Source organism: Kitasatospora sp. NPDC086009 (genome assembly GCF_044540385.1).
Taxonomy (GTDB): Bacteria; Actinomycetota; Actinomycetes; order Streptomycetales; family Streptomycetaceae; genus Kitasatospora.
In genome coordinates, this window is sequence record NZ_JBITSA010000028.1 from 1 (window position 1) to 54,633 (window position 54,633).

Sequence of the window (54,633 nt, forward strand, 5' to 3'; positions counted from 1 at the left end):
GGCGGGCCGGGCGCATGGGTCTCGGCGGGGCCGGTCGTGGCACGGGTGGCACTGTTCTCGGCGGACATCCGTACTCCAGACTCCAGGGCGGTGGGCCGCGGGGGCGGCCCGACGGGGGGTGGATCCGGGGAGGTGCGCGGGGGCGGGGCATGCGGTCGGGGCGGGCGGGCGGTCTGGATGGGCGGTCGGGGCGGGCGGTCGGGACGGCGCAGGGGGTGCCGGGGTGGTGCAGGGCGGGGCGGATCGGCGGGAACGGTCGGTCGGGGAGGCCTGGCACGGTGCGGCCGGCCGGGGCGGCGACGCGGGCGGACGGGGCGGGTGAGTCGGACGGGTCGTTACGACCGTACGTGGGCGCCGAGCCACAGTCAGCAACCATTCCAGCCAACGCGGGGTGGTTGAGGGGCCGATGACAGGCGCTCGGTCGTGCCCACGCGCCCCCGCCGCCCGGGGGCGGTGAGCGGGATCACCGGGGCCGTTCGCCGGGCGCGCCCCGCACCGGGCGATACGCTTCGTGGGCAAGTCGTTTGACGCAGGTCACGCCGGTGCAGAGCCGCACCGGCCGACGGAGGTGGAATCGGATGGCCCAGCAGGTGAAGGCAGTCATCGCGCGTGCCAAGGGCGCGCCCGTGGAGGTGACGACGATCGTCGTACCCGACCCCGGGCCGGGCGAGGCGGTGGTGCGGATCCAGGCCTGCGGCGTCTGCCACACGGACCTGCACTACCGGGAGGGCGGCATCAACGACGACTTCCCGTTCCTGCTGGGGCACGAGGCGGCGGGGATCGTGGAGTCGGTCGGCGAGGGCGTCACCGAGGTCGTTCCCGGTGACTTCGTCGTCCTCAACTGGCGTGCGGTCTGCGGCCAGTGTCGCGCGTGCGAGCGCGGGCGCCCGCAGTACTGCTTCGACACGCACAACGCCAAGCAGAAGATGACGCTGCTGGACGGCACCGAGCTGTCCCCGGCGCTGGGCATCGGCGCGTTCGCGGAGAAGACCCTGGTCGCGGCCGGCCAGTGCACCAAGGTCGACCCGAGGGCCGAGCCGGCCGTCGCGGGCCTGCTGGGCTGCGGTGTGATGGCGGGCATCGGCGCCGCGATCAACACCGGCAACGTCGGCCGGGGCGACTCGGTCGCGGTGATCGGCTGCGGCGGTGTCGGCGGCGCGGCCGTGCTCGGCTCGCGGCTGGCCGGCGCGGGGAAGATCATCGCGGTGGACATCGACGACCGCAAGCTGATCACCGCGGAGAAGCTCGGTGCCACCCACACCATCAACTCCCGCACCGCCGACCCGGTGGAGGCGATCCGCGAGCTGACTGGTGGCCACGGCGCGGACGTCGTGATCGATGCGGTCGGCCGCCCGGAGACGTACAAGCAGGCGTTCTACGCCCGTGACCTGGCCGGCACGGTCGTCCTGGTCGGCGTCCCGACGCCGGAGATGACGCTGGAGCTGCCGCTGCTGGACGTGTTCGGCCGGGGCGGCGCGCTGAAGTCCTCCTGGTACGGCGACTGCCTGCCGTCGCGGGACTTCCCGATGCTGATCGACCTCTACCTCCAGAGCCGGCTGGACCTCGGCGCGTTCGTCAGCGAGACCATCGAACTCGACGGCGTGGAGCAGGCGTTCGCGCGCATGCACGAGGGTGATGTGCTCCGTTCGGTGGTGATCCTGTGAGCGGCGCGCGGATCGACCGGCTGGTCACGGCCGGCACCTTCGACCTCGACGGCGGCAGCTGGGAGGTGGAGAACAACGTCTGGATCGTCGGTGACGACGACGAGGCCGTGGTGATCGACGCGGCGCACGACGCCGAGGCGATCGAGGCGGCCCTCGGCGGGCGCCGCCTGCTGGCGATCGTCTCCACCCACGCGCACAACGACCACATCGACGCGGCCCCGGCGCTCGCCGACCGCACCGGTGCGCCGATCCTGCTGCACCCGGACGACCTGCCGCTCTGGAAGCTCACCCACCCGGACCGCCTGCCGGACGGCGAACTCGCCGACGGACAGCGGATCGAGGTGGCCGGCACCGAGCTGACCGTGCTGCACACCCCCGGCCACGCGCCCGGCGCGGTCTGCCTCCACGCGCCCGGGCTCGGCACGGTCTTCACCGGCGACACCCTCTTCCAGGGCGGCCCGGGCGCCACCGGCCGGTCGTTCTCGCACTTCCCGACGATCATCGACTCGATCCGGGACCGCCTCCTCTCGCTCCCCCCGGAGACGGTGGTCCGCACCGGCCACGGCGACCCGACCACGATCGCCGCCGAGGCGCCCGCACTTCCGGAGTGGATCGCGCGCGGCCACTGACCGCGAGGGTCCCCGGTCACCGGCCCCGGCTCCAGCTCCGGCCGCCGGCCCCGGCCCCGGCCGGTGACCGGGGGCGATGCCCGGCCCGGTGCCCCGCGCACCGGGCCGGGCGCCGTACGATCGCGGGCATGGCCCATGATCCGCACGCACTCGACGAAGCCTTCCTCGCCTTCTGGCGGGAGCGGCACATCTCCACGCTGACCACCCGGCGCCCCGACGGCTCGCCGCACGTAGTGCCGGTGGGGGTGACGTACCAGCCGGAGACCGGGACGGCGCGGGTGATCAGCAGCCGGACCAGTCGCAAGGTGCGCAATGTGCAGGCCGCCGGGGCCGAGGGCATGCGGGTGGCGGTCTGCCAGGTGGACGGCGCGCGCTGGTCGACGCTGGAGGGCGTGGCCGTGGTGCGGGACGAGCCGGATGCGGTGGCCGATGCCGTCCGGCGGTACACCGAGCGGTACCGCGAGCCCCGGGTGAACCCGGACCGCGTGGTCATCGAGATCACCGTCGACCGGGTGCTCGGCCGGGCGTAACGGCCGCGACGGCAGCGGTCCGTGGGTGTGCCCGGAGCTTCGTGGTACCCGTGGTGCCTCCGTGATGTGGGTGTTTATCGGCCGTTGATCGCCGGCGCCTAGCGTCGGCGGCATGAACGAGGGAACGGTCGAGGAGCAGGGCGGGCGGGCGCTGCCCGAGGGGCGGATGACGGAGCAGGACACGGAGCGCTTCCGGGTGCTGCTGGCGCGCCTGGGCGACTCGCTGACGGCGGACCGTCGGGCGGCCGCCGAGGCGGGGTTCGATGCGTGAGTCAGGGGTGACGACGGCCGGTGAGCGCGGGCCGGTCGCGGTGCTGCCGCTCTGGCAGCGCGGGCCGGTGTCCGCTCCTTGGCCGGGTTGGTCGGGTTCGCTGCCGGATCCGCTGTCCGGTTCGGCGACGGGCGGGCTGCCGGTGGCGGGACGTGTCCCGCTGCCGGACCCGGCCGGGCCGGCCCGGGGCGGGGGAGCCGGCTGCTCGGGTGTCGGCGCCGGTGCGGGTGTCGCTGTCGGCGCCGGTGGCGGCGTGGCCGTGGCTGCCGGTGCGGGCGTGGACTACTTCACGAAGCGGACCTCCGGGTAGTCCGCCGAGGGGCCGTTCAGCAGTGCGCTCGGGCGGCCGAGCAGGTGTCGGTCGAAGAAGGCGCCCAGACAGGCCCGGGACACGGCGAGCGTGCGTTCGCCGCGGAGGCTGCCGTACTGCGGGCGTGCCGTCTCCGGCGGTATCCGGTCGCGCACCCCGAAGGCTTCCAGTACCCAGGGCATGCCCTCGGCGGGCAGCGGGGCGAAGAAGTCGCGGAGCCGTGGTCCGTCGCAGGTCGGAGCCGCCGCGCCGGGCGGCCCGGCCTCGCGGACGACCCCGGCTCCACCTGAGGTGGGGTCAGCTGCCCTGCGCGGGCGGCGATCGCGCCCGGCCCGCGCAGGGCAGCGGTGCTCAGCAGTCGCAGCCGCAGTCGCACCCGTCGCATCCGCAGCCGTCGCAGCACCCGCCGTCTCCACAGCAGTTGCAGCAGTCACCGCAGTTGCTGCAGCAGTCCCCGCAGTCCCCGCAGTCGACGTCCTGCCGTGCGCACCACCCCTCCTTGCGCTCGCGCGAGAACGGATCGTCGTGCGAGCAGCACATCAGCTGGCAGGTGCAGGCCATCAGCGCCCAGACCGCGCAGCCGGCCAGCAGGTTGCGCCGGTGCGGGGGACGGCCGCCGGGCGGGGTGAACCCGGGGCCCTGCGGCACCCAGGGCGGGATCGGCGCGCCGGGACCGGCGGGCGGCGCCTGCCCCGGGTCCTGCCGGGGCGCCGACCGGTACGGGTCGGAACCGTACGGGTCGGCGCCGTGCCCGGCGCCCCCGTGCCCGGCGCCCCCGTTCCCGGCGGAACCGTGCCCGGCGGCGCCGTCGGCGGGCGCCGTCCGGGTCCGGCAGGTGGCGGCGTGCGCGGCCGGGACGAAGACGCGCTCCACGGCCCGCTCCGTCTCGTGCGCGAGCAGGGTGTGCACCAGGGCCCGGTCGGTCAGCTCCACCTCGCGGAGCGCGAGCCGGATGCCGTGGACGGCGTCCCGGCAGAGGCGTTCGGCCTCGGCCCGGTCGGTGCCGGTCGCCGTGAGCGGGTTCCAGGCTCCGCTCGCGGCGTCCTCGGCCTGGTCCTCGGCGGCGTCCAGCAGGTGGGCGAGCCGCCCGAACAGACGCCCCGCCTCCGCCAGCGGTTCGGCGTTGCCGGGCCGGCCGGCCAGGACGGCGGTGTGGGCGAACGCCGCCGAAGTGGCGCTCTCGGTCGGCTCGGTGACCAGCAGGACGGACCCGCCCGGGGGCAGCGCACGCTCCAACGCGCCCTGGCGGGAGGCCGCGTCGAGCAGGACGGCGGTGTCGAAGCCGACCGCCGAGGCGCCGCCCGCGCTCTTGCGGTCCCAGCGCCTGGTGACGGCGCGGGCCCCGGCGGCGACCGGGCGCCGGGCGAACACGCCGTCCCGGTCCTCGACATGGTCGCGGATCTTCACCGAGGCGAGCGCCAGCGAGACGGCGGCCGCCAGCCGGGCGCCCTCGCCCTTGGCGACCGAGGCGGTGCGCATCCCGCGCAGCGGGCAGGGCCCGGCGGTGCGGCGCCAGGAGGCGTCGTCCTTCGCGCTCTGCGCCTCGACCAGCACCGAGATGATCAGACCGTCGTAGTTGGTGGCCGTCCGGGCCAGTTGGCCGTGGTCGTCCCTGAGTGCCAGGCAGAGTCCGCACAGATGAGCCATCCACGAGGCCTGCAGCCGCTCGGAGAGCCGGTGCCGACACGGCCTGATGATCCCGAACATGATCCCCCTTGGTGCGCGGGCCCTGGTCGGCCCCCGATCGCGGACATCATATGACCGGCAGTTCACGGCTTTGGAAGGGTTGAGAACCAGGTGGGTAACACCGGCGGGGAGGCCGTCCGCCGGAGGTCGCGGCGCAGGCCGCAGGCGTGCGGGACCGGCTCCGCGCCCGGCGCGGGCCGGTCAGCCGGTGAGGACGCCGGAGAGCTCGGTGACCGCGCTGGTGCTCTTCGCCGGGGGCGGCGACACCTTCACCGGCTTGCCCAACTCGGTGAAGGTGACCGTGGTGACGGCGTGGATCGGGTCCATGTCCAGGACCAGCCGGACCTTCGCCACCCGGCCCTGGGGGTCGACCCAGACCTCGGCCGGGATCCGGAGGTCGCCGCCGCCGAGGCTCCGGTAGGTCGCCAGCTTGGCCTGGACCTCCGGTGCCAGGCGCAGGACGACGGCGTCGTCGGCCAGTACGCCGCTGTACCGCACGGTGCGGACGCCGTCCAGCTCCTCCTCCCCGTTCCGGACGACCCGGGTCAGCGTGGAGAGCTGCTGCAGGACGTGCTCCGGGTCGTTGACCGGCGACCGGAGCAGGGCGTGCGCGACGGTCCGCTCGCGGTCGATCGCCGCCCAGGACCCCGCGGGCACTCCCGCCGAGCCGCGCACGTACACCTGGCCGTCGGCGAAGACCTCGTCGAGGTGGCTGATCGCGCCCCCGGGGAGGTCGACGCCGAGCTGCCCCCGGTCCGCCGCCATGTCGAAGTCCCCGGCCACGGCCAGGTTGTACGTGGTGTCGCCGTTGGTGAGCTGCACGGTCTGGCCGACCCTGGCGCTGGTGCGGCCGGTGGCGGCCGCGGCCTCGTGCACGGCGGCGGTATGCTCCGCGGACGGCGCGGCCGGGGCGCTCGTGGCACCCGTGGGCGTCGCCGGAGCGCCGGACGGCAGCGGGGTGCTCACGGCCGCGGTGCTCGCCGCCGGTGCGCCCGCCGACGCCGAAACGCTCGCCGAGCCGCTCGCCGACGGCCCGGCGGCGTTCCCGCCGGTGGCGGACGAGCAGCCCGCCGCGCACAGCAGCGCGAGCACGGTACTGACGAGACCTGTGGAACGGCGCACTTCTTCCCCCGACCTGGTGGTGACACGGTGACGACGGCCGGGCCCGCCGCGCGGTGCGACGTCCCCGTGGTGGTGCGTGCTCCGCACCCGCCCGGCCCACCGACCCTATCGGGCCAGGTCAGGGGCGTTCCGGCGGGGTGGTGCGACTCGGCCCCGGGTGGTCCCGCGGCGGCCCTGGGCCTATCGGGTCGGGTCCGAGCGGAAGGCCCGCCGGTAGGCGGCGGGCGTGGTGCGCAGTGCCTCGTGGAAGCGCCGGCGCAGGTTGACCGCCGAGGAGAGGCCGACCCGGTGCGCGATGGTCTCCACCGGCAGGTCGGTCTCCTCCAGCAGGGCCCGGGTGGCGGCGATCCGCCGGTCCAGCAGCCAGCGTCCGGGACTGATGCCCAGTTGCTCGGTGAAGCGCCGGGTCAGCGTGCGGCCCGAGACCTGGGAGTGGAGCGCCATCTCGGCGACGCTGACCTGCTGGTCCAGCCGCCCGCCCAGCCACTCCAGCAGGGGGGCCAGCGAGTCGGTGACCGGTCCGGAGGTCGGCAGTTCGGCGTACTGCAGCTGGCAGCCCTCGCGGTGCGGCGGCATCACCATCTGCCGGGCGATCCGCATCGCGTGCGCGGCGCCGTGGTCGGTGCGCACCAGGTGCAGGCAGAGGTCGACGCCGGCCGCCGATCCGGCGCTGGTGGCGACATCGCCGTGGTCCACGTAGAGCACCGCGGGGTCGACCCGGACCTGGGGGAACCGGTCGGCCAGTTCGGCGGCCCGGGCCCAGTGGGTGGCGGCCCGCCGGCCGTCCAGCAGTCCGGCGGCGGCGAGCACGAAGGCGCCCGAGCAGATGCCGACGATCCGCGCGCCGCGCCGGTGTGCCCGGCGGACCGCCTCGACCACCGCCGGCGGCACCTCGGTGCCGGCCGGCTGCTGCCAGCCGGGGACCAGGACGGTGTCCGCGCGCTCCAGCGCGTCCAGGCCTGCCGTGACCAGCAGGTCGTAGCCGACCTGGGTCCGCACCGGGCCGGGGTGCTCGGTGCAGACCTCGAACGTGTAGCGGGCGGGGATCGCCGGGCCGTGGTCGCCCAGCACCTCGGTCGCGCAGGCCAGCAGGAAGGTCGACTGCGGGGGCTGGAGCAGGGCCACGACCCGGTGCGGCGCCGGGGATTCGGGCGGCGGACGAAGCGTCATGGCGCGAAAGTACCCCATCATGTCGTTCGGGACACTGGGGTGGTCGAATGGTCCAGACCACCATCGTGCTGTGACCACCTCGCAGACGCACACCCAGAACGCACAGAACAGCCGGAACACCAAGGACGCGCAGAACAGTCGGACCACCCGGAACGTCCGGACCACTCGCGCCGCCCGGACCGGTCCGCCGCCCGCCCGGCCCCCGTTGTGGGACCGGCGCTTCACGCTCTACTTCGTCGCCCGCGCGGTCTCGCTGGTCGGCGACGCGATGATGCCGGTCGCCACCGCACTCGCGGTCGGCGCGCTCTACGGGATCTCCGGGGTCGGCATCGTCCTCGGCATCTGGACCGGGACGGTCGTCGCCCTGGTCCTGTTCGGCGGGGTGCTCGCCGACCGGGTCGGTGCGCGCCGGATGATGGTCGGCGCGGACCTCGCCCGGGTGCTCACCCAGGGGGTGCTGGCCGCCGCGTTCTTCGCGGGACCGCCGCCGTTCTGGCTGCTGGTGACCATGGCGGCGCTGGCGGGTGCGGCCACCGCGATGTTCCAGCCGGGGGTGAACGGGATGGTCCCGCTGGTCGCCCGCGAGCCGCAGCGGGCGAACGCCACGCTCAAGGTGGCCGACGCGCTCGCCCAACTGCTCGGCCCTGCCCTGGCGGGCCTGCTGATCGCGCTGACCGGCGCCGGGACGGTCTACGCGATCGACGGCGCCACCTTCCTGCTCAGCGCCCTGTGCCTGGCGCTCATCCGGCTCGCCCCGGCCGGCGCGCCCGAGGCCGCCCCGGCCGCCGCCGGCTCCCCGGCGGGCGCCGAGCCCGGTGCCCGCACCGGCGGTTCGCTCCGCCGCGACCTGCGCCAGGGCTGGCAGGAGTTCCGTGCGCGCACCTGGATGTGGGCGGTGATCCTGATCTGGGTGGGCTACGGCGTGCTGCTCTTCGGTCCGCTGGTGCCGCTCAGCTCGGCGCTGGTCGGTGCCCGGCTCGGCCCGAACGCCTACGGTCTGGCGGTCTCCTTCCTCGGCGTCGGAACGGTGCTCGGCGGGCTGCTGGCCCTGCGGGTGCGCCCGGCCCGGCCGTTGGCCGCCGGTGCGGCGGCGATGGCGCTGTACACCGTGCTGCCGCTCTGCGTCGCACTGGACACCGGCCTGCCGGTGCTGCTGGCGGGCCACGTGCTCGGCGGCGGCGCCTGGGCGTTCTGGTCGGTGATGTGGGCGACCAGTGTGCAGACCCACACCCCGCCCGCGGTGCTCAACCGGGTCAGCGCGTACGAGCTGGCGGGCTCGGTGTCCGGGATCGCGCTCGGTCAGATCCTGGCAGGACCGGCCACCGCGCTGGCCTCCCCGGGGCGGCTGCTGCTGGTGTCGGCGGGTGCCTGCCTGGCGGGCTGCGTGGCGCTGTTCGCGATCCCGGCGATCCGCACGCTGGGCCGTGCCGCTCCCGCGGGCGGCACGCCGGAGGCGCCGGGCCGACCCGGACCTGCGGCCTCGGAGGCCCCGGACTGCTGACGTACCGCCGGGTGGGCGCCGGGGCGCGGAGCGGCCGGTGCCGCCGGGGGTGATCGCGCCGCGCACCGGCCGCACACCGGTGGCATCACCGGGGCGCGGCCGTGCACGCCACGCGCCGGCGCCCACCGCCGGGCCGCTCGGCCGGGGCCCGCGCCCTGTAAGTGATCCCATATCCGGGATAGCATCGCGAATATGGGAATCGATACGGCCGCCGACGAGCGGCTGGCCATCCGACTGGCCGAACTCCGCGTCGAACGCGGTTGGACGCTGGAGGAGTTGGCGCGCCGGGCAGAGGTGAGCCGGTCCACGCTGTCCCGGGTCGAGCGGGCGGAGGTCAGCCCGACGGCCGCCCTGCTCGGTCGGCTCTGCGCCGTGTACGGGCGCACGATGTCGCGGCTGCTCGCCGAGGTCGAGTCGGCCCCGGCCGGGCTGGTCCGGGCCGGGGAGCAGCGGGTCTGGCGTGACGAGGCGACGGGGTTCGTGCGGCGTTCGGTGTCCCCGCCGGACGGCTCGCTGCGGGCCGAGATCATCGAGGGGCTGCTGCCGGCGGGCGCCGACATCGCCTACGACCGGCCGTCCGTCCCCGGCCTGGAGCACCACCTCTGGCTGCTGGAGGGCCGGTTGGAGCTGACCGTCGACGGCGAGCCGCAGCAGCTCGCGGCCGGCGACTGCCTGCGGTTCACCGCCGACAGCACCCGGTTCCGCAGCCCGGGGCCCGAGGCCGCCCGCTACGTCCTGGTGGTGGTGGAGCCGTGACCCCCGCCACCGGCCCGGCGGCGCCGCCCCGGGAGCGCTTCGACGCCGCCGGGCGCCGCGTCCTGCTGGTCTGCGTCGCGGGCGGGTTCACCACCCTGCTCGACCAGTCCGTCCTCAACACCTCGATACCCGCCCTCCGGGAGAGCCTGCACGCCGGCCCCGCCCATCTGCAGTGGATCGTCGCCGGCTACTCGCTCGCCTTCGGCCTGGCCCTGGTCCCGGGCGGGCGGCTCGGCGACGTCCGCGGCCGCAAGTGGTTCTTCGTCACCGGCCTGGCCGTGTTCACCGCCGTCAGCGTGCTCTCCGCGACCGCGACCGAGCCCTGGGTGCTGGTGGCCGCCCGGCTGCTCCAGGGCGCCGGGGCCGGGCTGGTCAACTCCCAGATGATCGGCACCATCCAGGACGTGTTCGACGGCCAGCTGCGGGCCCGGGCGCTCGGGATGTACGCCGTCACCGGCGGCCTGGCCTTCGCGCTCGGGCCGCCGATCGGCGGCGCCGGGCTGGCCGCGGTCGGACCGGAGTTCGGGTGGCGGCTGACCTTCCTCCTCAACGTGCCGTTCGGGCTGGCGACCGTCGTGCTGGCGGCCCGCTGCCTGCCGCGCCCGCGCCCCAGTGCCCGCAACGCCGACCTCGACCTGGTCGGGCTGCTGCTGGTCGCCGCGCTGACCCTGGCGCTGATGCTGCCGTTCGTGCAGCCGCCCGCCTGGACCGGCTGGCTGGCCTTCGGCGCCGGCGCGGCCCTGCTGCTGGGCGCGCTGGTGTGGTGGCAGCGCCGCTGCGCCCGGGCCGGCGGGCACCCGTTGATCCACCCGGCGCTCACCCGGTCCGCGCCGTACGCGCTCGGCACGGCGGTGGCGATGGCCCAGTTCGGCTCGTCCGTGGCGGCCGGGCTGGTGCTGGCGATGTTCCTGCAGGACGGGCTCGGCCTCTCCCCGATGGGCGCGGCGCTGGTCGCGCTGCCCTCGGCGGTCTCGATGGGCGTCGCCTCGGCGCTCGCCTGGCGGGTGGTGCAGCGCTTCGGCCGGCGGACCGTGACCGCGGGCCTGACGCTCGCGGCGCTGGTGATGCTCACCGGCGGCCTGGTCGTGCGGTGGGCGCCGACGGGTGGGCTGCCCTGGCTGCTGGCGGGGCTGCAACTGCTCGGCGGCGCGGCCGCGGGAGTGATGGGCGCGACCAACCAGGCGTATGTGCTGCGCCATGCGCCCGCCGAGGCGGCCGGGGTGAGCGGGGCGATCCTGCAGATGGCGCAGCGGATAGCGGCGGCGGTCTGCGTCTCGGCGCTCTCCGGTGTCTACCTGCGCGCGACGGGCGGCGGTGGCGGTCACCGGGCCGCGTACACCTCCGCCAGTGCCGTCTGCGCGGCGGTGGCCGCCCTGGCGGTGCTGGCCTCGGTGCTCGCGAGCCGGGCGGCGGCCCGGGAGGACGGCGGACCGGTGGCGGTACCGCTGCCCGGGCAGGCCGGACCCGGAGCGCCCGCCCCCGGCGGGGTCGGCGAGGTGCGGGCCGGCGGGGTCGGCGAGGTGCCGGTCGGCGAGGTACAGGCCGGGAAGGTGCGGGCCGGCGAGGTACGGGCCCGGGGATAGGACCGTGACCGGCCGGGTTGAGCGGTGGGCGAACGGCCTGTCGGCAGCGGGAGCCACGGCATACGGTGATCGGCATGACCGATCATCGGACCGTGGAACTGCCGGAGGTCACCCTCGCCTACCGCGAGTCCGGCCCGCCCGGTGCCCCGCCGCTGCTCCTGCTGCACGCGCTCGGCGAGCGGGCCACCGACTGGGCCGGCGTGCTGCCGGACCTCGCGCCGCGCCACCGCGTCCTCGCGCTCGACCTGCGCGGCCACGGGGACAGCGGCCGGCCCGGCCGGTACGGCGTCGAGCCGATGCGGGACGACGTCCTCGCCTTCCTGGACGCCCTCGGGCTGGACCGGGTCGATGTCGTCGGGCACTCGATGGGCGGTGTGGTGGCGTACCTGCTGGCGCAGGAGCACCCCGAGCGGGTCGGCCGGCTGGTGCTGGAGGACGTCCCCGCGCCCTACCCGCGGCCGGCGGCCCCGGTGGCCGACGCGCCCGCCGGGCCGGTGGACTTCGACTGGGCGGTGGTGAAGCCGGTCAAGGCGCAGCTGGACACCCCCGAGCCGGTCTGGCTGGAGCGGATGGCCGCGATCACCGCACCCACCCTGGTGGTGGCCGGGGGCCGGGCGAGCCACGTCCCGCAGGACCGGATCGCCGAGATGGCCGGGCGGATCCCCGACTGCCGGGTGGTCACCGTCGAGGCCGGGCACCTGGTGCACCACACCCGGCCGGCGGAGTTCGTCGCGGCCGTCGCGCCGTTCCTGGACGTCGCCCGGCGCTGAGGGGCGAGCGCGGCGCTCGCCCCGGGCGACCGGGGCGGCGCCGCGCCCGGGATCAGACGCCGTGCTCGGCCGGGAGCCGGCCCGCCCGGACGGCCGTGACCAGGTCGGCGTGGTCCGCCTCGGTCCGGTCCGCGTACGCCACCGCGAAGGTGGCGACCGCCTCGTCCAGCTCCTCGTTCTTGCCGCAGTAGCCGGTGATCAGGCCCGGGTCGGCGGTGTGCGCATGGGCCCGGGCGAGCAGGGCGCCGGTGATCCTGGCGTAGTCGTCGAGCTGGGCGGGCAGCAGCGCCGCCGGGTCCACACTGCCCTTGCGGTTGCGGAACTGCCGTACCTGGTAGGGCAGTCCGTCCACGGTGGTCCAGCCGAGCAGGGTGTCGCTGACCACCTGCATCCGCTTCTGGCCGAGGACCACCCGGCGGCCCTCGTGGCCCTCCGGCGCGGTCACCGGGTACCCGGCGCGGGCCAGGTGCGGCAGCAGGACCGACGGCCGGGCCTCCTTCACCTGGAGCACCAGCGGCTGCTCCCGGTGGTCGGTCAGCAGCACGACGTACGAGCGGGTGCCGACGCTGCCGGTGCCCACCACGCGGAACGCCACGTCCTGCACCCGGTAGCGGGCGAGCAGCGGGTGCAGCTCCGCGGGCACCGTGCCGACGTAGGGGCCCAGCGCGGCGGCCACTGCGGCGGCCGTCGCGTCCGGGACCTCGCTGAGCACCGGGGGCGCCGCGGTGAACCGCAGGCCGCCGTCCTGCGCGCGGACGGTGGACTTGGCCGCGAACCTGGCGCTCGTGTTGCCCAGCGCCTTCGTGCCGACCTTCTGCAGGGCGTCGGCCAGGTCGTGCGCCTGCGCGAACGAGACCAGCTGGTCGTCGGCGACGGCGTTCCAGGCGTCCAGGACGGGCAGCTTGGCCAGCGCGCGCATGGTGCGGCGGTATGAGCCGGCGGCGTCGAACGCGGCCTGGCGTGCGGTGGTCTCGTCGGCCCCGACCTCGCGGCCGGCCAGTACCAGGCTGGCGGCGAGCCGCTTGAGGTCCCACTCCCACGGGCCGGGCACGGTCTCGTCGAAGTCGTTGATGTCCATCACCAGCTGCCCGCGGGCGTCGCCGTACAGGCCGAAGTTGGCCGCGTGCGCGTCGCCGCAGAGCTGGGCGGTGATCCCGGAGGTGGGCGTCGGGGCGAGGTCGGCGGCCATCAGGCCGGCCGAGCCGCGCAGGAAGGCGAACGGCGTGGCCGCCATCCGGCCCAGCCGGATCGGGACCAGCTCGGTGATCCGCCCGGCGTTGGACGCCTCGATCGCCGCTATGGCGGTCGGACGGTCGTCGGCGGTGGCGAACTCGGCGTGCCGCTGGCGCGGGATGCGCTCGCGCAGGGCCTTGCCGCGCTCGCGGGAGCGGCCGTCGTGGTGCGGCGCGAACCCGTCGACGGCGAACCGCCGCCCCCGGCCGGCCGCTTCCGCCCGCACGCCGGACTCCTCCACCGCTTCGGTGAGCTGCGTCATGGTGCCCCGCCCCGTCCTCTGTCGTTCCCGCCCGCGACCTGCGCGGACCCGGCCCGTCGGCGGGCCGGGCAGCAGGTTACCCGCCCGCCCGGACAACCCGTCGGGAGGGAGGGACGCCCGGGGCGGTGCCGCGGTTGCGGGGGCGGGGCGCGGCGTCAGCCCCCGAGAAGTGCTTTGTGGGCGCCGTACGCCTCGATGAAGCCCTGGACGGCCCGCAGGTCGCCCGGGAAGGACGCGGACCGCCACTTCGCCTTCGTGCCGTCGCGGTACTGGAGGTCGATCCACACGGCGAGGTTCACCATGGTGCTGTCGGAGAAGCTCTGCCCCCTCACCTGGAGGGTGATGTCGGTGAGGGCGTAGAAGTCGACGACGGTCGGCGGGTGGCGCTCGTCCGTGTACTCGACGGTGCCGTCCGGGGTGATGACCAGCAGCGGGTCCGGATCGTCCGAGGTCCCCCGGAAGAACCCCTTCAGCTTGCCCCGCCTCTTGGTGAAGACGTGCCAGTCCGTCGGTACGGGGCCTTGGCGTGCCTGCCAGAGGATCGTGCGCGGATCGGTCATGTCAGCTCCGGATCGTGCCACCACCGCCGACCGGTGGACGCCCCCGAGGAGGCGTGCGCGTACGGGTCGGCGGCGGCGCCCGCCGACCGCGCGCGGGGCGGCTCCGGACCGACCGGGACCACCAAGGATTCTCCGTCCCCCATCGACCGGGCGCCACCGCGGCACCGGGTGGTCCCCGGCTCGCGACACCCCCTAGGGTGGCCCGATGGGTGAGCTTCGGGGGAGTGGCGGTGTCCGGGCGGTGGCCGGGGTGGCGGCGGTGCTGGTAGTGGGGGCCGGGCTCGGGGTGCGGGCGGTCGGCGGGGGCGAGCTCGCCAAGTACGCGGGCGACGCGCTCTACACGGTGCTGGTGTACGCCCTGGTGGTGCTCGTCGCGCCGCGGCTGCGTCCGGTGGCCGCCGGTGCGGTGGCGGCGGGGCTGAGCTGGGTGGTGGAGCTGTTCCAGCTTACCGGCGTCCCCGACGGCCTGGCGCGGCGCAGCACGGTGGCCCGGCTGGTGCTCGGGTCCACCTTCAACGCGCCGGACCTCTGCTGGTACCTGGTCGGCGCGGCGGCCGCCGCGCTGCTGCACGCGGGGGCGGTCCGGCTGGTGCGGTCCGCTTCCGTGGGGAGGGGGACCGCACCCGGCCGGGCCTGACGGTTCGTCAGAGCGGGAGCAGCTCCGGCCGCTTCGCCTCGACGTGGTCGCCGGAGGACTCGCCGCGCAGTCGGCGGCCGACCCACGGCAGCAGGAACTCGCGCGCCCACTGGAGGTTCTCCCGGCGCTGGTCGGCGGCGGACTGGTACGGCAGGACCGGCCAGGGCGCCTCCGGGTCCTGCTCGGTGCGCAGGCCCAGCGAGCGGGCGGCCAGCAGGGCGACCCGCTGGTGGCCGTCGGGCGAGAGGTGCAGGCGGTCCTCGCTCCACGCCCGGCGGTCCTGCACCGCGCGCAGTGACCAGAGGTCCGCGACCTTGCAGCCGTTGCGGTCGGCGACGGCCCGCATGTGGCCGTTGTACGTGGCGATCTTGCCGCGCAGGTGCTTCAGCAGTGGCACGCCCCGGGTGTCGAAGCCGGTGCAGATGAGCACCGTCCCGGCGGACTCGGTGAGTTGGACGATGGCGCGCTCGAAGCGTTCGGCGACCTCGTCCGGGTCGCTGCCGGGTCGCAGGATGTCGTTGCCGCCGGCGCAGAAGGTCACCAGGTCCGGCTGGATGCGCCGGACCTGCGGCACCTGCTCCGCCGTGACCTGGTCGAGCAGCCGGCCCCGCACCGCGAGGTTGGCGTAGCGGAACTCGCCCGGCGGGCGTCCGTCGGCGAGCAGGCCGGCGAGCCGGTCGGCCCAGCCGGCGAAGGCGCCGCCGACGCCGGGGTCGTTGAGCCCCTCGGTGAAGCTGTCTCCGAGGGCCGCGTACGAACTGAGGTCAAGAGTCTCCTGGAGGTTCGGCATGAAGGAGATAGTTCACTGTCTCAAGTGACCTACGCCACCGTAGGTGGCCCCCGGGGGGACGTGAGATGGACCACGTACGGATTCAGCAGGTTCCGGGAATATCGCGGGGGGCGGGGCGCGCCAGGCGCGGCGGGCGGTCGAACCGACCTGATGGCCCGTCAGGGCGGTGACCCGGATAGCTCCGTCGGAGAAATGACAAGATCGCGACCCCCTTCCGCTTCCGGTCCGCCGGTGCCCACCCTGGAAGGGCCCCGCCGTTCGGCGGGCGCCCCACCCAGGAGGGCGCAAGCATGACCGACACCGATCCCCTCACCGCGTCCAGGACCCCCGGAACGGGCTGGTACGTCGACGACCGCTGCACCAACTGCGACGTCGCCCGCCAGCTCGCCCCCGATCTGATCCACGAGCGCGACGGCCGCTCCGAGGTCGTCCGCCCGCCCCGCGACGAGGCCGAGCTGCGGCAGCTGTACGCCGCCGCCCACGCCTGCCCCACCCGTTCCGTCCGCCTCCGCGGCCGGCCGCTCGACCCGGCACGGGACCCGTTCCCGCTCGCGCTCGACGAGGACCTGCTGCTGAGCGGCCACAACTCCCAGCACACCGCCGGCGCCAACGCGTACCTGCTGCGCCGGCCCGGCGGGTACCTGATGGTGGACACGCCCCGGTACGCCGAACCGCTGGCCGCCCGCTACGAGGCGCTCGGCCCGGTGACCGACGTGCTGCTCACCCATCGCGACCACGCGGCGCACGGCCGCGCGTACGCCGACCGGTTCGGCGCGCGGCTCTGGATCCACGAGGGGGACCTCGACGCCGCGCCCGACGCCGACCGGGTGCTGCGCGGCCGGGAACCCGTCGAGATCGCCCCCGGGGTCGTGGCCCACCCGTTCCCCGGGCACACCCCGGGCAGCGTCCTGTACGTGGCCGACGACCGGTACTGCTTCAGCGGCGACAGCTTCTACTGGTCGCGCACCACCGGCGACCTGGAGGTGGCCGACGGGGTCACCTGGTACTCGATGGAGGAGCTGGCGGCCTCGCTCGCCCGGGGCGTCGGGCGCCTGCGCTTCGAGTGGGTGCTGCCGGGGCACGGCGACCGGCGGCGGATGCCGGCCGAGGAGGCCGACCGGCGGCTGCGGGCGCTGGCCGAGCGGTGCGCCGGGCTGCGGACGAGGCCGGTCGACTTCGTCCTGCGCTGGTAGGCCGGCGGCCGGGCGGCGGCGCCCCGGCACCGTGAGGGTGCCTCCGCGCACCCGTGCCCCGGTGCCCGGCGCCCCTGCACCCGGCGCCCCCGTGCGCCGGGGTGCGCGCCGGGTGCGCGGGGGGTTGCACCCGGCGATGGTGTCCGCTCATGTGTGCGAACTGACTCGCGTGGGCAGCCGCCCTTGGGGGTGCGCTACGCACCGGCACGCCCCCACGTGCTCCGGTACCCGAGGCCGCGTTCTCCACCGCCCCGGCGCCCCAGCGCGCAGCATCCCGATCCCAGCAGTCCCGGACGGCGGAGGTAGCCGCATGCCGAACCGAACCCCGGAGCGCACCGCGAGGCCGCGGCGCTACCTGATGTGCCGGCCGACGCACTTCACCGTCGACTACGCGATCAACCCCTGGATGGACCCGGCCCGGCCGACCGACACCGAGCTCGCCGTCCGCCAGTGGGAGCGGCTCTGCTCGATCTACCGGCGGCTCGGCCACACCGTCGAGCTGATCGAGCCGGTGCCGGGCCTGCCCGACATGGTCTACACCGCCAACGGGGCAACCGTCCTGGACGGCCGGGCCCTGATCGCGACCTTCCGGCATCCCGAGCGGGCCGGCGAGTCCGACGCCCACGAGGCGTGGTTCCGGTCCGCCGGCTACCGCGAGGTCCACCGGGCGGGGCACGTCAACGAGGGGGAGGGCGACCACCTGGTGGTGGGCCGCCGGGTGCTGGCCGGCACCGGGTTCCGTACCGATCCGGCGGCGCACGCCGAGGCCCGGGCCCTGTTCGGGGTCCAGGTGCTCGGCCTGACCCTGGTCGACCCGCGCTTCTACCACCTGGACACCGCGCTCGCCGTCCTCGGCGACGACCACGTCATGTACTACCCCGAGGCCTTCACGCCCGACAGCCAGGCGCTGCTGCGCAGCCTCTACCCCGACGCGATCCTCGCCGACCGCGCGGACGCCGAGGTGTTCGGCCTCAACGCGGTCTCGGACGGGCGGCGGGTCCTGCTGCCGGAGGCCGCCAAGGCGCTGGCCGGCCGGCTGGCCGAGCACGGCTACGAACCGGTGCCGGTGGACGTCTCCGAGCTGCTCAAGGGCGGCGGCGGCGCCAAGTGCTGCACCCTGGAGCTGCGGCCGGCCTGAGCGCCCCCGGCCGTCCGCTGAGCGCCCCCGGCCGTCGGGAGGGCACTCGGGCCGGGGTCGCTCGGGCAGCGGTGGTCCGGCAGTGGCCGCCAGGGCTCAGGCGTCCTGTCCCAGCCAGAGGTCGGGGCCGAACACCTCGTAGTGGATGTCGGCGGCCGCCACGCCCGCCGCGAGCAGCTGGGCCCGCACCGAGCGCAGGAAGGGCAGCGGCCCGCACAGGTAGGCGACGGTCCCGGCCGGGACCGGCACCGTCGAGAGGTCGACCAGGCCGGTGCGCTCGGCGGGCCAGTCGCCCACCGGCCGCTCGTAGAAGACGTGCGCGACGGCGTTCGGCAGCTCGGCGGTGAGCCGGTCGAGCTCGGCCCGGAAGGCGTGCGCGTGCTGGTTCCGGTCGCCGTGCACGGAGATCACCGTTCGGGGGGAGCCGGTGGCGGCGAGGTGGTCCAGCATGGCCGTCATCGGCGTGTTGCCTATCCCGGCCGAGGCCAGCAGCACCGGTCCGGCGCCGTCGGCGAGGGTGAGGTCGCCGAGCGGCGGGGCGAGTTCGACCACGTCGCCGGTGTGCAGGTGGTCGTGCAGGTGGTTGGACACCTCGCCGGCCGGTGCCCCGTCGGCCCCGGCACCGACCCGCTTGACGGTGAACCGGAGCGCGCCGCCGGAGCTCCCCGAGAGGCTGTACTGGCGGATCTGCCGGGCGCCGTCCGCCATCGCCGCGCGCACCGAGACGTACTGGCCGGGCCGTGCGGGCGGGACGGGGCCGCCGTCGGCGGGGCGGACCAGGTAGGTGGTCACGTCGTCGGTCTCCCGGCGCCGGGCGATCACGGTGAAGCGGCGCCAGAGGTCGTCCGGGTCGCCCGACTGCGCGGCGGCGGTCTCGGCGCGCAGCCGGTCCTCGATGGCGATCAGCGCGTTGGCCATCAGCCAGTACACCTCGTCCCAGGCGGCGGCGACCTCCGGGGTGACGGCCTCGCCGAGCACCTCGACGATGGCGGCGAACAGGTACTTCTGGACGATCGGGTACTCGTCGTTCCGGATGCCGACCGAGACGTGCTTCTGGGCGATCCGGGCGAGCATGGCGTCCGGCCGCAGGTCGGGGTGGGCGATCAGGGCGGACGCGAAGGCGGCTATCGAGCCGGCCAGCGCCTGCCGCTGGGTGCCGTTGGCCTGGTTGCCCCGGTTGAACCGGTCGCGCAGCAGCTCCGGGTGGTCGGCGAAGAGTGTGTCGTAGAAGAGCGGCGTGATCGCGCCGATCGCGCCGCCCACGGCGGGCAGGGTGGCTTCGACGATCTCGGCGGACTTGGCGGACAGCATGGGGCTCACTCCGAACTGGCATCTGAGATGCGTATTAAAGGTCGTGTGGAGGCGCGACCCGGCGGGTCGGTGAACGGGGGTGTGGGGTCAGCCGACGGGTCTGCCGGAGAGGCTCAGCAGGACCGGCCCGGTGGGCGGGCCGACCAGGTCGTCGATCGAGAGCGGATCGAGCGAGGCGAAGAACGCCTCCTGCGCGGTCCGCAGTGCCCCGCGCAGCCGGCAGGCGGCCCGTAGCGGGCAAGGCGGCTCGTCCTCGCAGCCGACCACGTCGCCGGCGCCCTCCAGCTCGCGCACCAGTACCCCGAGCGAGCCGGTCCGGCCGGCGGAGGTGAGCGCGAGGCCCCCGCCCCGCCCGCGCCTCGCCTCGACCGCACCGAGGTGCTGGAGCCGGCTGACGACCTTGGCGGCGTGGGTGTACGGCACGCCCACCGACTCGGCCACCTCGCGGGTGGTCGGGTTCGCGTCCTCGTCGAGGACCGCCAGCCGCATGGCGATGCGGAGGGCGATGTCGGTGCTCTTGGTCAGCCTCACGCCCGGCAGGCTATCGAATACGAATTCTGTACTCCAATTTGGGGTGCGCCCTCGGCGCCCGGGTGGAGCTGCTCCCCGTGGCACACGGACGCGCCCCGCCGGGAGCCGGCGGGGCGCGTGGTGGGCGGGCGGGTGACGGTCAGCTCCGGACCGCCTCCGGCCGGGCCGGCGCGCCCGCGACCGGGTCGGCGGCGGCCGGGCCGCCGATCACGAACGGTGCGGGCCGACGGGCAGGGACGAGCAGGGCGGCGACGGCCGCCGCCAGGCAGAAGGCGGCGAGCAGGGCGAACCCGTGGGTGTAGCCCGATTCGTAGGGGTGGCCGGAGGGCTGCAGGTGGCCGGTGACCAGGCTGGTCATCAGCGCGGCGCCGATGGAGCCGCCGATGGTGCGGATGTTGGCGTTCATGCCGGTGGCCGCGCCGGTCTGCGCGGCGGGCACGCTCTGGACGATGAGGTTGCTCATCGAGGCGAACGCGAGGCCGATGCCGAGCCCGAAGACCCCCGCCGCCAGGGCGACCTGCCACGGCCGGTCGTGCCAGGCGGCGAGCATCGCGCAGGCGGCCGAGCCGAAGACGGCGCCCGCGGTCAGCTGGGCCTTGGCGGGGAACCGGCCGGCCAGGCGCCCGCTGAGGATCCCGGCCACGAACATGGTGACCAGCATGGGCAGCATCAGGAGCCCCGCGCCGGTGATGCTCGACCCGAAGCCGTAGCCGGCCGAGGTCGGCGTCTGCGCGAAGCCGGGGAGGAAGGCCCAGACCGCGTACATGCCGCCGCCGAAGAGCAGGGCGGCGGTGTTGGTCGTCCAGACCGCCGGGAGGCGCATGATCCGCAGGTCGATCAGCGGGTTGCGCGAGCGGGCCTCGACCAGGGCCCAGAGGCCGAACAGGACGACGGCCGTGACCAGCAGGCCGATCACCCCGTTGGAGCCCCAACCCCACTTCGAGGCCTGGCTGATGGGCAGGAGCAGGGCCACCAGCCAGCCGGAGAGGAGGACGGCGCCGAGCCAGTTGACGCTGCCCGCGCCGCCGGCGCCCTCGGCGCGCTTGGGCGACTCCGGGACGTAGCGCTGGGCGATCACGGCGGTGACGGCGACGATGATCACCGGGAACCAGAAGAGCCAGCGGTAGTCCAGCGCGCCGACGATCGGTCCGGCCAGGACCATGCCGAGGCCGCTGCCCACCGCGATGACGGCGGACAGGTTGCTGATGCCGGTCGCCACCCGGGAGGCGGGGAACTCGTCGCGGATGATGCCGAAGGACAGCGGGAAGAGCGCGCCGGCGATGCCCTGGATGACCCGGGCGATGATCAGGACGGTGATGTTGGGAGCCAGGGCGGCGACCAGGCAGCCCACCAGGAGCGCGCCGAGCGCGGCGACCAGGGTGCGCTTCTTGCCGACCAGGTCGCCCACCCGGCCGAGGATCGGCGTGAAGATCGAGGCGGAGAGCAGGTAGGCGGTCATCACCCAGGTGACGGTGGCCTGCGAGGTGTTCATCGCGTGCTGGACGGTGGGCAGGGCGGGCGTGATCAGCGACTGGAGCAGGGCGAACACGCCCGCGCCGGTCGCGAGGACGCCGAAGGTGAGGCGATTGGACGGGCGGCTCATCGAACCTTCTCGGGGCATGGGGCGCGCAAGGGGAGCGCGCCCACGGGCTGCGGGCGGAAGCGGTGTGCGTGGTGCTGGTGTGCGTGGTGCGTCGTGCGCTGTGTGCTGGGTGGCGCGCGCTGTGCGGTGCCGGTGCCGGTGCGGTCGGAGCTGTGGTGCGTACCGCCGGACGCGCGGCGAAGTGCGAGGTGTGGAGAACGGGCCAACAGGGCCGGTGCGTACGGCGCGGGCCGGCGGGTGCGCTCGGGATCCGGTGCCGGATCGACGGACGTGCTGGTGCCTCCACCGGGTGTGCCGGCAGGGGCGGGGACAGGGCCTCACTGCTAAAGTTGAGGCATGCCTCCAGATTAGCGGAGGCGTACCTCCGCTTCAACCCGGTGTCCGAAAAGAGAGCCCCAGTGACGGAACAGGTCGTGGTCGGCGAGTTTGTGGCGGCCCAGCGCCCGCGCCGCGCCGATGCCGCGCGCAACTTCGACGCGCTGCTGGTCGCCGCCCGCGAGGCCTTCGCCGAGCACGGCGCCGAGGCCTCGCTGGAGGACATCGCCCGGCGGGCCGGCGTCGGCATCGGCACCCTCTACCGCAACTTCCCCACCCGTCGGCACCTCTTCGAGACGGTCTACGCCAACGAGGTCAATGAACTGAGCCTGGCCGCAGGGGAGTTGTCGGGTGAGTCGCCCTGGGAGGCGCTGACCGGCTGGCTGCGCAGGTTCGTCGCCTACACCCTGACCAAGCGGGCGATCCGCGAGGCGCTGGAGGGGGAGGAGTCGGACATCTTCCTGGCCTGCCGGCAGTCGATGTTCGACGCGAGTGCACCGCTGCTCAGGCGCGCGCAGGACGCGGGGGTGGCGCGGGCGGACATGTCCATCGACGACCTGCTGCGCCTCGTCTCGGGTGTCAGCTCGGTCGCGTTCCCCGACGAGGAGCAGCGCGACCGCGTCCTGGCCATCGCCCTGGACGGCGTGCGGGCCACCGCCTGACCGGGGACCGGCGACCGGCGACCGGCGCTCCCCGGCGGGCCGTTCGCACCCGCCCGCTCGCCCGCGACCTGGGAGAAGCGGGTGCGGGTCGTCCCGGCCACCGGCGTGTCGGCGGCGTCTCCTACGATGACGGGCATGAACGCTGACGGGTCGGACGCACGGCTCATCGACGGCCGGTTCGAGCTGCTGCAACGACTCGGCGGCGGAGGCATGGGCCTGGTCTGGCGCGCCCGGGACAACGCACTCCACCGCGAGGTGGCGCTCAAGGAGGTCCGCCCGCCCGACCCGGCGATGGCGGCCGCCAACCCCGAGGACGCGTCGGAGCTGCGCGAGCGGGTGCTCCGCGAGGCGCGCTCCCTGGCGCGGCTCCAGCACCCGAACGTGGTGATCATCCATCACATCGTCGACACCGCCGACCATCCGCACCCCTGGCTCGTGATGGAGCTGGTCACCGGCGGCAGCCTCGCCGACCGGCTCTCCCGCGGCCCGCTCACCGTGCCCGAGGCGGCCCGGATCGGCCGCGGTGTGCTCTCCGCCCTGCGCGCCGCCCACGCCGCCGGCATCCAGCACCGCGACGTCAAGCCCGGAAACGTACTGCTGCGCCCGGACGGCACGCCCGTCCTCACCGACTTCGGCATCGCCGCCATGCAGGGCGCCACCGCCCTCACCAGCACCGGGGCCCTGATCGGCTCGCCCGAGTACATCGCCCCCGAGCGGATCCGCGGGGCGGAGGGCAACCCGTCGTCCGACCTGTGGTCGCTCGGCATGATGCTGTACGTCGCGGTCGAGGGTCACCACCCGCTGCGCCGCGCCACCACGCTCGCCACCCTCGCGGCCGTCCTGGACGAGCCGCTGCCGCCGCCGGCGCGGGCGGGGCAGCTCGCCCCGGTGCTGGCGGCCGTGCTCGCCAGGGATCCGGCGGTCCGGCCGAGCGCGGAGCAGCTCGACCAGGCGCTCGCGGCCGCGGAGGCCGGGGCCGCCCCGGGCCCGGCCCCCGGTCCGGTGGCCTGGTCGCCGACGGGTCTCGACCTCCCGCGGCCTGCGGCGACCCCGTGGCCCGGCACCGACCCGGCGATGAACGCCTGGACCGGATCCGCGCCCGGAACCGTCCCCGGCGCCGGGGACGGTCCCGGCGGTCCCGGGTACGACAGCGGCTCCGGCGCCGGTCCCGGGCACGGCCACGGGTACGGCTACGGCGCCGCCCCGGCCGACACGTTCGGTCACCCCGGCGCTGCCGGGCCGGGCCGCCCCGGCTTCCCCGGGCACCCGGTCGACGCGGTCCCGGCGGACGCCGTCCCGACCGGCACGACCACGCCCGGCTCGGCGGCCCCGGGGCCTCGGGGCGGGCGGGCGCGAGCGATCACCCTCTCGGTCGTCGCCGTCGCACTGGCGGGTGCCCTCACCTGGATCCTCCTGCCCGACTCGGGCGCCGAGAACGGCGCGGGCGCCGCCCCGGGCCCGTCGGTGTCCGGCCCGGCGGCGACCGGCAGCACGGGCCCCACCACCCCCGCCGCCGCGTCGACCGTGCCCGAGCCGGTCGCCGCCCCGTCGGTGACGGCCAAGACCGCGCCCCCGTCCGCCGTCCCCCCGGACTTCCTCACCCCGGCCGGGGTCCGCACGACGGTCGAGGCCTTCCGCCCGTCGCTGGCGGATTCCAAGATCACCCAGCTCACCGTCTACCCCACCTACGCGAGCGCCGAGGGGCCGACCGCGGCCGACCCTACGGTGTTCGACCGGCTCAACTACCGCGACGGCAAGGTCACCCGCACCGCGGGCGGCACCATGACGTCCCGTCAGAAGACCGTCGACCTGCGGAGCTACGACTGGGACATCATCCCGGCCCTGCTCCAGAAGGCCCAGGACACCCTCAACGTCCCCAACCCGACCAGCCGTTACCTCATCATCGGTCCGGACAGCTCCGACGGCACGCCCAGCATCAAGGTCTACCTGTCCGGCGAGTACGGCGGCGGCTACCTCTCCGCCGACACCAAGGGCACCGTGAAGCGGTCCTTCCCGCGCGGCAGTTGAGCGCGGCACCCGGCGGCAGCGCCTGAGCGCGGTCCCCGGGACCGGTACCCGAGCGGCACCCGAGCGGCACCCGAGCCGCGCCGGCCTCAGGCGGGCGGCGCGGCCAGTGCGCGGAAGGCCAGCAGGGCGATGTCGTCCCGGGTCTCGGCGACCTGGGCGAGCACGTGGTCGCAGAGTTCGTCCAGCGGCCGGTGGCCGACGGCGCCCGCCGCCTGCGCCAGCCGGTCCAGGCCGACGGTCAGGTTCTCCCCGGGCACCTCGACCAGCCCGTCGGTGTAGAGGAGCACGGTGTCCCCGGGCGCGATTCCGGTGCTGTGGGTGTGGCGCCGCTCGGCGGGGGCCACGCAGAGCGGCACGTCGGTCTCCTCGGTCACCAGGAAGCGCGGCTCGCCCGAGGCGGGTACCAGCAGTGGCGGCGGGTGCCCGGCGTTCGACCAGGTCATCCGCCAGCCGTCGCCGACCCGGGTGAGGTTCAGGTGGACGGCGGTGGCGAAGGCGGCCACGCCGAGGCCGTCGGCGGCCGTGTCGAGCGCGGCGAGGGTGTCGGCCGGGGTGTGCAGATGAGTGCGGTTGTAGGCGACCGACCGCAGCATGCTGCGCAGCTGCCCCATGGTGGTGGCCGCGGTGAGGTCGTGCCCGGCCACGTCGCCGATGGTCAGGGCGAGCGAGCCGTCTGGCAGCAGGAAGGCGTCGTACCAGTCGCCGCCGACCTCGGCCGCCCGGTTGCCGGGCTGGTAGCGGGCGGCGAGCTCGGCGCCGAGGACGACCGGCGGGGCGGTGAGCAGCGCCCGTTGGAGGACGAGTGCCACCTGCCGGGTGCGCTGGAGCTCCAGGGTCTGGCGCAGCGTGGCCTGGGCGCGCTGGAGGACGTCCTGGAGCAGGTCGATGTCCGGCCGGCCGGGCGGCGGGGTGTCCTCGCAGCCGGCCGCCGCGGCGAGGGCGACGGTGATGCCGTCGATGACGATCGGCAGCAGGGTGAGGCTGGTGGCGCGGGCCCGGGTGAGCCACTGGGCCGACTCCCGGGGGACGACGCCCGGGGGGATCTCGCCGACCGGGAAGGTCAGGAGCGCGGGGGCCTGACGGGCGACGACCCGCAGGGCGGCCGGCCCGAGCCGGTAGCTCTGCTGGCGCAGCGCGGGCAGCGGAGGCAGGCCGGGCCGGGCGGTGGAGGCGATTCGGGTGCCGAGGATCTCGTCGGGCCGGGTGGCGTGCTCGCGGGTGGAGAGCAGGAACACCGTGCAGGCGTCGGTGAGCTCCGGGACGACGAGGTCCGCGACGGCGGCGAAGGCGTCGTCCGGGCGGGCGGTCTCGGTCACCGCGAGGGCCCCGGCGAGCAGCCGCTCGCGGAGCCGGTTGCGCCAGCGGTCCTCGATGTCGGAGGTGGCCCCGACCCACTCCACCGGCCGGCCCTCGCGGACGATCGGCACCGCGCGGGCGGAGACGTGCCGGTACTCCCCGGTGACGGTGCGCACCCGGAAGGAGTGCTCGAACATGGACGGCTCGGCGTCCGCCGCCTTCAGCCACTGCTCGGCCAGCCCGGCCCGGTCCCGGGGGTGGATGAGCTCGAACCAGGCCTCGTCCATGGTCTCCCGCCAGGGCTGCCCGGTGAGCCGCTGCCAGCCGGGCACGAGCTCGGCCATGCTGCCGTCCGCGCGGACGATCCAGACCAGCTGGGAGACGGCGGAGATCAGCGCCTCGTACCGCTCCAGGGTGCGCAGGCGGTCGGTGGAGAGCTGTTCGGCCTGCTGGGCGGCGTGCACCTCGGTGGTGGTGTCGATCGCGGCGATCAGGATGCCGGGGCCGAAGCGGGAGGAGATCGGGGAGCAGCTGTAGACGAAGTGCCGGTGGTCACCGTCACCGTCGCCGGGCCGTTCCACCGTCCGGGGCGTGGTCACCTGGCGGGCGGTGCCGTCGGCGAGGACGTTGTCGAGCGTCTCGAAGAACCGCTCCACCCCGGGTTCGGCGAACAGCTCCCGGACGGGGACCCCGATCGACCGCGGCCCGAACAGCTCGCGGAAGGCGTCGTTGCGGTAGACCAGGCGGTGTTCCCGGCCCGCAGTCAGGGCGATCGCCACGATCGCCCGGTCGAAGACCTCGGGTGTCAGCTGCGGCTCGACCACCCCGTGGTGCCCCCTTGTCCGGTGTTGTGTCGTGCGGCAACCGCGTCCCCGTACCCGGGGTGTCCGGCTGCCTCCGGCCGGCTGCCCTCGGGTCTGCCCTTGCGGCGATCGCCCGCGGCCGTCCTTGGCACGATACGGTCTGGCCGGTACATCTGTACCGTTATGCCACGATTGTCGCCCTTGCCGGGGCTGGCGCGTGAGTACCCGGCGGCCGCGAGTTCGGCCGGGGCCGCCCGGGGCACCCGCTGCGCTCGCCTGCTGCGCTCACCCGGCCGGCAGCACGTTGGACAGCGGGAGGCCCTCGAAGAAGGCCACCGCCTCCTCGCGCCAGTGCGGGCGCCAGCCCGAGGCCTCCCCGGCGGCGGCCTCGGCGCAGCGGCGGATGTCGGCGCGGAGCCTGCGGTCCACGCCCAGCGACCGGGCCAGCTCGCGGACGCGCCCGACCGTCGCCGCGGAGCAGTCCGGATCGCCGAGCGCGGACTCCACCACGGCCCGCTGCGCGTCGTCCGCGGCGGCGAGCAGGGCGCTCACGGCGTAGCTGCGGCGGCCGGACCGGAGGTCGGCACCGGTCGACTTGCCGGTGGCCGCCTCGTCGGCGAACAGGTCGAGGTAGTCGTCGCGCAGCTGGCCGCCGATGCCGACCAGCGTCGCGTACCGGCGCAGGCGCGCGTCGTGCGCGGCCACGTCCTCGCCGGCCGTCAGCAGGCCCAGCCGCAGCGGGGCGAGGACGGAGTAGCGGGTGGACTTGTACTCGCAGACGGTGTGCAGGAACTCCTCCTCCGGAAGCGCCCGGAAGTCGCGTTCGAGGTCGACGATCTGGCCGGTGACCGTCTCCGCGGCGGCGTTCAGCTGCACCTCCAGCATCGCCTGGCGCAGCTCGGCGGGGACGTCCGCCTCCAGCAGGACGCGCATCGAGAGGAAGGCGGCGAGGTCCCCGGCCAGGACGGCCAGGCCCAGCGCGGTGCGGTCCGCCGCCGGGAACTCCTCGCGGTAGGCGTAGTAGGTGGAGGGGCCGCCCCGGCGGACCGGCGCGTCGTCGATGATGTCGTCGTGGACGAGCCCGTGCGTCTGGAGCAGTTCGATGCTCAGCGCGGCCTCCGCCAGACCGGGCACCGGCTCGGTGGTCACCAGCCGGGCGGCCTCGTACAGCAGGGCGACCCGCAGCCGCTTGCCGCCGCGCAGCGAGAGGTCCCGCAGCAGCTCCAGGCAGCGGGGGGTGAAGCGGCTGAGCGGTGGCGTGTCGAGGCGCTCCGGCAGGGAGGCGAAGTAGGCCTCGAAACGGAGGTCGAACCGCCGCCGGTGTCCGGCGGCCCGTTCGCGGGCGGCTGCCATGATCGTCTGGTTCACGTGCCCTACCCTCGCACCCCCGCGCCCGGGCCCGCCGACGGGGGCCGGGTGCCTCGCGGGCGGCGCGCGCGGCGCGGCTACGGACAGGCGCGGTTCGTGTCCCGTGGAGCTTTGCCGGGTCGGCCGGGCTCCCCGGCCTTCGGCCGGGAGGTGGCCTCGGCACCCTTGCTCCGGCCGCGATCCCGACCTGTCGGCCGCCGCCCGCGTCGGCCCCGGGTGGTCCTGACGCCGAGTCGGGGGAGTGGGAAGTCGGCGGGGCCGACTTCCTGGTCGGCCCGCGTGCCGTCGGCGCTCGCCGACGGCACGCGGGCCGAGCTCGATCTCCTCGACGGCCGGGTGCGCTTCCGCGGCTACTCGGTCCGCCCGCCGAGCCAGTCGCGGAGGAGGAACGCGGCCTCGGCCTCCTCCGCCTCCGACCGACGGGTGTCCTCCTCCCAGGCCACGGTTCGGAAGAGTCCGGTGTCCCGCCACTGGGCCGGCGGCCGGTCGAGGTCCTCGTCGTTGGCCTCGTCGAGGTAGCGGCTCGCAGCGGTGTAGACCAACCGGAGTTCGGCGCCCACCACGTGGTACTGGTCGCACTGCGGAAGGAGTTCCCGCTGCATCGGCAGGGTCCTGTCCAGCTCGACGCCGCCGAGATAGCTCGGCGTCTCCGCCCGCATCAACTCGTCGAGGTCCCCGAGCTGCCCCGTGGTGAGCCCGGTGACGGTCGACACGGCGAGGTTGCGCGAACGGATCAGCGCGGTGAGCCCCGGGACGGTGAGGGACTTCCAGAGCGGGGGCGTGCGGGCGAGCAGGTGCGCGGCGATGTCGCCCGGGGTGGCTCCCGCGGCGAAGGCGGGCCCCGGTGACAGGCTCGCGACGGCCACGCCGAGGTCGCGACGGTACTCCGGGGCGATCCTGGTCGACTGGGTCAGCACGGCGCGGTCGATCTGGCCCGGGATCACCCGGTCCTCGTCGAAGAGCAGGGCGATACCCGTACGGCTCACGGCAGTTCCTTCTCGGGTGCGGGGAATGGCGACCCCTTCCCCGGGGCGGGTGGAGAACTCGTTGCGGAAATCGGCGGCGGTGAGTCCGGCCGGCGTGCGCAGTGCGGACGCGCCCAGGTGCTTCAGGTGTGACTGGAACGGGGTCTCGGGCTGGCCGAAGACGAGCGCGGAGACGCGGATCGTGCCGTCGTCCAGGACCGCGGCCACGGTACCGAGGCCGGAGTAGACCAGCGGGTTCCGCGCGGCGTCGTGGAGCGTGCCCGAAGCGGTGGCCGTCGTGAGCCAGTGCGGGTCGAAGGTGACGACGACGCTGCGTCCGCCGATGTCGAAGCGGAGGTGCGGGTCCTTCGCGAGGACTCCGGTGGGCTCCGACGGAGGCATCGTCGGGGGATTGCGGCAGCGCATCCGCGCCTCGAAGGAGACCAGCAGGCCACGGTGTACGTGGTCGATCGTGCTCTCGCAGAGCCTGGTCGCCGACTCGGCGTCCCACGTCTCGAACAACGGTCTGACATGGGAGACGAAGAGCCCGGGGGCCAGCCCCTGGCCCCGGAACGGCTTGGTGGTGTCGAGCTCCGCGTTCCTCGCCGCGCCGAGGATCGCGCTGCCGTCCGAGAGCATCGCGATCCGTGGCAGGTTGACCAGATCGACGCTGGAGAAACGTGCTCGCCAGCTGTGCGAGGACTTCCGCAGCGCCTCGGCGACGGCCTCGTCGGGAGGGCCGCTCTCCGGTGCCGCGTTCACCACCACGACGTGCACGCCGCCGTGGATGTCCCCCGCCTGAACGGCTGCCCCGGTGACCCGGCCGGAGAGGTCGTTGCGAACGTTCGGCGACGCCTGGTCGTGTGTCGTGCCGTCCCCCGCCGGTTCCACGTCGCTACCTCGCTCGCACTCACACCGGTCTGCTGGGGCACACACATTACCCACGAGAGGTCGGGTCGGCCGACTTCCTGTGCTCGGGCCGCCGCTCCGGTGGTGTCAGGAGGCGCCGAAGACCTGTTCCAGGGCCTTGCGTGCGGCGAGCCGCCCTGCTTCACGAAACGCGCGGGGGTGGGAGTCGACGGGGTGGACGACCATGGACCGCAGCACGGCCCGGCAGTGGACGGTGATCCGCCCGTCCTCGGCCAGCACCTCGCGCATGCCCTCGTCGAGCGCTTCGAGGAGTGAGAAGACCTCGCGGTAGTCCTCGTCGCCGCCGGCGGGGCCGAAGCGGAACCGGACGTCGTCCGGGAGGGTGAGCTCGAAGCGGGTGGGGCCGGTGCACGGCTCGAAGTCGACCGTCACGACGGCCGCACCCCCACCGCACCCGCCGGCCTGCCGGAGGTGCCGCGCCTGCACATCGCGTAGGGGCCGGGGCGGGAAGCGCATCGGTTCTGCGGGCATCCGGCCATCGTAGGGCGGGGCTGCGCGGACCGGTCGCCCCGGCCGGTCCCTTCTGGGGTGACGGCACCCTGTGCGTCTGGGGAACACCCGGGCGTGCACAGGAAGTCGGCCATACCGACTTCCTGTGCACCGCGATCCGTAGCCACCGGACCGTCAGCCGTCGCCGGGGGCCTGCGTCTCGGCGGTGAGGAGGGCGAGCAGGCCGGGGAAGCGGGTGTCGATGTCGGTGCGGCGGAGGGCGGCCATCCGGCTGTTCCCCCGGTCGACCTGCCGGATCAGGCCGGCCTCGCGCAGCGCGCGGAAGTGGTGGGTGACGGTGGCCTTCGAGACGGGCAGCGCGAAGGAACTGCAGGTGCGCGCGGCGCCGTCCGGCGAGCAGGCCAGCTCGCGGACCACTCGGCGGCGCAGCGGGTCGGCGAGCGCCGCCAGCACCTTGCCGAGCTCGATCTCCTCGACGGCCGGGTGCCCTTCCTCGTCGGGCATGGGTGACCTCCCTCAGGTACGGCTTGAATCGTACCTCCCGGCAGCGGTACCGTCCCCGAGGTACGAGATTCGTCGTACCTTGCATGAGGGAGAGTTCGCATGGATCAGCCGGTCACGCTCGTCGGCATCGCCCGCCCAAAGCCCGAACGGGCGGTGGAGCTGAAGGAGTTGCTGCTCTCCTTCGTGGCCCCCACCCGGCGGGAGCCGGGCTGCCTGGAGTACCACTTCCACGAGGATCGCGAGGAGCCCGGCGTCTTCGTGTTCTACGAGGCGTGGCGAAGCCAGGCCGACCTCGACGCCCACCTGGCCCTGCCGCACCTGAGCGCCTTCTGGGAGCGGCGGATGGACTACCTGGCCAGTGACCTGGAGATCCGCTTCCTGACGATGCACAGCCCCTACGGCCGGAAGTAGCCCGCCGCCGGCTGCCATTCGGCGGGCTGCTATTCGGCGGGCTGCTATTCGGCGGGGATGCCGCGGAGGAGGAAGGGGAGGTGGGCGCCGCGGGTGAGGGCGTCGAGGGCTTGGGTGACGCGGTGGTGCTGGTCGGGGTCCATGGTGTCGGCGAGGTGGTCGGGGTGGATGAAGTGGAGGCCGGTGATGTGGTGCGGGGGGCGGTGGTGGGTGGTGGTGGCTTGTTGGGCGCGGGTGAGGCGGCCGCCCCAGTAGACGAAGTCGATGGCTTCGGGGAGGAGTCGGGCGTCGGTGTAGTCGGTGGCGAGGATGCTGCGCAGGGGGAGGACGAGGCCGGTTTCGGTCTCGGTATGACGGCGGGCGGCGAGGTGGGGGAGTTCGTTGCGTTCGGCGCTGCCGCCGGGGAGGGTGAGGCCGTTCTGGTAGGTGGTGGCGACGAGGAGGACGGCGCCGTCGGGGTCGAGGGCGAGGGTCTGGTGGCCGAGGCGTCGGCGGGGCGGGTTGGTGAGGATGTCGGGCAGGGGGTAGAGCACGGCTTGCTCCTGGGGTGGAGGGGGTGGGAGTCGCCAGGTGTAGGCGGTGGGGAGTCCGGCGACGACGCCGGTGGTGAGGATGAGGCCGAAGACGAGGAGTCGGGGTGTGAGCGGCCCGTCGCGGATCGGCCGGCAGGCGAGGGCGGCTGCTCCGGCGCTGAGTGCGGGGACGGTGAGGGTGATCGCGAGGAGCCTGGACGCCGGGCTCACGCCGCGCTGTTCGCGCGGGGCGGGCTCGGGTGCTGGACGGGGATGTGGCGGGGATGGTCGAGTCGTTGGAGGTCCTCGGGCCGGGTGGTCCACTCGCAGCCGCCGGCTTCGGGTCGGAGGTAGGCGGCGCCGCCGAGGGTGTCCATGTAGACGCCTTCGGCGGGCTGCCCGTCGGGGGAGCGGTGGGCCCGGTCGCGGACGACTTCGCCGACCTTCGGCTGGTAGGCGGGCGTGCGGGGGCGGCTGGGCATGCGTGCTCCTTGGTAGCTCTGTGCGTCGAGTCCCTTACGGCTCGTGTTTATGATGACCCTCGTTGGTGCAGGATCAGCCCGAGATCTGAATTTGATGCTGATGATCCACAAGTTGGTGGGACATGGTTAACCGCAGGCAACTTGACCCGACATCAGGCCCCTGGGCGCCCTTCGGTGTGCAACTGCGCAGGTCGCGAGAGGTGAAGGGGCTTACGCAGGCCCAGCTGGCGAAGAAGGTCGGATTCGACCCGTCCTATGTCTCCTACGCTGAACTTGCAACGCGCGAGCCTCCGAGTGAGAAGTTCGCTCGTAGGGCCGACGAGGCGCTGGAGACCGGAGGAACGCTGCTGCTGATGTGGCTGCAGAACAAGCACTCGGCTCTCCTGGAGGGCTTCCCCGAGTATGCGAGCCACGAAGCGAAGGCCGCCGAGATACGGATCTTCGAATCAGGCGTCGTTCCTGGACTGTTCCAGACCGAGGCCTACGCAACTGCCCTGGCCATGGCCGATGTTCGTCGCGGAGCGATCACTCAGAGGCAAGCGGACGAGCGAGTCACCTTCCTGCTCACTCGTCAGCAGTTGCTGCGGCGGAGCAGCCCTCCGCTCGTGCATGCCGTCCTCGACGAGAGTTGCTTGCGGCGGCCGATCGGGGGGTGGGGCGTGATGGATGAGCAACTCGGTTTCTTGGAGCAGCAGTTCGACGTGAGTCACGTGATTCTTCAGGTTGCCCCGTTTGCCATGGCAGAGCACAGGCCGTTCGCTCTGCCCATGGTGCTCCTTACGCTCTCTGATCACTCGTTTTTGGGGTATTCGGAGTCGGAGGGGCGCAGTCATCTTGAGCGCAATTCTGGCGCGCTGACAGCGTGGAAGAGACAGTACGATCGACTGCAGGTGGGAGCGCTGGCCGAGACGGCGACTCTCGAATGGATTCGCGCTGCTCGGGAAGGAACCACATGTCCGACATCAACTTGACTCGCGCCGCGTGGGTGAAGTCCAGCTACAGCCAGCAGGGTGGCAACTGCATCGAGGTGGCGCCCGGGTTCCCTGGTGCCATGCCTGTTCGTGACTCCAAGGACTCCGAGGGGCCTTCGCTCGTCTTCGCAGCTGATGCCTGGCGGTCGTTCGTCGCCGCCGTACAGGCGGGCGAGTTCGGCGCCGTCTGATCGATCGTCGCCTGCGCCCTCCGATCGCATCCGATCGGAGGGCGCTCTGCGTGGGTAGCCTCAAGGTGATGGGTGGTGATCCCGTGCTTGAGGAAGGAGCTTCGGCTGCGATGCTCGTCGACCTGAGTGATGCCCGGTGGCGGAAGAGTAGCTACAGCAATGGCGGTGGCGGCTGCGTGGAGGTTGCGGACGGTTACGGCGGCGCCATGCCCGTTCGTGACTCCAAGGATCCCGGCGGGCCCGTGCTCGTCTTCACGTCCGATGCCTGGTGGGCGTTCGTCGCAGGCGTTCAAGGTGGGGAGTTTCGGTTGTCGTCAGAGTGACGAATAGTCGCTACTCTGGCCCCATGCGAATCACTCTCACGCGTGCCAGTGTTGCCATGGGGGACGATGTGGACGCGCCCCACGAAGCCCACCTGGAGTCCGACGGCGCCACCACGCTCGGCGAGTTCGTGCGCCAGGTCGCCCTCTCGGGGTACTTCCCGCAGATGGCCTGCTGGGTGGTGTTCGATGGCCGGCGGAAGCCGGCGCCCGCGCCGATCGCGATGCTCTCGGCGCCCTGGGAGCAGCCGCGGTTCCTGGACGACGCGCTGCGGCACCGGTCGCTCGACTCGCTCGCGGGCAAGGACGGTGAACTCGGTGAGAACGGCGAGCTGAGCCTCTTCTTCGACTACCGGGCGACCATCGCGCCGGACGTCCTGTGGCAGCGCCTCATCGGCTGACCGCCGTCCCGACGCCCCCTCACCCTGTGCCGAACGTCCGGCGCAGACAGGTCGCCAGCCGGTCCGGGGTGGGCGGGTGGAAGCGTCCGGCGAGGTAGCCGTCGGGGCGGATCAGGAAGGCCTCGCCGGGGCGGGCCCCGTAGGCGCTGCGGAACTCGCCGCCGGTGTCCCGGGCGGTCGGCAGCCGCCACAGGGGCGCGGGCGCGTCCGGTGCGAGCACCGCGTAGACGTCCAGCAGCCCGTGGGCCGTGGAGAGGGCGGCGACCGCGCAGGTTGTGACCGGCTCCTCGGGTGTCGCCGCGTCGAGGTGGAACAGCAGGGTGTGGCGCGGGCCGCGCAACAGGTCGAACAGCCGGACGGGGTAGTGCGCGAGGTCGCGCGCCAGTCCCCGGCTGTCCGGGGCCCGTTCGCCGGAGCCGGGCCCGTGCCCGGCCGGTCCGCCGCCGCCCTTCGGCTCGACCAGCGGGCTGTCCGGGTAGCCGACCAGCAGCTGGGCCTCCCGCCGCAGCACCGCGTCGAGGATGTCGGGCGAGCCGGGGTCGGCCTGGACGCCGGTCCGGGAGTGGCGCACCGTCCGGCCGACCACCTCGACGCCCACCGGGTGCCGTTCGGCGTGGTAGCTGTCGAGCAGGCCGGCGGCGCCGACGCCCCGGACGGCGAGCGCCAGCTTCCACGCGAGGTTGTAGGCGTCCTGGATGCCGGTGTTCATGCCCTGCGCGCCGGTGGGCGGGTGGATGTGGGCGGCGTCGCCGGCCAGGAAGAGCCGCCCGGCCCGGTAGCGGTCCACCAACCGGTGGCTGATCCGGAAGGTGGAGGACCAGCGCAGCGCCGAGGCGTGCGTCGGCTGCGGCGAGAGCCGGTCGAGCACGGCCTGGATGTGCCGCAGTTCGGGGGCCGCTCCGCTCTCCAGCCCGTGTGTGACGCCGTCCTGGGCCCCGGCGCCGGCCAGTTCGTCCGGGACCAGCATCGACACCCGGTAGCGCTTGCGGCCGGGGAGCGGGATGCAGACCAGCAGGTCGTCGACCCGGCCTTCGGCGTCGTGGTGGGTGGCGCGGACGCCGTACCCGGCGGGGAGGTCCCAGTCGACCTCGACGTCGCCCAGCATGTACTGCTCGGGGAAGGCGTCGCCCTCGAAGCGCAGGCCCGCCGTCTTCCGGACCAGGCTGTGCGCGCCGTCGCAGCCGATCACGTAGCGCGCCCGGACCTCCCGCGGCCCGGACGGTGTCGCGAGCACGGCCAGGACCCGGCCGTCGGGCCCGTCGGCACCACCGGTGCCCGCCTCGGCCTCCTGATCGAGGGCGAGCAGCTCGGTGCCGCGCTCGACCCGCGTGCCGTACCCGGCGAGGTGCTCGGCGAGCAGCCGCTCCGTCGTGTACTGGGGGAGCGCGGCGAAGCCGTAGGGGATGTCGGGCGGCATCGTGAGCTCGATCCGCGGACCGGGCCGCCCGTCGACGAAGGGCAGCTGGCCGTGCATCGGGACGGCCTCGTTCAGCGCCGCGCCGATCAGGCCCATGGCGTCCCACACCTCCATGGTGCGCGGCTGGACGCCGACGGCCTTGGCGTAGTGCTGGGGGACGGCCAGCCGGTCGATGATCCGGCAGTCGACCCCGTGGCGGCGAAGCTCGGCCGCGGCCGTCAGTCCGACCGGGCCCGCGCCCACCACCAGTACGTCGATCTCGTCCATGACCGCTCCCGGGGACGTCCTGACCGCCTCCCTCCAGGCTGCGCCCGACCGGCACCGGTCCGCCACCGCTGCCGGAGGGCCCGGCCGCCGGCACCTGAGCGAGCCCCGGCCGCCGGTGCCGGAGCGGCCCCCGGCCACCGCCGCCGCGGTGACCTCCCGGGCCGGCGACGGAGGGCAACCAATTCCAAACACTTGGCGACAATCCCGGCCAACTCATGACGGTCCGTCAATCAGCCTTCTACGCTTCGTCCGGCCTCGGTGCGGTGGCGGAGCCGCCGCCGCACCCGGTCGCTTCCCCCGATGTACTGACGAGTCTGGAGCAGACCCCCGTGAGAATAAGCCGTTCCCCGAGCCGCACCTGGACGGCCGTGGTCGCCACCGGCGCGGCCACGGCCGCGCTGTTGGTGCAGCCCGCCACAGCCTGGGCCGTGGCGCCCGCGCCCGTCGTGACGACCACCGTCGCCGTGGCGCCCTACCCGGCGGGCGTCGCACTCGCGCCGGACGGCAGCCGGGCGTACGTGACCAGCCAGAGCAGCGGCACCGTCACCGTGCTCGACGCCGCCACCGGCGCGGTCTCCGGCACCTTCACGGCCGGCAGCGGCTCGTACGCCGTGGCCTGGTCCCCCGACGGGCAGCACGCTTATCTGACCCACCAGCTCGACGACGCGGTCAGCGTCGTCGACACCGCGAGCAACACCGTGGCGGCCACCGTCGCGGTCGGCGCCGAGCCCTTCGGGGTGGCCGTCTCCCCGGACGGCGCCCGCGCGTACGTCAGCAGCGCCGGCGCGGCGACCGTGAGCGTGATCGACACCGCGAGCAACACCGTGACCGCGACCGTCCCGGTCGGCGCGGAGCCGCACGGCGTGGCCGTCTCGCCCGACGGGGCGCACGTCTACGTCGCCGCCTCGGGCGCGCAGGCGGTGGACGTCATCGACACCGCGAGCAACACGGTGAGCGCGGACGTCCCCGTCGGCCACGGAGTCTTCGGTCTGGCGCTGAGCGCCGACGGCTCCCGCCTCTGGACGGGCAACGGCGGTGACGACACCGTCAGCGTGCTGGACACGGCGGGCCGCGCCGTCGTGGGCACGGTGACGGTCGGGGCCAACCCGTTCTCGGTCGCGCTCTCGCCCGACGGCAAGTCGGCGTACGCCTCCAACTACGGTGACGGCACGCTGAGCGTGATCGCCACCGCGGACCGCAAGGTCACCTCGACGGTGCCGGTCGGCACCAGCCCGTACGCGCTCGCCGTCACCCCGGACGGGCGGCGCGGCTACCTGGCCGACTTCGCCGCGAACGCCGTGGCGGTGCTCGGCTTCCCGCTGCCGGTGCCGGTCGTCACCGGGGTCAGCCCGGCGAGTGGACCGCAGGCGGGCGGGACGAAGGTCACCATCACCGGGACCGGCCTGAACGGCGCCACCGCCGTGAGCTTCGGCGCGGCCGGGAACGCCACCGCCGTCTCGTGCACGGAGACCGGCTGCACCGCCACCGCTCCCGCCGCCGCCGCGGCCGGGGTCGTCGACGTCCGGGTCACCACGGCCGGCGGTACCAGTGCCGTCGTCCCGGCCGGGCGCTTCACCTACACCGCGCCCACCGCCGACCTCGCGGTCTCGCTCGCCGCCACCCCGGTGGGCGGCCTGTTCTCCGGGCGGGTCGACTACACCCTCACCGTCACCAACCAGGGCCCGGAGACGGTGACCTCGGCGACGATCTCGGCCGACCTGCCGGCCGGCTTCACCGCCTCCTCGACCGACTGCACGATCGCGGCGGGCAAGCTGACCTGCGCGGTCGCCGGTCCGCTCGCGAAGGGGGCGAGCGTCACCCGGCACGTGACGGTCCACGTCGGCCTGCTCAACCTCGGCCGGACCTTCACCGTCACCGCCGCTCGCACCGCGAGCGCGCCCACCGACCCGGTGGCGGCGAACGACCGCGCGTCCCGCACCTGCTCGGCCACGCTCGCGCTGCTGATCAGCTGCAAGTGAGTCCGGCGCCGCCGGCGCTCCCCTTCGGGAGGGCGTCGGCGGCGCCGCCGTGCACCGCTTCGGTGCGCTCAGCCGACGGGTGCGCCGAACCACTCGGCGAGCCGGTCGAGCAACTCGCCCTGGTCCTCGCCGACCCAGGCCACATGGCCGTCCGGCCGCACCAGCGCCGCGGGCACGTCCACCTGCGCGCCGGCGTCGGCGACCCGGTCGACCCGGTCCGCCCAGCCCGCCACCGAGAGCCGCCCGGTCCGGTCGAGCAGCAGGCCCCGGCCCTCGTGCATCAGCCCGTAGAGGCGGCCCTCCGCCAGCCGGACGTCCCGCAGCCGCCGGCCGACCAGGTCGTGGCCCCCGCCGAGGTCGTAGCGGACCTCGACCGCCGTGATCATCCCGGTCACCTGGCGGTTCACCTCCTCGATGTCCATCAGCCTGGACAGCAGGTTCCGCAGCGCGGTCGCGCCCGGGGAGGTCCCCAGCAGCGTGATCTGCGCCCGGGTGTTGTCCAGCACGGCGGCGCCCACCGGGTGGCGCTCGGCGTGGTAGCTGTCCAGCAGCCCCTCCGGTGCCCAGCCGTTGACCGTGGCGGCCAGCTTCCAGCCGAGGTTGAACGCGTCCTGGATACCGGTGTTCAGGCCCTGGCCGCCGGTCGGCGGATGGATGTGCGCGGCGTCGCCGGCCAGCAGCGCCCGGCCGACCCGGTAGCGCTCGGCCTGCCGGGTGGCGTCGCCGACCCGGGAGAGCCAACGCGGCGAGTGCACACCGAAGTCGGTGCCCGCGAAGGCCCGCAGCTGCTGCTTGAACTCGTCCAGGGTCGGCGGGACCGACCGGTCCTCGGCCACCCCGGCGGCGGGCACGATGATGCGGAACACGCCCTGCTGCCCGTCGACGTCGGGGGCCACGCCGAACCGCGGCTGGGTCGCGCGGACCTGCTCGACGACGGCCGCGATGGTCGCCCGGTCCTCGGCCGCCCCCATGTCGCCCAGCAGCGTATCGACGGTGGTGGGCTCACCGGGGAAGGCGACGCCGAGCAGCTTGCGCACCGTACTGCGGCCGCCGTCGCAGCCCACGAGGTAGCGCGAGCGCAGCCGCGTTCCGTCCGCCAGCTCGACGCCCACCCCGTCCTCGTCCTGGCTCAGTCCGACCACCTCGTGGCCGCGCCGGATCTCGGCCCCGAGTTCGTGGGCGCGCTCGGCGAGCAGCAGTTCCGTCGCCGTCTGGGAGACGGCGAGTCCGTACGGGTGGGCGGTGTCCAGCGTCTCCGGCCACGCCTTGTGGACACCGCCGAAGAAGCCGCCGATCCGGAACTTCTCGCCGGCGGCGAGGAACCGGTCCAGGAGACCGCGCTGGTCCATCATCTCGACGCTGCGCGTGTGCAGGCCGCGCCCGCGCGACCGGGCGTCCGGCTCCGTCGCCCGCTCCAGCACCACCACCTCCACTCCGGCCAGCCGCAATTCGGTCGCCAGCATCAGGCCGGTCGGTCCGCCGCCGACCACGATCACGTCAATCATCAGAACGCCCGTTCAACGAGAGTGGATTTCCGGACGGTCGGCCGCTGCCCGTCCGGTGGTGCGTACACGCCGGCCCATGCCGGATTTCCGTGTCCGCGAGCTGCGCCGGGAGTTCCGGCCGTCGTGCGGCCCCCGCGCCGGGAGCGGTGGACTGGGCGCCGATCCGTCAGGGCCGCAGGTCCCGGCCCAGGTCGACCATTGTGCGGCGGCCCCGGGGTCTTGCCGCAAGGCCGGGGGTGCGCTATATCTTGGTAGTGGCGAGGAGTGGATTCACCTCCTCGCCTTCGTCATTTCCCCGCCCGCGGCTTCCTTCCGAATCGGTGCCGCCGTCCGGACGGAATTGTTCCGGGCACGGTGAACCGCCGGGCCCTTTCGAGAGCGCGCCCATTCTGCGGCCGTTCCCCCGGAGTTTCGGCGCGCCGCGCCCGGCGCGCCCGTGCGGTGGCAGCCCTGCACAGTCGCTCTGGACGGAACGTCCGGGCTGGACGTACAGTCCAGATATGACCGCGGAGACCCCCGACCCACGCGTCCGGACCTGGGCGCCCGTCTGCCAGGCGGTGGCCCTGCTCCTCGGGCCGTACGCCGAGGTGGTGCTGCACGACGCCGTTCGGGACGAGGTGCTCGCCATCTGGCACCCGATGAGCGGCCGCGCCCCCGGCGACCCCTCGCTGCTCGGCGAGCTGGACGACCTGGCCCCTGCCCTGCCCGAGGTCTACGGGGCCGATGTCCTCGGGCCGTACGAGAAGCTGCTGCCCGACGGTCGGCGCCTCTCCTCGGTCAGCGCCGTCCTGCGCGACGACGACGGCCGGGCCTCGGCGGTGCTCTGCGTCAACCTCGACCGCGGACCGCTGGAGCAGGCCGCCGCCCTGCTGGCCGGCTTCGCCGCACCCACCGCGCCGCGGCCCGAGCCGCTCTTCGAGCGCGACTGGACGGAGCGGATGAACGACGTCATCGGCGGCTACGTCCGCGCCCACGGCCACCCGCCGGACCGGCTGGGCCGCGAGGACCGGCTCGCCGTCCTGCGCGAACTCGACCGGGCCGGGGTGCTCGCGGTGCGCCGGGCGGTGCCGGCCGTGGCGACCGCGCTCAAGGTCTCGCGCTCCACCGTCTACACCCTGCTCGCCGAACTCCGGGCCGAGCCCGAGCCCATCGCCGAACCCGAACGCCCGGCCGAACCGGCACCCGGGGCCGAACCCGCACCTGGGGCTGAACCGGCACCCGGGGCCGAACCCGCACCCGGGGCCGAACCCGAACACCCGGCCGAGCCGTAGCCCGGTCCGGGACCGGGCTACGGGCACCGGACCCCACCGCACCGCAGAGGAACCAGTGATGACCACGCTCCCCGACTTCCGGCTCGAAACCTACTTCTCCCGCTGGGAGTTCACCGCCCGCCACCACCTCACCGCCTCCGACGCGCAGACCATGACGATGTCCGAACTCCTCGCCCTGGCGGACCAGGAGGAGCGCCAGGCCTGGGACACCCTGACCCTCGGCTACACCGAGACCTTCGGCGACCCGGCCCTGCGCCGGGCGGTCGCCGGGATGTACGAGCAGGTCGGCGCCGACGACGTGATCTGCTTCGGCGGCGCCCAGGAGGCGCTCAACCTCGCCATGCAGGTGCTGCTCGGCCCCGACGACCACGCCGTCGTGCTGACCCCCAACTACCAGTCCGCCGAGACGATCCCGCTCTCCCTCTGCGAGGTCACCGGCGTCGCGCTGGACCCGGCGCGCGACTGGGCGCTGGACCTCGACGAGCTGGTGGCCGCGCTGCGCCCGAACACCCGGGTCGTCTCGGTCAACTTCCCCAACAACCCGACCGGCAAGGTCATCGGGGCCGACGACTTCACCCGCCTGGTCCGGCTCTGCGACGAGCGCGGCATCCGGCTCTTCAGCGACGAGGTCTACCGCGGCCTGGAGCGCGACCCGGGCCGCACCCTGCCGCAGGCCGCCGACCTCTCCGAGCGTGCCCTGTCGCTGAACGTCACCTCCAAGTCGCTCGGCCTGCCCGGCCTGCGGATCGGCTGGATCGCCTGCCGCGACCGGGAGTTGCGCTCCCGGCTGGAGCGCGCCAAGCACTACACCACCATCTGCAACTCGGCCCCCGGTGAGATCCTGGCCCGGATCGCGATCCGGAACCGGGAGCACATCCTGGCCCGCAACCGCGCGATCATCGACGCGAACCTGCCGCTCTTCGACGCCTTCTTCGCCGAGCACGCCGAACTGTTCGACTGGCGGGCCCCCGACGGCGGCTGTGTCGCGTACCCGCGCTACCTCGGACCGGACGGCGTCGAGGCGTTCTGCACCGCGCTGGTCGAGCAGGCCGGTGTCCTGCTGCTGTCGGCGAGCATCTACCGTTCCGAGCTCACCCCGACACCGACCGACCGGTTCCGGATCGGCATCGGCCGCCGCGACCCGGCCCCGGCCCTGGAGGCTCTCACCGACTGGCTGAAGGGTCGGCGCTAGGGAGGCGCGTTGCCGAGGTCAGCCCTGCCGGGCCTCCTTGGCCCGGTACTTGAGACCGAACAGCGCGCCGGAGAGACCGTGCGGCACCAGCCAGGACACGTCCTCGCGGTCCTCAGCTCCGAAGCGGTACTTGTAGGGCTCGGTGCCGCGCAGGAAGTCGAAGGTGGTCAGGCCCTGTCCGGCGGCCGCCCGGACGGCCTCGGCGATCACCGCCGTGCCGAGCCGCAGCGGCGCCCAGGCCTGGTCCCAACCGATCTGGTAGTAGGCGAAGGTGTCCCGCCAGCGGAACCCGTAGAGGGCGCCGACCACCTCCCCGGCGCGCTCGGCGACCAGGAAGGCCGGGCCCTCGCCGCGACCGGTGGCGGCCGAGCGCTCGATCAGGCGCACGTGCAGCGGTGCGCGGGCCTCGTCGAAGGTGGTCGGCAGGCCGAGAGCGCACCGGCGCAGCCGGTGCAGTCGGAGCACCGTGTGCAACAGGGCGATCCGCTCGGCGAGTTCGCCGCTCCCCATGGCCGGCGCCACCCAGCGGAAGGTGATCCCCCCGGCGGCGAGCTTGCGGCCGTAGCGGCGCAGGTCGGCACGGAACTGCCGGGAGCCGAGCGCGTCCGCACCCGGGGTGAGGTCGACCCGCGGGCACGGGGTGCGGCCGACCTCGACCGCACCGGCGGGCAGCAACCCGCTCTGGCCCGGGTCGAGATCGGTGAGCAGAAGGGTCGCCCGCCGCGCGCGCCGGGCCAGCCAGGCGGCCACCTCGGCCCGTCGCTCGGGTGCGACGGTGACACCGCAGTGGTCGGCCGCGCCGGGGCCGGATCCCAGCACCGTCAGACAGGGGACGGTCAGCGGCGCCCGCGGGTGCAGCCGCCGCCGGGTGCGCAGCAGCGGTACGACGGCGCTCACCCGGCCGTCCGGCTCGCGCCAGACGGTGACTTCGCCGCCGCCCTGCCGCGCGCCCAGCGTCTCCCACCAGGAGAGCGCCCACTCCGGCGTGGTGAACCAGGAGCCGCCCGGATCGGCGGCCGCCAGCTCCCGCCAGCCGTCCAGCACCCGCGCCGGCAGCGCGGCCGTCCGGTACCGGACCGGTCCGGACGCCGCACCGACCGCACTGTTCGCCGTGATCTCCAACGCCCCGCCCCCCAGGTGGTGTTCAGGCGCCGCCGCGCAACCGGTGCACGGCCGGGTGCAGCCCCGAGAGAATGGTGTCGAACCTGTCCCGGCTCGTGGTGGAGTTCACCCGGAGCCGGCTGATCCGCAGCGGGCGTCCGGGCAGCAGCCGGTCGTGCCGGTGGTCGAACAGGAAGCCGACCCGGTAGCCGAGCCGGCGCAGCACGGGTTCGGCGCGCTGGTCGAGGTTGCCGTTGGGGTACGCGAAGGCGGTGGGTTCCTCGCCGTCGAGCCAGCCGGTGAGCGCGTGGTGGGCGGTGGTGATCTCGTCCCGGAGGGTGTCGTCCTCGCACTGGTCGAGGCAGGGGTGGCCGACGGTGTGGTTGCCGATCGCCACCCCGGAGCGGTGGAGCGTCAGCAGGTCGTGCCGGGTGAGCTGCTCCTGCCGGGGCGCGCGGCCCCGGGCGCTCTCGCGCAGTTCGGCGAGGGCGGTGCGGCGGTCGCGGTCGGGCAGGGTCTTCAGCCGGCGCACCACCGCGCCGGGCGGGCAGCCGGCCAGGCTGCGCGCGGTGCCGCCGCGGGAGGCCAGGAACGCGGCCTCGGACCACCAGAACGGCCGGTCGCCGTCGATGAGTTCGGTGACCACGAAGGCGGCGGCCGGGATCCGGAGCCGGGTCAGCACGGGCAGGGCCTCGGTGAGCACCGTCCGGTCGCCGTCGTCGAAGGTGACCAGCACGCTGCGGGGTGGCAGCGGACGGCCGGAGCGGACGGCCTGCTCGACCCGGGGCAGCGAGATCGGGCGGGCGATCCGGACCAGGCGGGCCATCTGGAGCGCGAAGGTCCGCGGGTCGTCCACGCCGTGGTAGGCGAGGACGGCGAGACGGCGGGTGGCGACGAGCCGGAACAGCGGCTGCAGCGGGGAGTTGCGCAGCGCGGCGTCGACGCTGCTCCGGCGCCCGGCGAGCCGGCCGGGCGGGGGAGCGGCGGCTCCGGCCCCGCCGGTCGGGCCGGCCCCCCCGACCGTCGGCGGCGCGGCCCCGGTCGTCGGGCCGGCGCCTCTGCTGCTCGGACCGTCACCGGCCCCGGTCGCACGCGTGGTCCCCTCGGGCATCGACACGCTCCCCCTTCTCCCCGTGAGCACTGCCGTGAGCGACTGCCATCGGCGCTGCGGCGCGGGAGTCGGGCATGGCACACGGGCAGGGTCCGCCCGCACGGGCGCACCTCTGCCGGGTGGGCGGCCCGCCCCGCTCCCCGAATCGCCAAGATAGTGCAAAATCCCATGCTCCGAGGAGGGTTGTGCACGGCGGGCGGGTTTCGGGGGCAGGTTGGCGCATTGTCGGCGCGCGCCTGGCCCGAGTGCGGGCCGGGAGTCGCCTGAGTGGCCGCCGGTGGTGCCGGGGGAGCGGGTGGCGCCGGTCCGCCGGGGTGCGGGTGTGCCGCGCGGGGGTGGGCCGGCCGCCGGTTGCGGACCCGGCGGCCGGCCCCGGAGAGGGGCCCGACGGCCCCGGCTCACGGATCCCCCGTGCTCCCCGGCGACCGGTGTCCCGGCGACGCGTGGCGGGGCACCGCGGGGTTCTCCGGTGGATCAGAAGGGGGCGGTGCAGGTGGTCACCTGGTGCTCGGCCTCCAGGGCCGGGCCGCCGACCGCGCAGATCATCTTGAGATCCCCGGTGACCACGCGCGGCGTCACGGCCTTGGCGTACCCCTTGGTGACGGTGGTCGCGGACGCGACGGTGACCCATGGGCTGCCCCAAGCCCGCTGCGTCCTGACCTCGACCTGAACCACCGTCAGCTGTGTCGAGGAGGCCGGCGAGACGTGCGCCACCCCGACGACTCCTCCGCCGTCCTTCTCCAGCCATACGCAGGGCCGGTTGGCGGCGGCGATACACGCCACCTCACCGGTCCCGTTCGTCGTCGACGCCGCCGAGGCCGGGGTGGCCATCGACGCCGTGATCCCTGCCACCGCGACCATCAGGGCTGTGATCCGAGCGCGCATGATATGAACCTCCTTGGAAATTAAGGGAATCTCACTCCGTGGGATGAGTCTTGCACATTTCATGGGCATGCCATATGTGTGCTGCGTCACACTCAAGGTGACCGTTCAACTACGCACCGCAACCGGCGGATCGTCCTCCGGTCGTGAGCGACCCCGGGCGGCGGGGCGAACCGGCCCGGAGGGTGCCCCGCGCGGCGCGTCGGCGACCGGCCCGGTCGACCCGGTCGCGAGCCGGTCCGCGGGCGCGCCAAGTCGACCTCGGGGCAGTCTGGTTGACGCCTCGACGGGCCCGGCCGCCCCGCGCCGCCCCGGCGTTCACTCGTACGGGTGGCGGACCGGCGCGAAGCCGTTCGGACGGCTACGATCGACGCGACCTACGGAGGTGGCCTGCGTGGACACGGTCATCGTGCAACTGCCCGAACCCCGCCTGAAAGCCCCGCACGGCGGGCGGCCCGCACCGATCGGCGCGCGGCCCGGCCCGCCCGGTGGGCGCTCCGCGCCGCCCGGCAGGCCCGCGCTGCTGCACCTGGGCCCGGGCGAGGTCGCGGAGTTCGGGCGCGGCGAGCCCGGCCGCCCGCCCGCCATCCCGCTCACCGACCAGGGCGTCTCGCGTCGCGCCGGCGAGGTCACGGCCGCCGAGGACTACTGGCGGCTCTCCAACTTCAGCACCTCCGCGACGTACGTGGTGGAGAACCTCGAAGGGGCGGGCGAGCACGTCAAGGTGGCTCCCGGCCGGCTCGGCGCACCGGTGCCCTTCGAGTTCTCCCGGGTGCTCCTGCCGGCTCTCGGCGAGCCGGTCGCCTTCAAGGTGTTCGCACCCCAGCACGCCTACCTGGAGGGCGAACCGGAAGCGTCCGAGGGCGAGATGACGGTCAGTCCGTTCGCCCTCGACCCGACCTCCAAGTACTTCCTCGTCCTGCTCGCCCTCTGTGAGCCGCGACTGCGCTCGCCCTCCGCCGCCGTCGTCCCCGGCGTCACCGACGTGCTGGCCCGGCTGCGTTCGCTGCCCTCCTGTCGAGGGCTCACCCGATCCGCCGTCAACTACCACATCGACTACCTGGTGGCCACCAAGCTACGGCTGCGCGACACGCCGGACGAGGCGCCGGACGAGGCCGCCCGGGCCGGTGGCAAGCGGGAGGAGCTCGTCGCGCTGGCCCTGCGGTTCGACCTCGTCCGGGAGGAGCATCTGGCCCTGCTCCCGCCCCGGCGGGGCGGCTGATCCGCCGTGCCCGCGCCCGCCCGGCCCGGCCCGCCGCACCTCGACGTCCCGGCCGGCTACACGGTGGCCGGGTACCGCGTCGCCGAGCCGCTCGGCGCCGGTGCCTGGGGCAGCGTCTACGCCGCCCATCGGCCGGGCGGTGGACCGGCCGACCTCGCGGTCAAGTTCCTCTGCCCGGCCCGGCTCAGCCCCGGCCAGCGCCGCACCATGGCGCAGCTCGCGCGCAGCGAGATGCGGTTCGGCCGACGCGCGGACCACCCGAACCTGATCCGCACGCTCGCCGTCCTCACCGTCGCCGACCCCGCGCACCCGGGGCTCGACGGCGCACTGGCGCTGGTGATGGAACGTGCCGAGCGCAGCCTCCAGGACGTCCTCGCCGCCGCCCGGCCGCACACGCCCGTCCCCGACGCCGAGCGGATCCTGGCCGGGGTCTGCGCCGGGCTCGCCCACATGCACGCCGCGGGCTGGGTGCACGGCGACCTCAAGCCCGGCAACATCCTGCTGATGCCGGACGGCACCGCCCGGCTCGCCGACTTCGGCCTCACCGCCGAACTGGAGGGCACCCACGCCTACGCCCCGCCGCTCGGCTCGCCCGACCACGTGCCGCCCGAGTGGTGGTCCCAGCGCACCGGTGCGCGCGGTGTCGCGGTGCGGCCGAGCGCCGACATCTGGGCCTTCGGGGTGCTCGACCACCAGCTGCTCACCGGCGGGCTGCACCCGTTCCTCGGGGCGACCGCCCGGGCCCGCGCGCTCGCCGCGCAGGCCTACGCGCGCGGCGTGGCGCCGCTGCGGCTGGACGACGCGCTGCCCGCGCGCTGGCGCCCGGCCGTCGCCGCCTGCCTGACCGCGGACCGGGCGGAGCGGGGGCGGGTGGACCTCGCCGCCCTGCGGGTCGCGCTGCTCGCGGCGGCGGAGGCGCCCGGGTCCGCCGGTGCGCCGGGGGCGCGCGGCCCGGTGCGGGCGCCGCGCCCGGAGCGCGCTCGCCGGCTGCTCGCCGGGGCCGGTCCGGCCGCGCTGGTCGCCGCCGTGCTGCTGTTCGCGGGCGGCCCGGAGCCGTCCGACCGGGCGTCGACCGGATTGGCGCCGGGTGTACCGACCGCGCCGGCGTCCGGTGGCCCGCCCTCCGGGGGAGCGCCGCAGGCGCCACCCTCGGCGACCGCCGCCCTGGCCCCGGCCGGGGGGATCCCGGCGGGCTCCGACATCCCCGAGGCGCTGCGCGGCCCGATCCAGGACGCCGCCCGGCGCTGCCCCGAGCCCGAGATCACCCCCGCCCTGCTGGCGGCCGTGCTCAAGGCCGAGAGCGGCTTCGATCCGGAGGCCGCCCGCCCGGAGACCGGCGAGTACGGCGTCGCGATGTGGACGCCCACCGTCTTCAACGCCTGGGCGCAGGACGGCGACCACGACGGCACCAAGGACTACATGGACCCGGCCGACGCGATCGTCTCGATGGGCAACTACGTCTGCTGGCTCGACCAGCAGCTCAAGCGCCGCGGCTACACCCGGGACCTCCCGGCCCTGATCACCGCCGGCTACCGGACCAGCGACAAGACCGTCGCCGACGCGGGCGGCGTCCCCGACCGGGTGAAGCCGCACGTCGCGAGGGTGCTGGGCTACCTCGCGGAGTACGGGGGCTGAGCGGGCCGGAACGGTTCGGACACGGTACGACCCCGACCACATCCGTGCCGAACCACCGGCGGGGTTGCCCGGCTACCGGGCCCCGGGAATGCGATGCTCGGCCGCATGATCACGAAGCTCCGCGCGGCCACCACGCGGTGGACCGTCGTCGTCCCGGTGGTGTCGTTCGTCGTCCTTGTCCTCACCTGGCACCGCGACCTGCCCGGCTGGGTGGTGGGCGTGATGGCCTGCTTCCTGGCCGGCGCGGTGCTCGCCGCGGTGCACCACGCCGAGGTGGTGGCGCACCGGGTGGGGGAGCCGTTCGGCTCGCTGGTGCTGGCGGTCGCGGTCACCGTCATCGAGGTGGCGCTGATCGTGACCCTGATGGCGGACGGCGGGGACAAGGCCGCGACGCTCGCCCGGGACACCGTGTTCGCCGCCGTGATGATCACCTGCAACGGCATCCTCGGCCTCTCCATCCTGGTGGCCGCGATCAAGTACCGGGTGGCGGTGTTCAACGCCGAGGGCACCGGCGCGGCGCTGGCCACCATCGGCACCCTCGCCACGCTCAGCCTGGTGCTGCCGACCTTCACCACCAGCTCGCCGGGACCGCAGTTCGCGCCCGCCCAGCTGGCCTTCGCGGCGGCCGCCTCGCTGGTGCTGTACGGGCTGTTCGTGGCCACCCTGACCTTCCGCCACCGGGACTACTTCCTGCCGGTCACCCCCGAGGGAAAGGTGCTCGACGAGGAGGACCACGCCGATCCGCCGACCATGCGCGCGACCCGGGTCAGCCTGGCCCTGCTGGCGGTGGCGCTGATCTCGGTGGTGGGCCTGGCCAAGGGCGTCTCGCCGACCATCGAGTCCGCCGTCTACTCGGCCGGGCTGCCGTCCTCCGTGGTGGGTGTGGTGATCGCCCTGCTGGTGCTGCTGCCGGAGACCATCGCGGCGCTGCGCTCGGCCCTGCGCAACCGGGTGCAGACCAGCCTCAACCTGGCGCTCGGCTCGGCGCTGGCGAGCATCGGCCTGACCATCCCGGCCGTCGCGATCGCCTCCGCCTGGCTCCCGGGGCCGCTGGAGCTGGGCCTCGGGCCGACGCACCTGGTGCTGCTCGTGCTGACCATCGCGGTCGGCACGCTCACCGTCATCCCGCGCCGCGCGACGCCGCTGCAGGGTGCCGTCCACCTCTCGGTGCTGGCGGCGTACGTGGTGCTCGCGATCAATCCCTGAGCGGGCGGGGACCGGGCGGGAGCGGGCCGAAGCGGGCGGAACCGGCGGTCCGGCGACGAAGGGCGTCGCCGGGCCGCCGTCCGCACGTCCGCCGGGCCGCCGTCCGCCCACCCGCCGCCCGGGCCCGCCGGGGCGGCGTGCGAGGATGGCCCGGACCGCCCCCGACGGCGGACCTCCGCCGACCGGCCACCCCCTCACCCCAGGGTGGCCCGACTGGGCACACGGCGACGAGGTCCGCGCTCCGTACCCCGGCAGCCATTCCGGCGCGGCGTCTCCCTGCCTGCTCCCCCTCACCTGCGAAGAAGACGCACCGCGATGCACCGCACCCGTTTCGCCGTACCCCCGTCCGGACCGAACCCCACCTCCCCGACCACCCGCTCCCGCACCCGCTCCCGGGTACCGCTGCGCGCCGCCGCGCTCGGCGCGGGCGGGCTGCTGCTCTCCGGCTGCGGCAGCGCCCCCGTCGCCCAGCCCGGCAGCCAGCAGGACCTCCGCGCCCGCCTCCCCAAGGCGGTCAGGGACGCCGGTGTGCTCAAGATCGGCTCGTACCTGACCTACCCGCCGGTGGACTTCAAGGACCCGGCCGGCGAGCCCGCCGGGCTGGACCCGGAGCTCGCCAGGGCGATCGGCTCCCACCTCGGCCTCCGGGTCGAATTCACCGACATGCCGTTCGACAAGCTCATCCCGGCCGTCCAGGCCAAACAGCTCGACCTGGCGATGTCGGCCGTCATCGACACCAAGCAGCGCCAGCTCGGCGCCGCCGACGACGGGCACCAGGCCGACCCCGGCGTGGACTTCGTCGACTACTTCGCCACCGGCACCTCGATGGTGGTCAAGGCCGGCAACCAGCTGAACCTCACCACGCTGGACAGCCTCTGCGGCCGGACCGTCGCCGTCCAGCGCGGCACCGTCCAGGACGAACTGGCCGGCCGGCAGACCGCGGCCTGCCTGCGGATCGGCAAGCCCCTGCAGATCCACCGCTTCGACACCGACGAGCAGGCGCTCGCCGAGGTGGCCTCCGGCGCCGCGGTCGCCGATCTGAACGACTACCCGGTGGCCCAGTACAACACCACCCAGCCGGGCCGGGCCGGAGTGTTCCAGCTGGCCAACACGCATTTCCTGCAGTCCGGCCCCTACGGCATCACCGTCGCCAAGGACAACACCGCCCTGCGGGACGCCGTCGCCAAGGCACTGGACCAGGTGATCCGCGGCGGCGAGTACGACAAGATCCTCGACAAGTGGAACGTCCGCTTCGGCGCGGTCTCCAGCGCGGTGGTCAACGGCGGCCTCTGACGCGGTGGTGCCCGACCCCGCCCCGATGGCCGCAACGACCGGCGATCGGGGCGGGGCCCGCGTGTCGGGGCGCGGCACGGTGGCCGCTGTCCCTATCGTCTGAGTCCGCTGAGTCCGCAGCCGATCCGATGACCACGTGGGAGTGCGAGATGCCAGGCCCAGAGCAGCAGTTGTCCGCCGCCGGTGCCACCGGCCGCCCGGAGGACGGCGCCGACGTGATCGTGGTCGGCGCCGGCCCGGCGGGCTCCACCGCCGCCTACCACCTCGCGCGGACCGGGCTCGACGTGCTGCTGCTGGAGAAGTCCTCCTTCCCTCGGGAGAAGGTCTGCGGCGACGGCCTGACACCCCGTGCCACCAAGCAGCTGGTCGACCTCGGCATCGACGTCTCGGAGGAGGCCGGCTGGCTGCACAACCGGGGGCTGCGCCTGGTCTCCGGCCGGCGCACGCTGGAGCTGGACTGGCCGCAGCTGTCGGCCTTCCCCTCCTTCGGACTCGTCCGGCGGCGGGCGGACTTCGACGAGCTGCTCGCCCGCCGGGCCGCCTCGGCGGGCGCCCGGCTGGTCGAACACGCCAATGTGGCGGGCCCGTTGGTCGACGAGAGGACCGGCCGGATCACCGGTGTGACGGCCCGGCTGGGGGAGGACCGGCGGCCCGTCGACTACCGCGCGCCGCTGGTGGTCGCCGCCGACGGGAACTCCACCAGGCTCTCCCTCGCCATGAAGCGCTACCGCCGCACCGACCGCGCGATGGGCGTCGCCTACCGGACGTACTTCACCACCCCGCGGCACCAGGACCGCTACCTGGAGGCGTGGCTCGACCTGCGCGACCCGAAGGACCCGGCGCGACGCCTGCTGCCGGGCTACGCCTGGGTGTTCGGGATGGGCGACGGCACCGCCAACGTCGGCCTCGGCGTGCTGGACACCGCCGCGGTGGCCGGCGAGCTCGACTGGCGCGACCTGCTGCGGCGCTGGTGCGCCGCGCTGCCGCCCGAGTACGGCTACACCCCCGAGGGCGTCACCGAGCCCGTCCGGGGCTCCGCCCTCCCGATGGGCCTCAACCGCCAACCCCACTACGCCGACGGCCTGTTGCTGGTCGGTGACGCGGGTGGGACGGTCAGCCCGGCGACCGGCGAGGGCATCGCCTACGCGATGGAGTCCGGCCGGTACGCCGCCGAGACGGTCGTCCAGGCGCTGGCCCGGCGCACCGACCGCGGCCGCGAACTCGCCCTGCGCGGCTACCCGCAGGCCTTGCGCTCCGCCTACGACGGCTACTTCGCACTCGGCCGGCTCGTCGCCGACGTGCTCGGCCGCCCCCGGCTGCTCGGCGCCGCCGGTGCGCTCGGCCTCGGCCACCCGGCCCTGCTGAAGGTGGCCTTCCGGCTGATGGTCAACCTCACCGAGCCGAACTCCCGCGACGCCCTCGACCGGGTGGTGCACGCCCTCGGCAGGCTGGCACCCAGCAGCCGCTGACCGACGGCCGGTCGCCCCGGGGGCGTGATCCTCCAGTCTGCGCGCCCCCAGGGCCGGGCGGGCGCCGGTTGGCCGGATCCGGTGGGACGGGTGGTGTCGTGGGCCGTTCCGGTTGACGGGGGGTCAGGTGATCCGTTTGTCTGGGTGGCGACACGGACACGGAGGGTGACCGACCATGCTCCGGTCCGCACCGACGCCGATCCGACGGAGACACCGTGCACCTTCGCCTTCGCCTGCTCCTCGCGCCGCTCACCGCGGTAGTGGCCCTGCTCGCCCCCGCCGTTCCGGCGTCCGCCGCCGACCCGGCCGAAGCCACCCCCTCCGACGCGTGCTCGGCGGCCGACCACCACGGCGACCCCCGCCTCGGCCCCGAGGACCTGCCGCGCACCGGCCCGGTCGGCCGCGAGCTGATCGGCTACCGGCGCACCGGCGGCCTCCCCGAGGACACGTTCCTCGCCACCTACTACGGCGCCACCGCGAACAACGGCGGCCCGGGCTGGATCTACCCGCCGGCCGACGGCTACCTCACTCTCCCGGACGGCACCCCGGTCGAGGTCGAGGTCACCCTGTACCCGAACCAGAACATCGACCGCTACGGCAGCGAGTACGGCGCCTTCCTCGCCCCCGAGGGCCTGCCCTACGCCAGCCGCTCGATCCCCCCGCAGAGCCTCGACAGCACCCCGGCGCCGAGCTGCAACTACCACGACTACAAGGTGCTCAAGCCGTTCAAGGTGCACGCCGGCCCGATCGCGCCGTGGTTCGGCCAGCCCGGTCTCGGCCTCCAGTACCAGCTGGACGCCGGGCTCGTGCCGGACGGGCCGGCCCGGCTGAACGTGCTCTGGCTCGTCGACCACGGGTACCTCGCCCGGATCTGACGCCGCCGGACCCGCCCGCCGGGCCTCCGCCGCCGGGAGGCCCGGCCGGGCGCGAAATTCGTTGGCGTGCCCACCCGGTCCGGGATAGGAAGGCCCGATGAGTACCACTGAGACCACCCCCGACCGGCGCGGCTTCACCGCCGTGATCCTCGACCTGGGCGACATCCAGCTCCATCCCTGGGGCCGGCTGACCGACGTCCGGGGCGGGGTGGTGCCCGGGCTGCTGGCCGCCGCCGCCGATCCGGAGATCGCCCGGTGGAACCCGCTCCGCGCCACCGACCGGGCCGGGGCCGAGGCCTACCTGGACCGCTGCGACGCGGGCTGGGCCGACGGCGCCACGGCCGCCTTCGCGGTGGTCGGCGCCGCCGGCGGCACGCTGCTCGGCAACTGCGCGCTCCGCTGGGTCGACCGCGCGGACGGGCTCGCGATGATCGGCTACTGGCTCCTCCCGGCCGCCCGCGGGCGCGGCGTCGCGACCCGGGCCGTCCGGGCCGTCACCGGCTGGGGCATCGCCACGGCCGGCACCCGCCGGATCGAGATCGCCCACGCGGTCGGCAACGACACCTCCTGCCGGGTGGCCGAGCGCTGCGGCTACCCCGCCGAGGGCACCCTGCGTGCCTCCCACCACTACGGCGACGGCGGCTACCAGGACGAGCACCTGCACGCCCGCCTCGCCACCGATCCCGAGCCGCCGCTGCGCTGACCGGTCCTCCCGGTCCGGCCCCGGCGCAGCCGTGCCCGGGCGCGCGGCGGGGGTACGGGCCTAGTCTGGAAGGGCGCGTCCGTGCGCGGTGCGGAACGGGGACGGTGGGCCATGACGGTCATCTCGGCGGCACTCTTCGGTACCGACTGGCGCACCGCGTCACCCGGCTCCGAAGCGTTGCTGCACGAGTGCGCGGCGCGAGGCTGGACGGTCCTGGTGATGGGGCCCGGGCCGGCCGAGGTACCGGTCCTGGCCCTGGCGGCCCCGGGTGACGAGCCCGTCCGGGCGGCCCTCGGCCTGGTCGACGGCAGGCCCGAGCACGCGGTGGTGGTCGCCGCGAGCCTGCGCGAGGTGCTGATGGCGCGTCGCGCGCGGGTCCCGTGCGTCGCCGTGACGGGCGACGCCGGACCGCGGTCCGAGCTGCGGGCGGCCGGCGCGGTCGAGGTGCACCGCGACGCCGCCGCCCTGTTGCGCGTGTTGGACGACAGCCTGTTGGCCCGGCCCCGGGCCTTCGGCGACTGCCGCCCGACGGCTCCGGCCGCACCGGCCGGCCGGAGCGGTTGACGTACACCCCGACCGGGCATCCGCCCGGAGACGAGGACGGCGTCACCGGAAGCGTCGGAGGTGACCGAGATGGACGGACCCGCGTTGAGCGGACGGGAGCGGCGTCTCCTGGAGGAGATCGAGAGCGATCTGCGCCAGGACGCCCGCCTGAACCGGCGGTTGAGCACGATGGGGGTCAAACAGCCGGGGCGGGTCCGGGGCGGGCTGAGTCGCCTGTGGCACCGGCTGCCCGCCGGGGTGGTGATGACGGCGCTGGTGATGTCCGCGATCTGCCTGAGCATCGGCGTGCGCACCCCGACCGTGCCCGTACTGACCGCCGTGGTACTGGTCTGGACGGTCAGCGTGGCCGTCGCGGCCGTGGTGGCGCTGCTGCTGCGGCGGCGCCGCCGGGCGGCCGGGATCCCCCCGGAGGGCCTGCTGGGCGGCGACCGCCCCGAGGGGCGGGAACGCCCGGACGGCCGGGACCGGCCCGAGGGCCGCGAGCGCCGGCCGTGGGACCGGCCGGAGGCGTGAGCACTATGACCACCGAACTGCGGGAGTACCGCCCGGGCTCCCATCATGCCGCCGGCCAGACCCTGGTCGGCTACGAGGTCGAGGGCACCGACGGTCCGCTGGGGCGGGTCGAGCGGGACACCGGCGACCGGCTGCTGGTCGATGCCGGGGCGTGGGTGCCGGGCTTCCGGGTCCCGGTGCCGGTCGCCCTGGTGGCCCGGATCGACCATCTGGAGCTGGTGGTCCACCTGGACTGCCCCCGGGCGCACGTCCGCGCCCTCCCCCCGCCCGCCGTCGTCGAGGCGCGCGGGGGCGGCCGGCCGCCCCGGGGGTGATCCCGGCCCCGGGCGCGCGGATCAGTCGCCCCGCAGCCGGACGAAAGTGGCCGCCGGCGGCCGGCCGGTGACGGTCACCTCCGCCCGCAGCGGGCCGGTCAGCGGCCGCAGGCTGCCGTGGTCCGGGTCGCGCACCGGTGCGCCCAGCAGTCCGTCCACCGCCTCCGCCACCTGCCGCGCCTGCACCGCGGTGAGCCGGGGCGTGGAGAGCAGCACCGGGCCGTCGTCCAGCTCCAGGACCAGTGCCTGCGGCCG

At 74.7% G+C, this 54,633-nt stretch carries 55 protein-coding genes (1 of these 55 only partly in view); 32 read left to right on the forward strand and 23 right to left on the reverse strand.

Annotated features, from left to right (window positions below):
- Positions 1-578 precede the first annotated feature (578 nt).
- The 4 genes from ACIF6L_RS36090 (at position 579) to ACIF6L_RS36105 (ending at position 3,094) form a co-directional block, all read left to right on the forward strand.
- Positions 579-1,664, forward strand: a complete 1,086-nt coding sequence (locus ACIF6L_RS36090; RefSeq protein WP_329491148.1) for an S-(hydroxymethyl)mycothiol dehydrogenase — start codon at positions 579-581, stop codon at positions 1,662-1,664.
- Positions 1,661-2,293 carry an MBL fold metallo-hydrolase gene (locus tag ACIF6L_RS36095; protein ID WP_329491149.1) on the forward strand — a complete coding sequence of 211 codons (633 nt, stop codon included), beginning with the start codon at positions 1,661-1,663 and terminating at the stop codon, positions 2,291-2,293. Before ACIF6L_RS36090 ends, ACIF6L_RS36095 begins: the two co-directional genes overlap by 4 nt.
- 128 nt (positions 2,294-2,421) lie before the next feature.
- The gene (locus ACIF6L_RS36100; RefSeq protein WP_352296660.1) at positions 2,422-2,823 is read left to right on the forward strand and encodes a TIGR03618 family F420-dependent PPOX class oxidoreductase; all 402 of its coding nucleotides are present in this window, start codon (positions 2,422-2,424) and stop codon (positions 2,821-2,823) included.
- 112 nt (positions 2,824-2,935) lie between these two features.
- Positions 2,936-3,094 (forward strand): hypothetical protein, encoded by a 159-nt coding sequence (locus ACIF6L_RS36105; RefSeq protein WP_352296657.1) that lies wholly within the window; start codon positions 2,936-2,938, stop codon positions 3,092-3,094.
- 282 nt (positions 3,095-3,376) lie between these two features.
- Here ACIF6L_RS36105 and ACIF6L_RS36110 read toward each other — a convergent pair whose 3' ends face one another.
- From ACIF6L_RS36110 to ACIF6L_RS36120, 3 genes are all read right to left on the reverse strand, one after another.
- Entirely contained in the window at positions 3,377-3,586 is a 210-nt protein-coding gene (locus ACIF6L_RS36110; RefSeq protein WP_396490748.1) for a hypothetical protein, read from the reverse strand.
- A 169-nt stretch (positions 3,587-3,755) separates the two neighbouring features.
- Entirely contained in the window at positions 3,756-5,111 is a 1,356-nt protein-coding gene (locus ACIF6L_RS36115) for a DUF5685 family protein (protein WP_396490747.1), read from the reverse strand.
- Positions 5,112-5,291: 180 nt separating this feature from the next.
- On the reverse strand, positions 5,292-5,966 hold the full coding sequence (locus ACIF6L_RS36120; protein WP_359837357.1) for an LppX_LprAFG lipoprotein: 675 nt from the start codon (positions 5,964-5,966) through the stop codon (positions 5,292-5,294).
- 49 nt (positions 5,967-6,015) lie between these two features.
- Between ACIF6L_RS36120 and ACIF6L_RS36125 the strand changes: the two genes are divergently transcribed.
- Positions 6,016-6,243, forward strand: coding sequence for a hypothetical protein (locus ACIF6L_RS36125; RefSeq protein WP_396490746.1), 228 nt, complete (start codon positions 6,016-6,018; stop codon positions 6,241-6,243).
- A gap of 149 nt (positions 6,244-6,392) precedes the next feature.
- Here ACIF6L_RS36125 and ACIF6L_RS36130 read toward each other — a convergent pair whose 3' ends face one another.
- Complete coding sequence (locus ACIF6L_RS36130; protein ID WP_396490745.1) at positions 6,393-7,382, reverse strand: GlxA family transcriptional regulator; 990 nt, start codon at positions 7,380-7,382, stop codon at positions 6,393-6,395.
- Positions 7,383-7,452: 70 nt separating this feature from the next.
- Between ACIF6L_RS36130 and ACIF6L_RS36135 the strand changes: the two genes are divergently transcribed.
- From ACIF6L_RS36135 to ACIF6L_RS36150, 4 genes are all read left to right on the forward strand, one after another.
- Positions 7,453-8,883 carry an MFS transporter gene (locus tag ACIF6L_RS36135; RefSeq protein WP_396490744.1) on the forward strand — a complete coding sequence of 477 codons (1,431 nt, stop codon included), beginning with the start codon at positions 7,453-7,455 and terminating at the stop codon, positions 8,881-8,883.
- Between the two features lie 192 nt (positions 8,884-9,075).
- Positions 9,076-9,639: an XRE family transcriptional regulator gene (locus ACIF6L_RS36140; protein ID WP_329491159.1), complete on the forward strand. Its 564-nt coding sequence runs from the start codon at positions 9,076-9,078 to the stop codon at positions 9,637-9,639.
- The gene (locus tag ACIF6L_RS36145; protein WP_396490743.1) at positions 9,636-11,222 is read left to right on the forward strand and encodes an MFS transporter; all 1,587 of its coding nucleotides are present in this window, start codon (positions 9,636-9,638) and stop codon (positions 11,220-11,222) included. The genes ACIF6L_RS36140 and ACIF6L_RS36145 overlap by 4 nt, the downstream gene beginning before the upstream one ends.
- Positions 11,223-11,296: 74 nt before the next feature.
- On the forward strand, positions 11,297-11,992 hold the full coding sequence (locus ACIF6L_RS36150) for an alpha/beta fold hydrolase (RefSeq protein WP_396490742.1): 696 nt from the start codon (positions 11,297-11,299) through the stop codon (positions 11,990-11,992).
- 52 nt (positions 11,993-12,044) lie between these two features.
- On the opposite strand, the gene ACIF6L_RS36155 is transcribed toward ACIF6L_RS36150, so the two are convergent.
- Positions 12,045-13,487, reverse strand: a complete 1,443-nt coding sequence (locus ACIF6L_RS36155) for a DUF2252 domain-containing protein (RefSeq protein WP_396490741.1) — start codon at positions 13,485-13,487, stop codon at positions 12,045-12,047.
- A 155-nt stretch (positions 13,488-13,642) separates the two neighbouring features.
- Entirely contained in the window at positions 13,643-14,047 is a 405-nt protein-coding gene (locus ACIF6L_RS36160) for a hypothetical protein (protein ID WP_359807801.1), read from the reverse strand.
- Positions 14,048-14,252: 205 nt separating this feature from the next.
- Between ACIF6L_RS36160 and ACIF6L_RS36165 the strand changes: the two genes are divergently transcribed.
- Positions 14,253-14,684: a DUF2809 domain-containing protein gene (locus tag ACIF6L_RS36165; RefSeq protein ID WP_396490740.1), complete on the forward strand. Its 432-nt coding sequence runs from the start codon at positions 14,253-14,255 to the stop codon at positions 14,682-14,684.
- Positions 14,685-14,691: 7 nt separating this feature from the next.
- Here the strand turns inward: ACIF6L_RS36165 and ACIF6L_RS36170 are convergent, their stop codons facing one another.
- Positions 14,692-15,474: an SGNH/GDSL hydrolase family protein gene (locus tag ACIF6L_RS36170; RefSeq protein WP_329491165.1), complete on the reverse strand. Its 783-nt coding sequence runs from the start codon at positions 15,472-15,474 to the stop codon at positions 14,692-14,694.
- Between the two features lie 290 nt (positions 15,475-15,764).
- Between ACIF6L_RS36170 and ACIF6L_RS36175 the strand changes: the two genes are divergently transcribed.
- On the forward strand, positions 15,765-16,667 hold the full coding sequence (locus ACIF6L_RS36175; protein ID WP_396490739.1) for an MBL fold metallo-hydrolase: 903 nt from the start codon (positions 15,765-15,767) through the stop codon (positions 16,665-16,667).
- Between the two features lie 310 nt (positions 16,668-16,977).
- Positions 16,978-17,805: a dimethylargininase gene (ddaH, locus tag ACIF6L_RS36180; protein WP_359807807.1), complete on the forward strand. Its 828-nt coding sequence runs from the start codon at positions 16,978-16,980 to the stop codon at positions 17,803-17,805.
- A gap of 96 nt (positions 17,806-17,901) precedes the next feature.
- On the opposite strand, the gene ACIF6L_RS36185 is transcribed toward ddaH, so the two are convergent.
- The 3 genes from ACIF6L_RS36185 to ACIF6L_RS36195 all read right to left on the reverse strand — a co-directional run bounded on the left by ACIF6L_RS36185 (position 17,902) and on the right by ACIF6L_RS36195 (position 21,250).
- Entirely contained in the window at positions 17,902-19,116 is a 1,215-nt protein-coding gene (locus tag ACIF6L_RS36185; protein ID WP_396490738.1) for a globin domain-containing protein, read from the reverse strand.
- An 87-nt stretch (positions 19,117-19,203) separates the two neighbouring features.
- On the reverse strand, positions 19,204-19,647 hold the full coding sequence (locus ACIF6L_RS36190; RefSeq protein ID WP_396490737.1) for an RrF2 family transcriptional regulator: 444 nt from the start codon (positions 19,645-19,647) through the stop codon (positions 19,204-19,206).
- A 139-nt stretch (positions 19,648-19,786) separates the two neighbouring features.
- Positions 19,787-21,250 carry an MFS transporter gene (locus ACIF6L_RS36195; protein ID WP_396490736.1) on the reverse strand — a complete coding sequence of 488 codons (1,464 nt, stop codon included), beginning with the start codon at positions 21,248-21,250 and terminating at the stop codon, positions 19,787-19,789.
- A 398-nt stretch (positions 21,251-21,648) separates the two neighbouring features.
- On the opposite strand from ACIF6L_RS36195, the gene ACIF6L_RS36200 reads away from it, so the two are divergent.
- On the forward strand, positions 21,649-22,227 hold the full coding sequence (locus ACIF6L_RS36200) for a TetR/AcrR family transcriptional regulator (protein WP_396490735.1): 579 nt from the start codon (positions 21,649-21,651) through the stop codon (positions 22,225-22,227).
- 135 nt (positions 22,228-22,362) lie between these two features.
- Positions 22,363-24,255, forward strand: a complete 1,893-nt coding sequence (locus ACIF6L_RS36205; RefSeq protein WP_396490734.1) for a protein kinase — start codon at positions 22,363-22,365, stop codon at positions 24,253-24,255.
- An 86-nt stretch (positions 24,256-24,341) separates the two neighbouring features.
- Here the strand turns inward: ACIF6L_RS36205 and ACIF6L_RS36210 are convergent, their stop codons facing one another.
- The 5 genes from ACIF6L_RS36210 to ACIF6L_RS36230 all read right to left on the reverse strand — a co-directional run bounded on the left by ACIF6L_RS36210 (position 24,342) and on the right by ACIF6L_RS36230 (position 30,571).
- Positions 24,342-26,375 (reverse strand): SpoIIE family protein phosphatase, encoded by a 2,034-nt coding sequence (locus ACIF6L_RS36210; RefSeq protein WP_396490733.1) that lies wholly within the window; start codon positions 26,373-26,375, stop codon positions 24,342-24,344.
- 264 nt (positions 26,376-26,639) lie between these two features.
- Positions 26,640-27,707 (reverse strand): polyprenyl synthetase family protein, encoded by a 1,068-nt coding sequence (locus ACIF6L_RS36215; protein WP_396490796.1) that lies wholly within the window; start codon positions 27,705-27,707, stop codon positions 26,640-26,642.
- Between the two features lie 365 nt (positions 27,708-28,072).
- A complete protein-coding gene (locus tag ACIF6L_RS36220) occupies positions 28,073-29,578 on the reverse strand; it encodes a hypothetical protein (RefSeq protein ID WP_396490732.1) in 1,506 nt (501 codons plus the stop codon).
- A gap of 105 nt (positions 29,579-29,683) precedes the next feature.
- The gene (locus tag ACIF6L_RS36225) at positions 29,684-30,088 is read right to left on the reverse strand and encodes a hypothetical protein (protein WP_359837385.1); all 405 of its coding nucleotides are present in this window, start codon (positions 30,086-30,088) and stop codon (positions 29,684-29,686) included.
- A gap of 153 nt (positions 30,089-30,241) precedes the next feature.
- Positions 30,242-30,571 (reverse strand): ArsR/SmtB family transcription factor, encoded by a 330-nt coding sequence (locus tag ACIF6L_RS36230; protein WP_396490731.1) that lies wholly within the window; start codon positions 30,569-30,571, stop codon positions 30,242-30,244.
- Positions 30,572-30,670: 99 nt separating this feature from the next.
- Between ACIF6L_RS36230 and ACIF6L_RS36235 the strand changes: the two genes are divergently transcribed.
- Positions 30,671-30,982 carry a putative quinol monooxygenase gene (locus tag ACIF6L_RS36235; RefSeq protein WP_396490730.1) on the forward strand — a complete coding sequence of 104 codons (312 nt, stop codon included), beginning with the start codon at positions 30,671-30,673 and terminating at the stop codon, positions 30,980-30,982.
- Between the two features lie 44 nt (positions 30,983-31,026).
- Here ACIF6L_RS36235 and ACIF6L_RS36240 read toward each other — a convergent pair whose 3' ends face one another.
- Both ACIF6L_RS36240 and ACIF6L_RS36245 read right to left on the reverse strand, forming a co-directional pair.
- Positions 31,027-31,725 carry an NUDIX domain-containing protein gene (locus tag ACIF6L_RS36240; RefSeq protein ID WP_396490729.1) on the reverse strand — a complete coding sequence of 233 codons (699 nt, stop codon included), beginning with the start codon at positions 31,723-31,725 and terminating at the stop codon, positions 31,027-31,029.
- Positions 31,722-31,976 carry a hypothetical protein gene (locus tag ACIF6L_RS36245; protein ID WP_396486230.1) on the reverse strand — a complete coding sequence of 85 codons (255 nt, stop codon included), beginning with the start codon at positions 31,974-31,976 and terminating at the stop codon, positions 31,722-31,724. Before ACIF6L_RS36245 ends, ACIF6L_RS36240 begins: the two co-directional genes overlap by 4 nt.
- A gap of 122 nt (positions 31,977-32,098) precedes the next feature.
- On the opposite strand from ACIF6L_RS36245, the gene ACIF6L_RS36250 reads away from it, so the two are divergent.
- From ACIF6L_RS36250 to ACIF6L_RS36265, 4 genes are all read left to right on the forward strand, one after another.
- Entirely contained in the window at positions 32,099-32,947 is an 849-nt protein-coding gene (locus tag ACIF6L_RS36250) for a helix-turn-helix transcriptional regulator (protein ID WP_329491180.1), read from the forward strand.
- Positions 32,929-33,138 carry a DUF397 domain-containing protein gene (locus ACIF6L_RS36255; protein WP_329491182.1) on the forward strand — a complete coding sequence of 70 codons (210 nt, stop codon included), beginning with the start codon at positions 32,929-32,931 and terminating at the stop codon, positions 33,136-33,138. Before ACIF6L_RS36250 ends, ACIF6L_RS36255 begins: the two co-directional genes overlap by 19 nt.
- A 110-nt stretch (positions 33,139-33,248) precedes the next feature.
- Positions 33,249-33,461 (forward strand): DUF397 domain-containing protein, encoded by a 213-nt coding sequence (locus ACIF6L_RS36260; RefSeq protein WP_396490728.1) that lies wholly within the window; start codon positions 33,249-33,251, stop codon positions 33,459-33,461.
- 23 nt (positions 33,462-33,484) lie between these two features.
- Positions 33,485-33,859 (forward strand): hypothetical protein, encoded by a 375-nt coding sequence (locus ACIF6L_RS36265; RefSeq protein ID WP_359811053.1) that lies wholly within the window; start codon positions 33,485-33,487, stop codon positions 33,857-33,859.
- A 19-nt stretch (positions 33,860-33,878) separates the two neighbouring features.
- Here ACIF6L_RS36265 and ACIF6L_RS36270 read toward each other — a convergent pair whose 3' ends face one another.
- Positions 33,879-35,543, reverse strand: coding sequence for an FAD-dependent monooxygenase (locus ACIF6L_RS36270; protein WP_396490727.1), 1,665 nt, complete (start codon positions 35,541-35,543; stop codon positions 33,879-33,881).
- A 329-nt stretch (positions 35,544-35,872) separates the two neighbouring features.
- On the opposite strand from ACIF6L_RS36270, the gene ACIF6L_RS36275 reads away from it, so the two are divergent.
- Complete coding sequence (locus tag ACIF6L_RS36275; protein WP_396490726.1) at positions 35,873-37,522, forward strand: cytochrome D1 domain-containing protein; 1,650 nt, start codon at positions 35,873-35,875, stop codon at positions 37,520-37,522.
- A 68-nt stretch (positions 37,523-37,590) separates the two neighbouring features.
- Here the strand turns inward: ACIF6L_RS36275 and rox are convergent, their stop codons facing one another.
- Positions 37,591-39,027 carry a rifampin monooxygenase gene (gene rox / locus ACIF6L_RS36280; RefSeq protein WP_396490725.1) on the reverse strand — a complete coding sequence of 479 codons (1,437 nt, stop codon included), beginning with the start codon at positions 39,025-39,027 and terminating at the stop codon, positions 37,591-37,593.
- Positions 39,028-39,527: 500 nt separating this feature from the next.
- On the opposite strand from rox, the gene ACIF6L_RS36285 reads away from it, so the two are divergent.
- Complete coding sequence (locus ACIF6L_RS36285) at positions 39,528-40,298, forward strand: PAS domain-containing protein (protein ID WP_396490724.1); 771 nt, start codon at positions 39,528-39,530, stop codon at positions 40,296-40,298.
- Positions 40,299-40,356: 58 nt separating this feature from the next.
- Positions 40,357-41,490: an aminotransferase class I/II-fold pyridoxal phosphate-dependent enzyme gene (locus tag ACIF6L_RS36290; RefSeq protein WP_396490723.1), complete on the forward strand. Its 1,134-nt coding sequence runs from the start codon at positions 40,357-40,359 to the stop codon at positions 41,488-41,490.
- Positions 41,491-41,508: 18 nt separating this feature from the next.
- On the opposite strand, the gene ACIF6L_RS36295 is transcribed toward ACIF6L_RS36290, so the two are convergent.
- The 3 genes from ACIF6L_RS36295 to ACIF6L_RS36305 form a co-directional block, all read right to left on the reverse strand.
- Positions 41,509-42,612: a GNAT family N-acetyltransferase gene (locus ACIF6L_RS36295; RefSeq protein WP_396490722.1), complete on the reverse strand. Its 1,104-nt coding sequence runs from the start codon at positions 42,610-42,612 to the stop codon at positions 41,509-41,511.
- A 22-nt stretch (positions 42,613-42,634) separates the two neighbouring features.
- Positions 42,635-43,702 (reverse strand): polysaccharide deacetylase family protein, encoded by a 1,068-nt coding sequence (locus ACIF6L_RS36300; protein WP_396490721.1) that lies wholly within the window; start codon positions 43,700-43,702, stop codon positions 42,635-42,637.
- Between the two features lie 474 nt (positions 43,703-44,176).
- Complete coding sequence (locus ACIF6L_RS36305) at positions 44,177-44,587, reverse strand: hypothetical protein (protein ID WP_396490720.1); 411 nt, start codon at positions 44,585-44,587, stop codon at positions 44,177-44,179.
- A 391-nt stretch (positions 44,588-44,978) separates the two neighbouring features.
- Here ACIF6L_RS36305 and ACIF6L_RS36310 point away from each other — a divergent pair, with 391 nt between their 5' ends.
- The 10 genes from ACIF6L_RS36310 to ACIF6L_RS36355 all read left to right on the forward strand — a co-directional run bounded on the left by ACIF6L_RS36310 (position 44,979) and on the right by ACIF6L_RS36355 (position 54,378).
- Positions 44,979-45,806, forward strand: a complete 828-nt coding sequence (locus ACIF6L_RS36310) for a serine/threonine protein kinase (protein ID WP_396490719.1) — start codon at positions 44,979-44,981, stop codon at positions 45,804-45,806.
- A gap of 6 nt (positions 45,807-45,812) precedes the next feature.
- Positions 45,813-47,441, forward strand: a complete 1,629-nt coding sequence (locus tag ACIF6L_RS36315) for a protein kinase (RefSeq protein WP_396490718.1) — start codon at positions 45,813-45,815, stop codon at positions 47,439-47,441.
- Positions 47,442-47,546: 105 nt separating this feature from the next.
- The gene (locus ACIF6L_RS36320; protein ID WP_359811079.1) at positions 47,547-48,647 is read left to right on the forward strand and encodes an ionic transporter y4hA; all 1,101 of its coding nucleotides are present in this window, start codon (positions 47,547-47,549) and stop codon (positions 48,645-48,647) included.
- Between the two features lie 315 nt (positions 48,648-48,962).
- Positions 48,963-49,940 (forward strand): ABC transporter substrate-binding protein, encoded by a 978-nt coding sequence (locus ACIF6L_RS36325; RefSeq protein ID WP_359839707.1) that lies wholly within the window; start codon positions 48,963-48,965, stop codon positions 49,938-49,940.
- Positions 49,941-50,089: 149 nt separating this feature from the next.
- The gene (locus tag ACIF6L_RS36330; protein ID WP_396490717.1) at positions 50,090-51,409 is read left to right on the forward strand and encodes a geranylgeranyl reductase family protein; all 1,320 of its coding nucleotides are present in this window, start codon (positions 50,090-50,092) and stop codon (positions 51,407-51,409) included.
- Positions 51,410-51,624: 215 nt separating this feature from the next.
- Complete coding sequence (locus ACIF6L_RS36335) at positions 51,625-52,284, forward strand: TNT domain-containing protein (protein ID WP_352290879.1); 660 nt, start codon at positions 51,625-51,627, stop codon at positions 52,282-52,284.
- Positions 52,285-52,381: 97 nt separating this feature from the next.
- Positions 52,382-52,987 (forward strand): GNAT family N-acetyltransferase, encoded by a 606-nt coding sequence (locus ACIF6L_RS36340; protein WP_359811085.1) that lies wholly within the window; start codon positions 52,382-52,384, stop codon positions 52,985-52,987.
- 111 nt (positions 52,988-53,098) lie between these two features.
- A complete protein-coding gene (locus tag ACIF6L_RS36345; RefSeq protein WP_396490716.1) occupies positions 53,099-53,551 on the forward strand; it encodes an HAD family hydrolase in 453 nt (150 codons plus the stop codon).
- 69 nt (positions 53,552-53,620) lie between these two features.
- The gene (locus tag ACIF6L_RS36350; protein WP_359839705.1) at positions 53,621-54,064 is read left to right on the forward strand and encodes a hypothetical protein; all 444 of its coding nucleotides are present in this window, start codon (positions 53,621-53,623) and stop codon (positions 54,062-54,064) included.
- Positions 54,065-54,069: 5 nt separating this feature from the next.
- Entirely contained in the window at positions 54,070-54,378 is a 309-nt protein-coding gene (locus tag ACIF6L_RS36355; RefSeq protein ID WP_396490715.1) for a PRC-barrel domain containing protein, read from the forward strand.
- A gap of 21 nt (positions 54,379-54,399) precedes the next feature.
- Here the strand turns inward: ACIF6L_RS36355 and ACIF6L_RS36360 are convergent, their stop codons facing one another.
- Positions 54,400-54,633 carry the end of a DNA ligase gene (locus tag ACIF6L_RS36360; RefSeq protein ID WP_359811113.1) on the reverse strand. It continues 618 nt past the right edge of the window, so the window shows 234 of its 852 coding nt (coding positions 619-852); its start codon lies off the right edge, out of view; it ends in the stop codon at positions 54,400-54,402.

Bases quoted from the DNA above. Each gene is read 5' to 3' on its own strand.
- ACIF6L_RS36260 (WP_396490728.1), top strand. From the start codon at position 33,249: ATGCTCGTCGACCTGAGTGATGCCCGGTGGCGGAAGAGTAGCTACAGC.
- ACIF6L_RS36170 (WP_329491165.1), bottom strand. From the start codon at position 15,474: ATGCCGAACCTCCAGGAGACTCTTGACCTCAGTTCGTACGCGGCCCTC.
- ACIF6L_RS36110 (WP_396490748.1), bottom strand. From the start codon at position 3,586: ATGCCCTGGGTACTGGAAGCCTTCGGGGTGCGCGACCGGATACCGCCG.
- ACIF6L_RS36150 (WP_396490742.1), top strand. From the start codon at position 11,297: ATGACCGATCATCGGACCGTGGAACTGCCGGAGGTCACCCTCGCCTAC.
- ACIF6L_RS36340 (WP_359811085.1), top strand. From the start codon at position 52,382: ATGAGTACCACTGAGACCACCCCCGACCGGCGCGGCTTCACCGCCGTG.
- ACIF6L_RS36325 (WP_359839707.1), top strand. From the start codon at position 48,963: ATGCACCGCACCCGTTTCGCCGTACCCCCGTCCGGACCGAACCCCACC.
- ACIF6L_RS36305 (WP_396490720.1), bottom strand. From the start codon at position 44,587: ATGCGCGCTCGGATCACAGCCCTGATGGTCGCGGTGGCAGGGATCACG.
- ACIF6L_RS36355 (WP_396490715.1), top strand. From the start codon at position 54,070: ATGACCACCGAACTGCGGGAGTACCGCCCGGGCTCCCATCATGCCGCC.
- ACIF6L_RS36250 (WP_329491180.1), top strand. From the start codon at position 32,099: ATGGTTAACCGCAGGCAACTTGACCCGACATCAGGCCCCTGGGCGCCC.
- ACIF6L_RS36205 (WP_396490734.1), top strand. From the start codon at position 22,363: ATGAACGCTGACGGGTCGGACGCACGGCTCATCGACGGCCGGTTCGAG.
- ACIF6L_RS36225 (WP_359837385.1), bottom strand. From the start codon at position 30,088: ATGCCCGCAGAACCGATGCGCTTCCCGCCCCGGCCCCTACGCGATGTG.
- ACIF6L_RS36230 (WP_396490731.1), bottom strand. From the start codon at position 30,571: ATGCCCGACGAGGAAGGGCACCCGGCCGTCGAGGAGATCGAGCTCGGC.
- ddaH (WP_359807807.1), top strand. From the start codon at position 16,978: ATGCCGAACCGAACCCCGGAGCGCACCGCGAGGCCGCGGCGCTACCTG.
- ACIF6L_RS36270 (WP_396490727.1), bottom strand. From the start codon at position 35,543: ATGGACGAGATCGACGTACTGGTGGTGGGCGCGGGCCCGGTCGGACTG.
- ACIF6L_RS36330 (WP_396490717.1), top strand. From the start codon at position 50,090: ATGCCAGGCCCAGAGCAGCAGTTGTCCGCCGCCGGTGCCACCGGCCGC.
- ACIF6L_RS36090 (WP_329491148.1), top strand. From the start codon at position 579: ATGGCCCAGCAGGTGAAGGCAGTCATCGCGCGTGCCAAGGGCGCGCCC.
- ACIF6L_RS36130 (WP_396490745.1), bottom strand. From the start codon at position 7,382: ATGACGCTTCGTCCGCCGCCCGAATCCCCGGCGCCGCACCGGGTCGTG.
- ACIF6L_RS36155 (WP_396490741.1), bottom strand. From the start codon at position 13,487: ATGACGCAGCTCACCGAAGCGGTGGAGGAGTCCGGCGTGCGGGCGGAA.
- ACIF6L_RS36175 (WP_396490739.1), top strand. From the start codon at position 15,765: ATGACCGACACCGATCCCCTCACCGCGTCCAGGACCCCCGGAACGGGC.
- ACIF6L_RS36300 (WP_396490721.1), bottom strand. From the start codon at position 43,702: ATGCCCGAGGGGACCACGCGTGCGACCGGGGCCGGTGACGGTCCGAGC.
- ACIF6L_RS36255 (WP_329491182.1), top strand. From the start codon at position 32,929: ATGTCCGACATCAACTTGACTCGCGCCGCGTGGGTGAAGTCCAGCTAC.
- ACIF6L_RS36165 (WP_396490740.1), top strand. From the start codon at position 14,253: ATGGGTGAGCTTCGGGGGAGTGGCGGTGTCCGGGCGGTGGCCGGGGTG.
- ACIF6L_RS36115 (WP_396490747.1), bottom strand. From the start codon at position 5,111: ATGTTCGGGATCATCAGGCCGTGTCGGCACCGGCTCTCCGAGCGGCTG.
- ACIF6L_RS36235 (WP_396490730.1), top strand. From the start codon at position 30,671: ATGGATCAGCCGGTCACGCTCGTCGGCATCGCCCGCCCAAAGCCCGAA.
- ACIF6L_RS36345 (WP_396490716.1), top strand. From the start codon at position 53,099: ATGACGGTCATCTCGGCGGCACTCTTCGGTACCGACTGGCGCACCGCG.
- ACIF6L_RS36160 (WP_359807801.1), bottom strand. From the start codon at position 14,047: ATGACCGATCCGCGCACGATCCTCTGGCAGGCACGCCAAGGCCCCGTA.
- ACIF6L_RS36290 (WP_396490723.1), top strand. From the start codon at position 40,357: ATGACCACGCTCCCCGACTTCCGGCTCGAAACCTACTTCTCCCGCTGG.
- ACIF6L_RS36350 (WP_359839705.1), top strand. From the start codon at position 53,621: ATGGACGGACCCGCGTTGAGCGGACGGGAGCGGCGTCTCCTGGAGGAG.
- ACIF6L_RS36100 (WP_352296660.1), top strand. From the start codon at position 2,422: ATGGCCCATGATCCGCACGCACTCGACGAAGCCTTCCTCGCCTTCTGG.
- ACIF6L_RS36185 (WP_396490738.1), bottom strand. From the start codon at position 19,116: ATGCTGTCCGCCAAGTCCGCCGAGATCGTCGAAGCCACCCTGCCCGCC.
- ACIF6L_RS36195 (WP_396490736.1), bottom strand. From the start codon at position 21,250: ATGAGCCGCCCGTCCAATCGCCTCACCTTCGGCGTCCTCGCGACCGGC.
- ACIF6L_RS36140 (WP_329491159.1), top strand. From the start codon at position 9,076: ATGGGAATCGATACGGCCGCCGACGAGCGGCTGGCCATCCGACTGGCC.
- rox (WP_396490725.1), bottom strand. From the start codon at position 39,027: ATGATTGACGTGATCGTGGTCGGCGGCGGACCGACCGGCCTGATGCTG.
- ACIF6L_RS36265 (WP_359811053.1), top strand. From the start codon at position 33,485: ATGCGAATCACTCTCACGCGTGCCAGTGTTGCCATGGGGGACGATGTG.
- ACIF6L_RS36105 (WP_352296657.1), top strand. From the start codon at position 2,936: ATGAACGAGGGAACGGTCGAGGAGCAGGGCGGGCGGGCGCTGCCCGAG.
- ACIF6L_RS36285 (WP_396490724.1), top strand. From the start codon at position 39,528: ATGACCGCGGAGACCCCCGACCCACGCGTCCGGACCTGGGCGCCCGTC.
- ACIF6L_RS36245 (WP_396486230.1), bottom strand. From the start codon at position 31,976: ATGCCCAGCCGCCCCCGCACGCCCGCCTACCAGCCGAAGGTCGGCGAA.
- ACIF6L_RS36320 (WP_359811079.1), top strand. From the start codon at position 47,547: ATGATCACGAAGCTCCGCGCGGCCACCACGCGGTGGACCGTCGTCGTC.
- ACIF6L_RS36215 (WP_396490796.1), bottom strand. From the start codon at position 27,707: ATGGCAGCCGCCCGCGAACGGGCCGCCGGACACCGGCGGCGGTTCGAC.